The sequence below is a fragment of the Yaniella sp. genome (genome assembly GCF_030453185.1).
Taxonomy (GTDB): Bacteria; Actinomycetota; Actinomycetes; order Actinomycetales; family Micrococcaceae; genus Yaniella.
In genome coordinates, this window is the sequence record NZ_JAKDKW010000003.1 from 1 (window position 1) to 56,991 (window position 56,991).

Here is a 56,991-nt window from a genome sequence, read left to right on the forward strand (position 1 = left end):
CGGACGCCACCCAGAACTCGCCCTAGAACTCACCCGACTTTGAAATAGCCCTGCCGGATTTGTCGAGGCGGCTTGCATTAGCTATGATGAGACTCTGGTGTAAGTCGCACACCAGATTTTTTGTTCGATCAAACCTAAGGGCAGTGGCGCAATTGGTAGCGCAACGGTCTCCAAAACCGTAGGTTGCAGGTTCGAGTCCTGTCTGCCCTGCGCATGAGGTTCGAAAGAATCGAAGAACCTATCAGCAAAACCGTATGTAGCGAGGATCTGTGAGCAATACATCAACATCCCCGGACGCTGAGAAGCGCGGGTTTTTTGCTCGCATCATGATGTTCTTGCGTCAAGTCATCGATGAGATGCGCAAGGTCGTTACCCCGACCCGGCAAGAATTGATTAAAATGACGGGAACCGTCCTGGTCTTCGTGGTCATCATTATTGCGCTGGTGAGCCTGCTCGACTGGCTGTTCGGTATGGGTGCATCCTGGGTGTTCGGTAGTTCTGACGGCCTCTAAAAACTTCACATGCATCGCGGGGGACTTCCCGTTAGTGAAGATGTCAGTAAATACCCGTGATTGACCGTTGAGAAAGCAGGATACCTAGTGTCGGAGAACGAACTCGATCCAAATTTCGAAACCGAGGCTGAAGAAGTAGCCGCTTCGGTTGACGATGCGAACGACGACGTCGCACAGGAGAAGCAAGAACCCGCTGAAGCCGCCGCTGACGTCGAAAATAGCGACGAGCAGGTAGACGACCAAGCTGATTCTGACGCCGACGAGGTAGCAGTTAAAGATCCAGCTGAAGTTGCTGAAGAAGTCGCAGCTGAGCAAGATCTTGATGCCGCGTCCGTAGATACCGAAGTTCCACAGGAACCTGCTGTGAAAGATCCTGAGCAAGTCGCGGACGAACTGCGTGCTCGACTACGCCGCGCTCCAGGCGACTGGTATGTGATTCACACTTACTCTGGCTATGAGCGTCGCGTTAAAGCAAACCTTGAAACACGGAGCCAGACCCTCGAAGTCGAAGATGACATCTATGAAATCGAAGTTCCGATGGAAGAAGTTGTCGAGATCAAAAACACCGTACGCAAGGTGATTAGCCGCGTACGTGTGCCAGGCTACGTACTGGTCCGCATGGATATGACCGAAGATGCCTGGGCTGCGGTCCGTCACACGCCGGGTGTTACCGGCTTTGTTGGCAACGCATATGACCCAGTGCCACTGACGCAGCAGGAAGTCTTCGACATGCTGGCACCGTCCCTGATCCAAGAGGCAGCGAAAGAAGCCGAGAAGGCGGGCGCGCCACTCAAAGGTGAGGCCGCCCAAGAAGCTTCACCAGAGGTATCCGTGGACTACCAGGTTGGCGACTCCGTCACAGTCAAGGAAGGTCCATTCGAATCCTTGCCTGCTACGATTTCCGAAGTCAAAGTTGAATCTCGTCAGCTCGTAGTTCTTGTGACCATTTTCGAACGCGAAACCCCTGTGACCCTTGGCTTCCACGAAGTGTCCAAGGGAGAATAACCGCATAAAGACTTCATTACAGGCCCGAAGGCTTTGTTTGGGCCCGTAATGTTCAGATCACCGCGCCACGGTGATCGCCCCGTCACCCACGCTCCTGTGGTTGGCGTTATCCAAAGAAGAAAAGGACCCCAAAATGGCCCCAAAGAAAAAGGTCTCCGGTCTGATTAAACTCCAGATCGAAGCGGGTGCAGCGTCACCTGCTCCACCAGTTGGCCCAGCACTTGGTCAGCACGGTGTCAACATGATGGAGTTCGTCAAGGCCTACAACGCCGAAACCGAATCCATGCGCGGAAACATCGTTCCGGTAGAAATTACCGTTTACGAAGACCGCTCATTCACCTTCATCACCAAAACCCCACCTGCATCACAGCTGATCAAAAAAGCAGCTGGCATTGCAAAGGGTTCTGGCACCCCACACACCGTCAAAGTTGGCTCGATCACCACGGCTCAGGCAGCAGAAATTGCCGAAACTAAAATGCGTGACCTCAACGCCAACGACATCGACGCCGCAACCAAGATCGTTGCCGGCACTGCCCGTTCCATGGGCATCACGGTCGAAGACTAACTCACAACTTCTCAAATCCCCGTGGTAGGGCCGAGCGCGGTCCGACGACACCACAACTGCATAAGGAGAACAAGCAGATGGCAAAGCGCAGCAAAGCATATAAGGCAGCCGCGGCAAAGGTCGAAGACCGCCCGTACGCACCAGCCGAAGCAATTGCTCTAGCCCAAGAGGTCAACCCGTCCTCCAAGGACACCACCGTAGAAGTCGCAATGCGCCTCTCGGTTGACCCACGTAAAGCAGACCAGATGGTTCGCGGAACCGCGATCCTGCCACACGGTACCGGTAAAACCGCCCGCGTGGTCGTATTCGCAACTGGCGCCAACGCAGAAGCAGCAGTAGAAGCTGGCGCAGACTTCGTTGGTTCCGATGACCTGGTAGAACGCATCCAGGGTGGCTGGACTGACTTCGACGCCGCCGTTGCATCACCGGACATGATGGGCCAGGTTGGTCGCCTTGGTAAAATCCTCGGCCCGCGTAACCTGATGCCGAACCCACGTACCGGCACCGTCACACCAAACGTTGCACAGGCAGTCCAGGACATCAAAGGCGGTAAAATCGACTTCCGCGTCGACCGTCACGCGAACCTGCACTTCATTATCGGGAACACCAGCTTCACCGCTGAACAGCTCACCGAGAACTACGCAACAGCACTTGACGAAGTCCTTCGTCTGAAACCATCCGCAGCCAAAGGTCGTTACATCACCAAAGCAACTGTAACCACCACATTCGGCCCCGGCGTTCAGATCGATCCAAACGTCACTCGCGTACTCCCAGAAGACGACGAGTAAATTAGCGCCCACATACCGTGGGCACTAAATGATTGAAACGGGCCAGGAAGAGTAATTCTTCCTGGCCCGTTTTTCTATGCCTGTTGGCTGCTGTTAGACAAGCCTCTAGCGGGGACTATTGAACTTCGAAGAAGACCCCGTCACCAAACATGCTTGGTGACAGCAGAATGTTGCCATTTTCAACATCATCCAGCGGCACCTCAACTGCAAAGTTGCCCGTGGTCGATGCTCCCTCGTAGAGCGTCTCAGACCGGTTGAAGTAGTCCGGCGCAATCACCATATTCGCGGTGCTGTCAAAAGAGTTGCCTTCAGATGTCACAAACTCCACGCGGATACCGCCAAGGGAGTCACCGGCTGCTTCGTTACCGATGTAGGTTGCAGTGACGTTTGCCAGAACGTAACCGTGCCCCTCCGCCGGGGCGTCATTGAGTGGGTTCTCCGCCAAGACTGCATCGGTGGCGTTCAAATCCACACTATTGACCGTGACTTCCCAGTCAGACTCGCTGATAGGCGTTCCTAAGGCCAGCGGATTCTCTCGGGAGCCCTCTTTTGCTCCTTCCTCGGCTGCAGCTTCGTCACCGACTATGCTCTCTTCGACTTCACCACCGTCAACTGGAGACTGGATTTCTACATTCTCGTTGAAGGCTTCGTCCACAGCGGTGGTGACGACCGCGAAGAACACGATGACGCCGATGACCGTACCGAGAACAGAGATTATTAATGCCGCAATGCCCTGACCGCGCTTCTGGTTTTTTAAGAAGAGCGAAACGATAGAGAGGATAAAAGCGATCGGCAGCAGGATCCAGCCGATAATCAATGCTCCCGGGATCACCGCAAAGACCGCACCAACAATGGCCGTGATCAGCGCGATCAAGCCCACTGTGTTTCGCGTTTTCTTGGCTGGGGGAGGGGTCTGAGCCTGTTGGGATGGTGGATAAATGTCGGAACCGGTAGTCATATCGACCTTTCTTGCGGGTGTGAGTTCAAAACCTTTGACGCTTCCCACGTTATGAATAATGCGCCGGCAGCTGCAGGACGATTCGGGTAGAACTTGATACCCGATCGGGTATGCACGTTGCCCCAAAAGTGTGATCGCAGAAACCCGGTGGGCTGGATAGACTGAACAATCATGACGAGGACGATAAAACACCGTATTTGGTCTGTGCTGCAACAGACACTGACCATAGCCCTGATGATGTTTTCGGGCCTTATCGTCGCCGTTCTAGCGAGCATGAGCGCACCAGAAAACTACACCGATCCCACGATGCAAGAGGTCAGCGATCTCGGCGCTATGCGCGCAGCCCTGGCCTTACTGTTGCTATTATTCATCCCGTGGTATCGGAAAATACCGCTGGTGCTGATCATCATCGGTGGTTTCTATGCCGTTATTGTCCAAGGCGACCCGTTCGTCCTGGCTATCGGCTTGACGGTCTGGATCGTCCGTGCCCAACAGCGGTGGCAATGGATCATCGCTTTCGGTGGTTTAGCGGCCATACTGCTCAACATGGGCTGGCATATCTTTGGGGTCCTGAGACAAGGAGATCATGTACCGACAGCCGAAGGTATTCTCATTATTCTCATCCTGGGGTTCGCAGCTATCGGTCTGGTGTTGTCTATATCGTTGATGACTCGTCAGCGTCGCAAGATTGATCAGGCCCACGCAGAAGTAGAAGCCGTGGAACATGACCGCGATGTGATCTCTTCGGAAATGACCCGCCAAACAGAACGAGAGTACCTGGCACGCGAGGTGCACGACACTCTGGCCCAGCGATTGACCGCCTTGTCATTACAAACCGGACAAATGCAAAAGTCGCTGACGGTCACTGATCAAGGTGAACTCGCCGCCGCCCTGCAAGAAACCAAGCACTATTCGGACCAAGCGCTCCGGGACCTTCGGACTCTGGTCTCATCGCTGCGCGATCAAGGGGAGCAAGAGCCCCTCGTACCATCAGTTGCACCTGCTGGTTTCCAAGACCTCCGAACACTCCTGGACGACGCCGCACAACAAGGGCTCACGATCCACCCGCAGGTACTCTTGGACAGCTACGATTCGGCACCCGACGAACTGCAGCGCGCGGTCTTACGCATCAGCCAAGAAGCGCTGACCAACGTGATGCGTCATAGCGCAGACAAAACGGTGCATGTTCGCATCGACGGACAACCAGGCCACGGCGTCTCTTTAGAATTTACAAACCGCACTAACTCCACCCAGCACTTCGATCGCGGAACCGGGACGGGACTGCTGGGTATCACCGAGCGTGCCCAACTCCTGGGAGGAACAGCGCAAGAAGCGTTGCTGGAAGAACACTTCCGACTGACCGTTAAACTCCCATGGACTGTGGAATAACCAACCCGGTCTTAAACGTGTCCCACCCTCGGTGCTAGGCTTTGCATGTGCTTACGAGGGTATTGATAGTAGACGACGAGACGATGACGCTGCGCAATCTCGTGGCAATCGTTGAAGATGAGGCATCGTTGGAAGTCGTTGCAACCGCCCAAAACGGTGTGGATGCTCTCCAACAGACCCGTGACACTCGACCCGACGTCGTTGTGATGGATTTATATCTGCCCGGTGAGTTTGACGGGGTTGAGGCCATCCGGCGCATTCACACCCTATTGAACCCTCCCAGGGTTATTGCTACAACGAGCTTTGACCTGGAATCCTATACGCGCGGGGCTCTTGAAGCTGGTGCCGTGGGATTCATTTTGAAAAATGATGCCGAGACCTATCTGACCCGCGCAATCCAAGCCGCTGCGGAGGGGGACCCGATAGTCTCTCCACAGACGACCAGCCGTCTGATAAAAAGCTTCCTGAAACCGACAACTGCACCTGAGATTGCTCAAGCACGTGAACGGATCGGCAGCTTGACTCCGCGAGAACTGCAGGTGGCCCATATGATCGGGCATGGAAAATCGTATAAGCAGATTGCAACTGAACTCCATATTGCAGCCGATACGGTTAAATCGACAGTGACTCGAGCGTTGCAGAAATCCGGTGCTGACAACGGCGCTCAATTAGCATTCTTTGTGGGGCAAGCGCGATTGGATATCGAAGGCGCTGTGTAGATCCGCTTGGTCATATCTGTCGCACACTGTCGATTTGCAATTCAGTGTTTGTGCTCTGTAAAGTAAAGCCTACCGAAGACCGCCGGTTGTATTCATCTGTGCAAAATGGATGAAACTGTAAAAGCTCATCATATGAGCGGCCCGCGCAGGTGAACATGAGAGCATAGACCAATTGCGTTTTCTACGCAGTCAAGAATCTTTGCGCCCTGTGCACCTGCACGGGGCGTTTTTGTGTTTGAGCGGCCGGCATATCCACGAAGGAAGGAGTGCCATGGCGAATGCTGAAAAAACTGCAGCCGTGGAAGAGCTGACGGAACTGTTCCGCAACTCATCCTCAGCTGTAGTCACAGAATACCGTGGTCTCACCGTAGATGAGATCACGACCTTGCGTCGCGATCTGGGTGAGAACGCTACTTACGCCGTGGCGAAGAACACGCTGACTGCCATTGCGGCAGAAAAGGCCGGAGTTACTGCTCTCGAGGGCAAGCTCACTGGTCCTACCGCAATCGCTTTCGTCTCGGGTGAAACCGTTGACGTCGCAAAGGTAGTGCGTGATTTCGCCAAAGGCCACGACAAGTTGGTCATCAAGGGCGGCTACATGGATGGCCAGCCACTTGAAGAAGCTGACGTTATTCAGCTGGCTGACCTCGAGTCACGTGAGGTCCTGCTATCTAAGATGGCTGGTGCAATGAAGGGCTCCCTGTCCAAGGCTGCCGCTACGTTCCAGGCCCCACTCGAAAAGGCTGTTCGTCTCGCAGAAGCGCTGCGCGAGAAGCAAGACGAAGCTGCCTAATTCATGGCACCACGCGTGCCGCCTCAACTCAACACACGACTTTTAAGGAGCCAATACCATGGCAAAAATGTCAACTGAAGAACTGTTGGATCAGTTCAAGGAACTGTCCCTGCTCGAACTGTCCGAATTCATCAAGGCTTTCGAAGAAGAATTCGACGTAACCGCTGCAGCTCCAGTTGCAGTTGCTGCAGGCGCCCCAGCCGGTGGCGACGACGCAGCTGCTGAAGAAGAGCAGACCGAATTTGACGTTGTCCTCGAATCCCCTGGCGATGCCAAGATCGGTGTCATCAAGGAAGTACGCGCTCTGACCTCCCTGGGTCTGAAAGACGCAAAAGACCTGGTTGACGCTGCACCAAAGGCTGTTCTGGAAGGCGTTGACAAGGCTGCCGCAGACGCTGCCAAGGAAACTCTGGAAGGCGCAGGCGCTACCGTAACCCTGAAGTAAACTTCAGACCGCTACGGTCAGCATCAGCTCTGATCTGATTTCAACTTCACCCTCGCTGTGTACATGCAGCGGGGGTGAAGTGTTTTAACACCGAAACATCTTGCTTGTCACCTATTAGTCGCCGATTATTCACCTGTAGAGAGTCCGCACCTTGAGCGCAGGTAACATCAGCGGCGTACAAACACAGATAGCAGCTGACTTCTAGGCGAGGAACGGTTATGAAATGGGCCTTTGTCCGTCACGGACGCACCGAGTGGAACAAGAAGCGACTCCTTCAAGGTCGTACGGATAACCCGCTGAGTGCCGAAGGCTATTTCGAATCCACCAAAGCCGCACAAACTCTGCAACGGATGGGACACTGGCATGCAATTTACTCCTCACCACTCACGCGCTCTGTTCAGACAGTTCAACGCGCTGCAGAAATCCTGGGCATCGCCCGTGTGCACGTCGTCGATAATCTGATAGAACGTGATTTCGGGCCAGCCGAGGGCGTCCATCTTGGTGATTTCGACGAAGAAACACTCACCGAACTTATGTGTGCCGAGGAATCTGACGAAGAAGTCCAACACCGCGCACTCCATGCCTTTCGACACATTGCCGAACGGCACCGCAGCCGTAACGTGATCCTTGTTGGCCACGGGGCGCTGTTCCGACTCGGACTCTCAGCAGCCCTGGGGTACGACCATCCACAAATTCTCAATGGCGACATCTGTGAGTTTCCGGCTGAACTCTTCCAGGACCTTTAACCTACGATGACACACATGTCCCATCAGGTCACTCCGAAAACTCGCCGGTCATTCATCGGACATCTCCGAGCTGCCATTGCACGATTATCTCCAACGGAACAACGCGTGGTCGAAGTGCTCTTGGCCGATACGAACCACATTGCCCAATCCAGTGCTATGGCGATCGCTCAAGCAGCCAATACATCCTCTGCGACTGTCGTGCGGACGACCCAAAAACTTGGTTACCCCGGTTATAACGCCCTGCGCAACGACGTCATCCGGTTCAGCATGCAAGAACCGCTGAGCGCCACGGACACCGGTGGCGCGCCGGTTGATGCCGCTCCGGATGTGATGGACCACGTGTTCTTGACGGCAGTTGAAGAGCTGCAGACCGCCTCGGATACATTGGACAGACAACAATTTGCTGATGCCGTAGAGGTCCTCGACGCTGCGCAGAAAATCGTATTTATTGGTTCGGGCGAATCTTCCATGCCGGCACAGGAAGCTGCGCTGCGCTTCATGATGTATGGCAGAGACGCGGTTGCGCCAACCGATGTGCTCCAACAACAGTTCGGCGCCCGATTGCTGACATCTCATGATGCGCTCGTCGCGGTGAGTTATAGCGGTGCCAATAAGCACACCCTCGAGGCGGTAGAGACGGCACGGATTTCACGGGTCCCAGTCATCGGTATTACCAGCACTGCGCGGTCTCCGCTGGCCGAACTGACAGATATGTTGTTGGTCATGGCATCACCAACGCCTGTTTCAGAGCCGCTCATCGGGCGTATCGCTCATTCACTTGTACTCAATGGTCTCAACCAGGCCGTCTTACGAAATCAGCAGCCGCAAGCTTTCGGGCCCTCGGACGCTTTAGCCGATGTCTTTGCCCGGACACTCACGGAACAGCAGGACAAGTAGCAAGGATCACACTGTTCTGCACATAGTTATTTGAGACTTTACTCAAGATAGCTTCAGGTGACACATCGCGTTCACCTTGGTTCGTTGCAATAAGGACTGTAAGCAAATTACGGAACTTTAGAAATCTTGTAACGAGGTGAGGTTTTGGCGTCACAGCCAATCGCACAGTTGGTTCAGTTGCCGAATTTTCGAGCGCTGCCGAACCAGCGGGCGCCCCAACTATTCCGCTCCGGTGCGCTCTCTGAGCTGACACCGGCGGGACAGCAAGAACTGCAGCAACACGACATTGCCTGTGTCATCGATCTGCGAGAACCATATGAGATCGCCGAGGCATCAGATTTCATCGACCAGTACACGTACGTCAACGTACCGCTGTATCGAGGCCAAGTGCCGCTAGCCGCTGCGATCGATGACGTATATCGGCTGCTGCTGATGGAACGCGGAAATCGAATAGCTGCCGCTGTGCAAGCCATTATCCAGTATATGGACCGCCGGGTCGTTGTGCATTGCAAGGCTGGAAAGGATCGAACCGGGCTCGTCGTTGCGTTGATGATGGCAGCCGCCGGCGTACCCACCGAAGTGCTCGTGGCCGATTACACGCAATCGGCCGACAACCTTTCGCCTGCGTATCGCCGACAGGTGACCCACCAACTCGAGACAGAACTCGCGGATAACCCGGAGGGTTTCAAAACCGCTATGCAGTTGCATATGGCTTCTCCGGGCGCAGCGCTACAACGGGCACTGGAACTCGTTGGCACCAAGTTCGGCTCGGCCAAGCAATATCTCGCAGTACACGGTGTCTCGGCTGAACAACTGGCGCTGCTCGAAACCCATTTTGCTGTGGGGAGCAACGCTTAATGGCCGCCGCTGACGCTCGATTCATTCACATTACTGATCTGCATCTGACCAGTAACGACCAACTCCTCTACGACCGCATTGATACGTGGCAGCGCCTATGTACCGCGTTGTCAGCAGCCGGCCACTTCACCCCAGACGCCGTACTGGTCACGGGCGATCTCTACAACAGCGAGAGTCTTGCCACGTCAGATCTCACCGCCCTGATCGACAAAGCCAGCCAAGAGTTGGATTGCCCCGTACTAGTTCTACCGGGCAATCATGACAACCCGAACGCAGATATTTATGGAACAGACCAGGCCGTGGCTATCGGACCGGAACCCGGCGACCATGTGTACCGCATTGGCGATATGCGGGTGATGACGCTCAACACCCACGGCCAGGGCGCTCTGCAGGGGCATCTGACTGATACACAACTGGACTGGCTTGGCTCTGAACTGCAAACCGTAGCCCCGTCGGGCACTGTGTTGGCGATGCATCACCCACCGACACCGACAGCCCATGACTTCCTCTCCACGGTGGGTCTTGCTGATCCGCGTCGTTTGGCAGCGGTCCTGACAGCGACAGATGTTCGGCTGATTGTCAGCGGGCATCTGCATTTCCCCACCGCATCAATGCTCGGAGCGATTCCGGTCTGGAGCGGACCGGCGCTGGCGTACCAGCAAAACGCCTACGCACCACGAGGCACGTTGCAGGGCATCGACGCGCCCGGCATCAGCGTGATCGACTTCTTTGCTGATACGCACGCCATCGTTCCGGTACCACTCGACATTCCAACCGCACTGTTTAGTCGTCCACTACCCAACTAACCCGATCTCACACCACACAGTTATCAGGAGAACACGATGAAACGTTTCACCAAAGCAGCACTGCCATTTGCACTCGTGGCCGCACTGGCGCTAGCCGGTTGCTCGACCGACACTTCCGACACAGCCAAGGCCGAAGGTTCATCAGATGAACTGTCCGGCACGATCACGTTATACACATCCGAACCGCAAGAAAAAATCGACGAAATTATCGCAGACTTCACCAGCGAACATCCTGAGGTCACCGTTGAAACCTTCCGCGCTGGCACCGGTGAACTCACCGCCAGAATAGCCACAGAACAAGAAACCGGCGAACTTCAGGCAGATGTGCTGCTGGCCGCGGATGTTCCAACGTTTGAAGCATATGTTGAAGACGACGTGCTGGCCCCACTTGAAGTCGACAACGCAGCAGAGCTCGAGGACACCTACGTCGATCCGGAAGGCTACTGGGTTGGAACACGTGTCATCCCAACCGTATTGGCCTACAACACCAACATCATGGACACGCCTCCTGAGTCCTGGCAGGAGATGACCGATGAGGAATACGAGGGCCAAATCTCTATGCCAAACCCAGACGTATCTGGTGCGGCAGCATTCAACGCAGCCGTCTGGCTCGACGACGAGAAGCTGGGGGAGCCATGGCTTGAAGATCTCTTGGCCAATAACCCAACCATTCTGGAATCGAACGGTCCCGTAGGCCAAGCCGTTGCTGATGGCACCACTGGCGTTGGCGTCGTCGTGGATTACCTAGCCCGGGAACTGAACGAACAGGGATCACCAATCGATCTCGTCTATCCATCCGATGGCGCACCATACGTCTCGCAGCCGGCCGGCATTTTCTCCGATGCCGAAAACCCTGAAGTAGCCAACGCCTTCATCGATTACCTCATCTCAGAGGAAGGCCAAACGACTGCGGTCGAACAGTCCTACTTGCCCGTGCGATCTGACGTTGGCGTACCAGAAGGTGCCCCATCCATGGACGAACTAGAACTCCTTGACCCAGACCTGGACCACATTGCTGACATCCAGTCCGAATCAGTTGATCACTTCAACTCACTCTTGGACTAAATTCCTATGATTGACACCAAACCCACACCCGGTGAGGTTGCCTCCGAGACCTCGAACCCGGTGATCCCTGCCTCGGTAAGTCCCACCCCTACGCCACGCTGGCACCAGCGGATCAACGGTACAGATGGTCTCCGGCTCCTACGAGTTGCAGTGTTGTTGGGACTCGCCGGCGTCGTTGTTGTTCCAATTGTGGCGACCATAGTGATGGGGTCTCGAGCTGATTTCGCAGTACTGCTGACGGACCCTGCCGTCTATGATGCGACGCGCAACTCGCTGGTCTCTTCGGCGGTGTCGGCGCTCGCGGCCACCGCACTGGGTGTTGGGTTCGCGGTCGTGTTTGAACGCTTCCGTTTTTCGGGGCAGAACCTCCTGCGCTGGTTTCTCCTCATCCCATTCCTCATCCCACCGTTCATTGGGGCCATGTCCTGGATGGCCCTGCTGGGAGTCAACGGGCCAGCCAATCAGTTGCTCTCCCAGTTGGGCATAGACCACACGTTTTCGATTTTCGGCGGCACTGGCGTCATCTTCCTGTTGACCATCCACTCCTATCCGATTGCCTACCTGGTGATTTCCGCAGCCATTCGCCAGGTGCCCGGCAACTTAGAAGAAGCCGCTCGAATGTCGGGTGCGAGCAACTGGACCGTCTTGCGGACGGTCACCCTGCCACTCATTCGTCCGGGTATGACGGCGGCGTTCATGCTGACCTTCGTCTCGAGTCTTTCGGATTTTGGGATACCAGCGCTGATCGGATTGCCCGAGCGCTATACAACGTTGACGACGCTCGTGTACCGGCAATTATCCTCACCATCGTCGTCCAATCCACTGCCAGAAGTTTCGGCCATCTCCATGGTGTTGATGGCAGTAGCTTTGGTGGCCCTGTTGGCACAGCGCGGCCGCGCCCAATCAACCCAAATCATAGCTTCAGCATCGACCAGACACTATCAAACCGGTGTGCTTGGTTTCGTTGCCATGGTCTTGACCTGGCTGTGGGTGATTGTGGTGTCCATCTTGCCGCTGCTTGCCCTGGCGAGTCAGGCCCTGTTGCCAGCACCCGGTGTTCCCTTGACCTTGGAGAACATTACCCTGGACAACATCATCACGGCGGTGACATCACCAACCGCGGTGACTGGTATACAGAATTCTGTCATGCTGGCAGCGGGCGCCGCTGTGATCACCGCGATACTCGGCCTGGGAGTGGCACTGTTGTTGGCTCGTTCCAACCATCCGGTCAATCCCAGTATCGATGTCGTCGCCAACCTGCCTCAAGCGCTCCCCGGCCTGGTGATAGCCGTCGGGTGGCTACTCGTTGCCCCGGCACTAGGAATTTTCAACACGCCGGTGGTCATTCTAGTGGCCTACGTGATGGCGTTCCTCGCATTGGTGGTGCAGCAACTCCGCGGTCCCTTGGCCAGCGTTTCAGCCACGCTCGAGGAAGCTGCGACCATTTCTGGTGCCTCACGTCTGCGGGCCATCATCGGGGTGACCGGCAGGATTGTCGCACCGGTAGTTGTCACCGGCGCTGTGATGGTCTTTTTGACTGCTGTGCGAGAACTGACGATCTCAATTTTGCTTGTGGCACCTGGCTCGCAAACCCTCGGGGTAGCGATCTTCAACTTACAACAGGCCGGGAACTACAACGCGGCGTCAGCATTGGCCCTGATTGTTGCCATCGTGGGGATAGCTGGATTGAGCATCACGGCCGCTGTGACTTCGAAACGACAAGGAAAGTAATATGGCTAAGCTCCAACTGACCGACGTCCAGCATGTGTACCCCAACGGTCATCGGGGACTGCGGGACATCAACTTGAGTATTGAACCGGGGGAGTTCATCACGCTGGTCGGGCCCTCAGGGTCGGGGAAAACGACGCTGTTGCGTACCATCGCCGGATTCCTCCAGCCCAGCAACGGCATGGTGGATATCGGTGGTACCCGGGTGGCCGATGACAAGTCCTGGGTTGGCCCCGAACGACGCGACCTTGGCATGGTGTTCCAAGAACATGCGGTGTGGCCACACCTCACAGTGTTCCAAAACGTGGCTTATCCGTTGCAACGCAAACGCGTAGCAAAAACAGCAATTACCCGGCAAGTTGCTGATGTCCTGGAAGAAGTCGGGTTGTCAGAGCATGCTCAGCAGAAACCCGCCGCACTGTCTGGCGGTCAGCGGCAACGTGTCGCACTGGCACGAGCAATCGTCTCGAAACCACAGGCACTACTCTTAGATGAGGCCCTGTCAGCGCTTGATGAACCGTTGCGTGCACGGCTGCGCCAACAACTGCGCCGTCTCACCCAGGATGAAGGCCTCACCACCGTTCATGTGACACACGATCGTACCGAGGCACTGGCGCTGGCAGACCGTGTGGTTGTGCTCAATGGCGGACGTATTGTCCAAGATGCACCGCCCGCCGAGATTCTTGCTAACCCGGCGAATTCTTTTGTGGCCGCGTTCATGTCGGACGCGGCGGTGCTGCAGGGCTCCTGGGCAGCCGGGCGGTTCTATCCCGACAACAGAAACCTCCATATCGCTGACGATGCTGTTGTGTCACATCCCGAGGAACAGACCTCAGCCGTCCGCTGCAGAACTACCGTAGCTCCGGAGGATATCCGGTTGGAAACGTTCCGTGGCAATGGACCGGCCGATAGGACCGTCGGGACGGTGACGTCTGTGCTCGCTGGTAGATTTGGTACCGAAATCTCCGTCGACTGGGACGGCGGCACATTCGACGTCTACGCGCCGGTCGGAGCACTGGTGCCCAAGACCTCAGATCGCGTGGTCATCCACATCGATCGGATGCATGTGTTTGAGGATTCTGCACTGACCGCCCATGGAGCATACGCCTAGAACGTGATGCCGGCGTCGATCGCAGCTTGATAGGTATCCAGATCGGCCACCGCGGCGTCGGGCACATCAAGGACCCGATGCTCACAGGTTCGCAGCGTTTTCATGAGCCCCGCATTGATTACGGGTTTGGCAAATACTTGTTCAGCCAGCGGTCGGGGCACATACGATAATAACGGTTGGAGGCGTCCGGCCGCCTGGGTTATCGCCACACCCGCATGTGTTGCAGCATCGTGGTGGTCGAAAAGTTGTGTGAGCCCGTGGGCAATACGAGGCATATCGGCACCGAGCAGCAGCACCCCCTCCGCTACTGTTGCAGGTCCAAACTGTTGGGCAAAGTATTGCAGTCCCGTATATACACCCATATAGGGGCCTGATCGTGGCGGTTCCTCATAGACCGTGGCAATATTGCCGGTCGGCAACGACTGGGGGCCGACTACGACGATGCGCTCGGGTACGACGCGAGCAGCTGCCGCTTCGATCACATGGGTGAGCACGGGCTTGCCCTGAAACCTCAGGAGGGGTTTATCGACCGTGGGCAGGGGACTGGTTGCATGGAGTCGCGAGGATGCGCCACCGGCCAAAATAATGGCGAAAAGGTTTGAATCTTCGGTGGCGACCACGAGCTAACCGCCGATGGCACTCATGCTGCGCTCTGGTTGTACAAAACCGGGCATGCCCAGCCCCGTCTTGGTTTGCCCGTGGGCTTTTGGTTTATGCCACATAGCCTGGCGCCAGGCATCAGCGATTGCTTGGTCCGACGAGCCATCACGCAATAAGTCCATCAGGTCGGTCTCGGTGTGGGAGAACAAACACGACCTGATCTTGGCGTCTGCGGTGATTCGGGTGCGCGTGCAATCAGCACAGAAGGGTTCCGTGACCGAAGCAATGATGCCCACGGTACCGAGCACCTCGTTGGTGGTTGGGTCGATGACATTGAACCGTTCGGCCGGTGCAGAACCGCGGTCGTCTTCATGCGGACTCAACGTATAGGTTTGCGATATTTGATCGCGGATTTCAGCGGCCGTCACCATATTTGCTCGCTTCCAAGCGTGGTCAGCGTCCAACGGCATCTGTTCGATAAAGCGAAGTTTATAACCGTGCTCCAACGTCCAAGTCAGCAGCTCGGTAGCTTCATGATCATTAATGCCCCGGAGCAGTACCGCGTTGATTTTGATGGGGTCTAGGCCGGCCGCTTTCGCAGCATGCAGACCGGAGAGCACCTTGGTGAGTCGATCACGGCGCGTGATTTTGGCAAAGGTTTCGGGACACACGGTATCCAGCGACACGTTAATTCGCGATAACCCTGCAGCGACGAGCGCATCGATTTTGCGCTCGAGGTTGATGCCGTTGGTGGTCAGGGATAAGTCTACTTCCGGGTGGAGATCATGGACGCCCTCGATAATATCGACGAGATCAGCACGGACAAGGGGTTCCCCGCCTGTGAAACGAATTTCTTCAACGCCCAGATGCCGGACGGCGATATCCGCGAGACGAATCGCCTCGTGTGCGGCAATCATGTCGTCTTTTTTCATCCAGTCCAGACCTTCGGCTGGCATACAGTATTGGCAACGCAGATTGCATTTGTCGATTAAGGACATGCGAAGATCTGTGGCGGTGCGGCCAAATTGATCGATCAAGCCTGACAATGAGTGCTCCTTGCCATCGCGACGAATGTAGCGATTGCGTGGAATGTTGGGACGAGTACGCTGTGTTTCGAATTATAGTTAGTCTAGACCCTCTGATATGTGGATGAAAGGGACCGATGGAGCAGCAACTCAGCCACGTCCGCGCCGATGGCTCGGCGCATATGGTGGATGTGACGACAAAAGGTACAACCTCAAGAACCTCTCGAGCCCAAGCTATTGTCCATACTCGCGGTGACGTGGTGGAAATGATCATGGATGCTGATCTCCCGAAGGGTGATGCTTTGCCGGTAGCTCGGGTTGCCGGAATCATGGCCGCTAAGAAAACCTGGGAAACCATCCCGCTGTGTCACCCCATCCCGCTAGGCAAGATCACTGTGGACTTTGAATCCGACGTTGCCAAGGGCACGCTTCGGGTGACCACGCTGGTCAAAACAGTGGGTGTCACCGGCGTGGAAATGGAAGCCCTGTCAGCGGCATCGACCGCGGCTTTGACCGTCTACGACATGATCAAGGCCGTTGATGCTCAAGCGGTGATCTCAGATATAAGGGTCCTGGAAAAAACCGGCGGGAAATCCGGTGACTGGACTGTCGAAAGCACTGGGGACTCTGCATGACCATGTCCTCGGAAAGTTATGCAGCCAGCCTCGCTCAGCTTTTGACCGATACAGTCGGTCAACTCCCGGTCACCACGGTGCCCCTTACCCGCGCTGTCGGGCGACAGCTGGCAGCAGATCTGGTCACGCAGCATCCATCACCACGGTTCGACAATTCCCAAATGGACGGTTACGGAATAGGTTATGCCAACCTGGCTGGCGGTCGCTTCCGTGTCGGTCCCGATGTACCAGCCGGCACTGATCCAGCTGAGATCTACCACTACGGTGTTAACGGCTATGGCCATGACACAGCGGTCCCAATTATGACCGGGGCAAAAATTCCCGACGACGTCGTGGCGATCATCCCGGTAGAACAGGCTGAACCTGCCGCCTTCGTTGACGTTGGCGACTACGTATACCTACCGTCCGTGGACGTCGGACGTTTCATCCGCAAAACGGGCAGTGACATGCAGGCCGGCACGCTGCTGGCTAGCGAAGGCGCCGTCATCGACGCCGCGTTGGTCGCAACGGCCGCGTCCCAAGGAATAGCCGAACTTCCCGTGCGAGCGCGCCCACGCATCGGTGTCATCGCCGGTGGTGACGAAGTGGTCAGCAGCAACACACCAGCGGCAGCAAAAATTTTTGACGCCAACACCCCGTTGGTCCGTAGCCTGGCGCAAACCCACGGCCTAGACATCGTGGCAACCGGCGCCACTACTGACGACCTGCGCGATTTCCGCAGCGTCTTGGACGGCATCATCCGGGACCACAACCCGGATCTCATTCTGACCTCCGGTGGCATTTCGGAGGGCAAATACGAGGTGGTACGACAACTCTTAGAACGTCTCGATACCTCCTGGGTTGGTAAAATACATCAGCAACCCGGTGGGCCGCAGGGTTACGGAGTATATGGCTCTACCCCGATCATTGCGGTTCCCGGTAATCCCGTTTCGACGCTGGTGTCGATGCGCATCTTGGTGCTGCCCGCTATTTGGCAAGCCTTTGAGGTAGGCACCCGACCGGTCAAGATTCAAGCTCGGATCAATAGTTCGGTCACCGGTATCCAGGGCAAAACGCAGTACCGGCGGGCCGTAGTTGGCTTGCATGGTACAGAGGTTATTGCCCAACTCCAGGGCGCTGCAGGATCGCATCTTTTGGCTCAAGCCGTTGGGGCCAACGCGCTACTAGAAATCCCGCCGATGGCACGGATACAGCCGGGCCAGCCGGTGACGGCGCATCTTTTCGCTGATACGAATTGGGATGCCCGAATTGACCCGGTCCCTGCCGTCACTTCAGCGCAGCTAGAGACGCACGTACCTGATAGTCATCCAGGCGAACATCGTCGAGCATTGGTAATTGTTGCTTCGACTCGTGCCGCCGCCGGAGTCTATGAGGACGACGCTGGGCCACAACTGGTCGAATGGTTAGAGTCCAAGGGCTATGACACGCAGCAGGCGCTCGTGGTGGCGGATCATGAATTGGCGACAACCATGGAAAAAGTCGTCGCGGGTGACTACGGTCCGCTCCCAGACGTCTTGATCACTAGCGGCGGAACTGGAGTTTCCCCTACCGATCAAACGGTGGAGGTCATCAGCGAGTATATTGATCAGCCGATGCCCAATGTGATGACATCGGTGCTTCTGGAAGGACTGAAATCCACGCCCAGCGCGGCACTTTCACGTGGTATTGCAGGGCTGATCGGCACCACGTTTGTGGTGACGCTGCCCGGATCTCTTGGGGGAGTGGCCGATGGCATCAGTGTCCTCGACGAACTCATTGATCACATTGTGGAGCAAGTTCGTGGGAAAGATCACAGCCGCTAAGCGATATTTGTCATAGGCGTCTGAAAGTACTGGACAAACAGGCTCACGTCAAGCTAAACTGATTCTTTGCGTATCCCTGTCTCCAGGTCGTTTTGGTGTCGTTCGCTTCGTATGTTGTCGAATGACTCCATCTCCACAGGATCATACACAAGGCCGGTCGACCTTCATATAGCGGTGGGTCCCGTGTCTTAGGAAATGTGGCTACTTGAGAGAACGTACAGGCACTGCGTGCAGATAAATCTTGGAAGGTCTGTGAAAGGATCGCTGTTGGTCGCTTCTAGCACCTCTGACAACACAACCGCTACAAACTATCGACATGGCTCTTCGTCCGGTCGTATTTCTTTTGCAAAGATTAGTGAGCCACTGGAAATCCCTAATCTACTTGCTCTGCAGACGGAGTCATTTGACCGTCTGGTAGGCAACGAGCGTTGGGCCGCACAGGTCGCACACGCAAAAGAAATCGGCGACGATTCGGTCGTCACCACGTCGGGTCTGGGTGAGATTTTTGAAGAAATCTCGCCGATCGAGGACTACCAGGGCACCATGGCCCTCTCGTTTACTGACCCGGAATTCTCAGACCCCAAGATGGGTGCTGAGGAAGCAAAAGAGCGTGACGCGTCTTATGCTGCACCGCTGTATGTTAAAGCCGAGTTCATGAACTACAACACCGGCGAAATTAAACAGCAGACCGTCTTCATGGGTGACTTCCCGCTGATGACTGACGAAGGAACCTTCGTCATCAACGGTACTGAACGTGTCGTCGTATCGCAGTTGGTCCGTTCCCCGGGCGCCTACTTTGAGCGCACCCCGGATAAGACTACTGATAAAGACATTTACACCGCGCGCATCATCCCATCACGTGGTGCCTGGTTCGAGCTGGAAATTGACCGCCGTGACCAGGTGTCAGTACGCCTGGACCGTCGTCGTAAACAACCAGTTACCGTGCTGTTGAAGGCGCTGGGCTGGACCGAAGCTCGCATTCGCGAAGAATTCGGCAACTATGACTCCATGATGCTCACCCTGGAAAAAGATGGCATTACCGACCAGGCGGAAGCACTCAAGGACATCTACCGCAAGCTTCGCCCGGGTGAACCAGTTTCGGTTGACGCCGCGCAAAACCTGCTCGCTAACCTCTACTTCACCGAGCGCCGTTACGACCTGGCTAAAGTCGGCCGGTACAAGCTCAATCGCAAACTCGGTGTTAATGCGCCACTGTCGGATCCATCGTCGATGGTACTCACCGAAGAGGACGTCACCCAGATGGTGCACTTCATTGCTGCACTGCACAACGGTGGCTCCAGCATCAAGGGTGACCGCAAGGGCGAAATTGTTGATATTCCAGTGGAAGTCGATGACATCGACCACTTCGGTAACCGTCGTATCCGTGCAGTCGGTGAACTGATTGAAAACCAGATTCGCACCGGTCTATCTCGTATGGAGCGCGTGGTCCGCGAACGCATGACCACTCAGGATGTCGAAGCCATCACCCCGCAGACGCTGATTAACATCCGTCCGGTGGTAGCCGCGATCCGCGAGTTCTTCGGAACTTCGCAGCTGTCACAGTTCATGGACCAGGGCAACCCGCTAGCCGGCCTGACCCACAAGCGCCGTCTCTCGGCTCTTGGACCAGGTGGTCTGTCTCGTGACCGCGCAGGTATGGAAGTCCGCGACGTTCACCCATCGCACTATGGACGTATGTGTCCAATTGAAACACCGGAAGGCCCAAACATTGGCTTGATCGGTTCAATGGCTACTTACGGCCGCATCAACGAGTTCGGTTTTATTGAAACTCCGTACCGCAAAGTCATTGACAATAAAGTCAGCGACGTCGTTGAATACCTCACCGCTGATGACGAGCTGCATGTGCAGATCGCTCAGGCCAATGCGGTACTGAACGAAGACGGCTCCTTCGCTGAAGAACTCGTCATGTCTCGTCAGCGCGGCGGTGACGGTGAGCCTATCCTCGCCGAACCGACCGACGTTGACTATATGGACGTTTCGCCACGCCAGATGGTTTCCGCTGCAACTGCGCTGATTCCATTCCTGGAACATGACGATGCCAACCGTGCGCTCATGGGCGCCAATATGCAGCGTCAGGCTGTCCCGCTCGTGGAAGCCGAGGCGCCACTGGTTGGTACCGGGATGGAAAAACCAATCGCCATTGACGCCGGAGATTCGACCATTGCGCTGAAACCAGGTGTAGTAACCGAGGTTGCTGCAGACTTGGTAACCGTCATGGAAGACGAGGGCACCACCCGCCACTATCCGCTCTACAAATTCCAGCGTTCCAACCAGGGCAACGCGTACAACCAGGTTGTTCGTGTTTCCGAAGGTGAGCGTGTCGAATACGGTGCGGTACTGGCTGACGGTCCATCCACTGACAACGGTGAATTGGCTCTTGGCAAGAACATTCTCGTGGCCTTCATGCCGTGGGAAGGTCTGAACTTCGAAGACGCTATCATCGTTTCCCAGCGGATGGTCTCCGACGACGTCCTGACTTCAATTCATATTGAAGAGTACGAAGTCGATGCACGTGACACCAAATTGGGTGCCGAAGAAGTCACTCGTGACATTCCAAACGTCTCTGATGAAGTACTGTCTCAGCTCGATGAACGAGGCATCATCCACATTGGTGCCGAAGTTGAAGCCGGGGACATCCTGGTCGGCCGTGTCACCCCGAAGGGTGAGACGGAACTGACACCGGAAGAGCGCCTGTTGCGCGCCATCTTCGGTGAAAAGTCCAAGGAAGTCCGTGACACCTCGCTGAAGGTGCCACACGGTGAATCCGGAACCGTTATCGGTGTACGTATCTTTGACCGCGACGAAGACGACGATCTACCAGCAGGCGTAAACCAGTTGGTCCGTGTCTACGTTGCACAGAAACGTAAGATTACCGACGGTGACAAGATGGCCGGTCGTCACGGTAACAAGGGTGTTATCGCCAAGATTCTCCCTGTTGAAGACATGCCATTCATGGAAGACGGTACTCCTGTCGACATGATCCTGAACCCACTGGGTGTACCAGGACGTATGAACCTGGGCCAGGTTATGGAACTGCACCTCGGCTGGGCCGCCGCCAACGGCTGGAAGATCGAAGGCGAACCAGACTTCCTCAAGAAGCTGCCGAACCTGCCACGCGAAACCGGACCGGTCAATGTGGCCACCCCGGTCTTCGACGGTGCAGAAGCTGAAGAAGTCACCGGTCTACTCGACCACGTCCACCCAACACGCGATGGTGTTCGTCTGGTTGGAAGCAATGGTAAGGCACGACTGCACGACGGTCGCTCTGGCGAACCATTCCCAGAAGAGATCTCCATCGGCTACATGTACATGCTGAAACTGCACCACTTGGTCGACGATAAGATTCACGCACGTTCGACCGGACCGTACTCGATGATTACCCAGCAGCCGCTGGGTGGTAAAGCACAGTTCGGTGGTCAGCGCTTTGGTGAAATGGAAGTTTGGGCACTGGAAGCATATGGTGCCGCATACACCCTGCAGGAACTGCTCACACACAAATCTGACGACGTTCACGGCCGCGTAAAGGTCTATGAAGCGATCGTCAAGGGCGAGAATGTTCCGGAGCCAGGTGTTCCAGAATCATTCAAGGTATTGATCAAAGAAATGCAGTCGCTCTGCCTGAACGTGGAAGTCCTTTCCGCCGACGGCCGCAACATAGAAATGCGTGACTCGGATGAAGATTCATTCCGTGCTGCTGAAGAACTAGGCATCGATCTCTCCCGCGCTGAACCCAGCTCGGTAGAAGAAGTCTAAGTTCACAACACCAAATAGTCTTTATCCACTTAAGAACCAGGAGTTCATCGGACTATGTCCACAGAAAACTCATTCGGCCTCATGCGCATCGGCCTGGCCACCGCCGACCAAATCCGCGAGTGGTCCTACGGTGAGGTCAAAAAACCTGAAACCATTAACTACCGAACACTGAAGCCAGAAAAAGACGGCCTCTTTTGTGAACGCATCTTCGGTCCAACCCGTGACTGGGAATGCTACTGCGGTAAGTACAAACGTGTCCGTTACAAGGGCATCATTTGTGAACGCTGTGGTGTAGAAGTTACCCGTTCCAAAGTACGTCGTGACCGCATGGGCCACGTCGAACTCGCAGCGCCAGTAACTCACATCTGGTACTTCAAGGGTGTCCCGTCACGTCTGGGCTACCTGCTGGACTTGGCACCGAAAGATCTCGAAAAGATCATCTACTTCGCTGCCTACATGATCACCAGTGTTGACGAAGAAGCTCGTCACACCGATCTGCCAAACCTGCAGGCCGAACACGACCAGGAAATTAGCTTCCTCAAGAAGCAGCTCGACTCCGATATCGCAGCGATCTCGCGTGAACTCGAGGAAGAACTCGCCGAACTCGAAAAATCGGGTGCGAAAGCTGCAGAGCGTGAAAAAGCCAAATCCCTGGCCGAAAAGACCATGGGGCAGGTTCGCAAACGCTCCGAGGCAGAAATCGACCAGATGGAAGAAGTCTGGGAGCGTTTCAAGAACCTCAAAGTTGGCGACCTCGAAGGCGAAGAGCACATTTTCCGCGCCATGCGTGACAAGTACAGCGAGTACTTCGAAGGCTCCATGGGTGCCGAATCGATTCAGCGCCGTCTGCAAACCTTTGATCTGCATGGTGAAGCAGAAAAACTGCACGAAATCATCCAGACCGGAAAAGGCCAGCGCAAGACCCGTGCTCTGAAGCGTTTGAAAGTGGTCAATGCATTCTTGACCACCGACAACTCGCCAGAAGGCATGGTCCTGGACGCTGTCCCGATCATTCCACCAGAGCTGCGACCAATGGTTCAGCTGGACGGCGGACGCTTTGCGACCTCAGATCTCAACGATCTTTACCGTCGTGTGATCAACCGGAACTCGCGTCTGAAGCGCCTGCTTGAACTCGGTGCTCCCGAGATCATCGTGAACAACGAAAAGCGCATGCTGCAGGAATCTGTCGACTCCCTCTTTGATAACGGCCGTCGCGGCCGTGCAGTGACCGGGCCGGGTAACCGTCCACTGAAGTCACTGTCCGACATGCTCAAGGGTAAACAGGGTCGTTTCCGTCAGAACTTGCTCGGCAAACGTGTCGACTACTCCGGTCGTTCAGTTATCGTGGTTGGTCCACAGCTGGAGCTGCACCAGACCGGTCTGCCAAAACAGATGGCACTGGAACTGTTCAAACCATTCGTGATGAAGCGCCTGGTTGATCTCAACCATGCACAGAACATCAAGTCTGCAAAGCGCATGGTAGAACGTACCCGTCCACAGGTTTGGGACGTGCTCGAAGAAGTCATTACCGAACACCCGGTACTGCTCAACCGTGCACCCACCCTGCACCGCCTTGGTATCCAAGCATTCGAACCGCAACTGGTGGAAGGTAAAGCTATCCAGCTGCACCCACTGGTTTGTGCTGCATTCAACGCTGACTTCGACGGTGACCAGATGGCAGTCCACCTGCCACTGAGCCCAGAAGCTCAAGCAGAAGCACGTGTGCTGATGTTGTCCTCGAACAACATTCTGAAACCATCCGATGGTAAGGCCGTTGCCGTACCGTCACAGGATATGGTTATCGGGCTCAACCACCTGACCGATGTGCGCGACGATGTCGTGGGTGTGGGCAACGCCTACTCCTCACTCGGTGAGGCCATTATGGCCATGGATGCCGGCAAGGTACACCTGAATGCGACCATCACCATTGGTGTAGACGGCTTCGTCCCATCGGATGCACAAGCAGCACCGGAAGGTTGGGAAGCCGGACAGCGCACAAACCTTGAAACAACTCTTGGCCGCGTCCTGTTCAACCAGCTGCTCCCAGCCGACTACCCATGGGTAGAAATGGTAGCTACCAAGGGCACCCTCGGAGAGTTGGTCAACGACCTCGCCGAACGTTACCCACTGGCGGAAACCGCGGGCGCTTTGGATAATCTCAAAGACGCCGGTTTCTACTGGGGCACCCGTTCCGGTGTAACCGTTGCGATCTCCGATATCACGTCCAACTTCGATAAAGCCTCGATCATGGAATCCTACGAGGACCAAGCCGCCAAGGTGCAGGTCCAGTACGAAACCGGTCTCATCGCAGACGAAGAACGTCGTGCCGAGCTGATTGACATTTGGAACAACGCCACCGACGAAGTTGCACAAGCAATGCAGGACGGCATGGGCAAACAGAACGCCATTAACCGTATGGTCACCTCCGGTGCCCGCGGTAACTGGCTGCAGGTTCGCCAGATTGCCGGTATCCGTGGTCTGGTTGCGAACCCGAAGGGTGAGATTATCCCTCGTCCGATCAAGTCCTCCTACCGTGAGGGCCTGTCGGTTCTGGAATACTTCTCCGCTACCCACGGTGCTCGTAAGGGTCTTGCCGATACCGCGCTGAAAACCGCGAACTCCGGTTACCTGACACGTCGTCTCGTCGACGTCTCCCAGGATGTCATCGTGCGTGAGGAAAGCTGTGGCACTCGCCGCGGTCTCAACGTCACCATCGCTGAACCAAACGCCGACGGCGAATTGGTACTGGTCGATGATGTCGAGACCTCCTCGTACTCCCGTGTGTTGGCCACCGATGTCAAAGATGCAGACGGAACTGTTGTCGCACAGGCCGGAGAGGATGTCGGCAGCACCAAGCTCGACGAGCTGCTGGCAGCTGGCATCACCGAAATCCGTGTGCGCTCGGTCCTGACCTGTGAATCAAGTGTCGGAACCTGTGCCAACTGTTACGGTCGCTCGATGGCTACCGGCAAGGTAGTAGACATCGGCGAAGCCGTTGGTATTATCGCCGCGCAGTCCATTGGTGAACCAGGTACACAGCTCACTATGCGTACCTTCCACACCGGTGGTGTTGCATCGGCTGACGATATTACCCAGGGTCTGCCACGTATTCAGGAACTCTTCGAAGCTCGTACACCAAAGGGTGTCGCGCCAATCTCAGAGGTCGCCGGTCGTGTGAACATCGAAGAAGACGACAAACAGGTTCGTCTGGTGCTCACGCCGGATGACGGTTCTGAAGAAATGGCCTATCCGGTCCTGCGTCGCTCCCGTCTACTCGTAGAAGACGGTCAGCACGTAGAGGTCGGTACCCAGCTTGTTGCAGGTGCTATCGATCCGAAACAGGTACTCCGTGTTCTTGGTCCACGCGCTGCCCAGAAATTCTTGGTCGACGAGGTCCAAGAGGTTTACCAGTCACAGGGTGTTGGCATTCACGATAAGCACGTGGAAGTCATCGTCCGTCAGATGCTGCGTCGAATCACCATTATCGATTCCGGTGAAACCGACCTGCTGCCTGGTGAATTAGCTGACCGTGCTCGGTTCGTCGCTTCCAACCGTGCGGCGGTTGCAGAAGGCAAACGCCCAGCAAGCGGTCGTGACGAGCTCATGGGTATTACCAAGGCCTCGTTGGCTACGGACTCCTGGCTCTCTGCCGCATCCTTCCAGGAAACCACTCGCGTCCTCACGCAGGCCGCAATGGAAGGCAGAGCTGACCCACTGCTTGGTCTCAAGGAAAACGTCATCATCGGTAAGCTCATTCCAGCCGGTACCGGCCTGGACCGCTATACCAATGTTGCCGTGGAACCAACCGACGACGCCAAGGCGAACATGTTCACCGGCGCTGCTGCATTCCCGGACTTCGATTACCCGGGAATGGATACCGAAATCGGTGGAGACTTCCATGCGATTCCGCTGGAAGACTACGGCATGGGTGGAGAATTCCGCTAAGCCCGTAGGCCCGTCGAATCGGTCCTAAGATACAAAAGAACCAGTGCGAATCATCGCACTGGTTCTTTTGTCTTAAGTAACTGCTAGCTGAAGTTAACCACGGGTGACAGGGCGGCGCTTCACCATCTGCGCCATCACCAGACTGTAGACGCCGGCAAACCAAGTGATGCCCACGCCGAGCCAATGCGGCGGGTTCATGGCAACGACTGCGATCAGCCCGATGATCAACAATAGGAAGCCCAACACATTGAGCATGATGAATAGTGCCGTCGAAGGCGACGTCGTCGGTTTCGTGTCGTGTTGTGCCATCGGCCTTATACCTTCTTGTGTAGCTATAACAAAGTGCGTTCAGTACCACAGTAGTCTGCTTGGCAGGCCGCGACGAACGCGATCGCTGTCCAAGAAGCACAAAGGCCACCGAACGAGAAATATCTCAATTCGATGGCCCAATGTGGAAGTGTATTCAGAGACCGGTTTAGCCTCGACGTTCCAAATACATGGTGAATGCCCGAGCAAGCACCTTGTTGATCGGCAAATCCCACTCACCCATGGTTTGCACAACGTCCGCACCCATGGTGGTTTTAAACCGGGTTAGCCCCGCAAGCTCGTGTTCCTTGTTCAGTGTGGCTGATACACCGCCGAGGTCATACCACGCCGCACCGGCTTCAAGACTGAGCTTAATTTGTTCTAGCTGGAGGGCCCGTGGTGCGTAGCGTTTTGACTCAGCGCGGGTGGAAGCACCGTACACGTACCACCCAGTATCTTGTTGCTGTACGTAGATGGCTGAAGCTAAGAGCTGGTCTTCGTAATGTGCGAATAACACCTTGCACTGGGATGTCTCTGATTCATTGAGCGCGTGCATCATAGACTCAAAGTAACTTTGGGGACGACCGGTGAAGTTATCGCGTTCCGCAGTTTCTTCATACAGCGTTTGCCAGGCAGCGACATCGTCGAGTCCGCCCGAAGTGATAGAGAGCTCGGAGCGAGTGGATTTTCGTGTTTGACGACGAGACGTGCTGTCCATTCGCATCAAGACTTCTTCCACGGCCTGTTCAAATTCAGGCGATTCGCGGTCAGCACGCTGCTCAGGGGTTAGCTGGGGGAGCGGAATGCGGGCCTGAAACTGGGCTTGGCCTGCAACAAAATCTTCAGAGAGTTCGGGTTTCTGCCAGCCCTTGCGGACCAGAGTGTTTTCCATCTTCCAGGCAGTCGTATTGGACTCAACCGGCTGCAGTTCGGGGATCATACCGTGCTCTCCACCGGATAACGCCTTGCGAACATCGTCGGCGTCCCACCGGCGCAGATCCAAGGGAAGACCCATACGAATCATAAAGGCCCCTTGACTGCGTGCATGCGGGACTAGCGGTTCAAGCACTGCGTCGAGCTCAACGAGGTCCGGATCGAACAGGGGGCCATCGGCAATATATGCTAATGAGCGTCCGCGTAACCCCGGTACTGGGATTGGACGATATAGCACTAACGAAGCAGCAACGAGTTCGTCATTGTCGAACCAGCCAAGTGATTGGCTTCGCCAAGCCGGTTTTGTTCTCGGCCAGATGGGGTTCTGCAAAAACGACGCTCTTGCTTGTTCGGCAATGAATTCGTGATGCTGTTCAGTTGAAATCTCTTGGATGCGCAGAGTCTTATGATGTGTCACCCTTCCAGCGTACCCCAGTGAGCCAGGGGTCGAGGGGTCGCAGCGGACGGTGCGCCGATTGCTAGTTGCTACACTCGACGATTATGAGCAACCAGATTCCAGCCTCGCAACCGTTCGTTCCTGTGATTACCGGGGGAGACCTAGGAGCGTATAGTCTTGCGCGTGAATTTCATGAAGCGTTCGGCGTGAAGTCAGCCGTTGTTCCGACTGCCGAAAATCTCGTTGTTGGCGGAAGCAAGATCACTCAGCTTTTCCCGGCAGGTCCTATGTTTGACTCTGCCCGTGTAGTCCGGCATTTGGGCGATGTAGCAAATATGCTGCAACAAGAAGGCCCGCGACCGCTCATCCTGTCTGCCGGATATGACCATCTCGTACGAATTATGATTGAACACGACGCCGAGCTGAGAGAGATGGGATATGTCTTTCCGAACCTGACCGTTGAACAACTGGATCAGGCTTCTCTTAAAGAGAACTTCTATGCCTTGTGTGAAAAGCACGGGATTCATTATCCACGCACAGCCATCTATGAATGTGCACAGGGTGAAAAACCAGTTGCTGAATTCGTCACTGAACTTGCTGCACCCGACTGGCAGTATCCATTGATACTCAAAGCCGGTGATGGCGGTGAATGGGCAAATACGCGATTCGACGGTCGCCGGAAAGTCCACTATTTGGAAACACCCGATGAGCTAGCAGACATCCTATACAAAGCGAACGACGCCGGTTATCAAGGGACCCTGATCATCCAGCAATTCATCCCTGGCCCGGATTCGAATCTGCGGATCCTCACCCACTTCCGCGACCGTCACGGCAATAATGCCCTGTCCGGCCTCGCCGAGGTCATCGTAGAAGATCATGCGTCGGGGCTGGAGGGAAACTCCCGGGCTCTTCTCGCAGCAACTGATCCAACACTTGAAGCCCAGGGTGCTGAGCTCATGGAGGCACTGGACTGGCACGGCTTCGGCATGTTCGACGTTAAAATCCATCAGCATACGGGCGAGCCATATTTTCTCGAGATGAACCCGCGTTTGGGTCGACATCACTACTATTTGACTATTGCCGGTACTAACCCTGCGCCATACCTGGTCCGAGAATTCGTTGAAGCAGCAGAGCACCCAGCTGCCACTACCACTGCCGGCCCTGCAGCATCCATGACGATCCCGATGAAATTGGCTTATCAGTATGCTTCCGACGAGCAGGCAGCGCAACTTGATGCGGCGAAAGATGCCAAACTCATTGGTTGGCCGCTGCGTTACGCTAAGGATCGCAATATCAAACGCGACCTATATCAGCGCCTCCGTCTCACCAAGGCTGCACGTGAAATCGACCATGTGCCAGGTACAATGAATTCCTAGTTGTGATCACCATCGCAAGCAACACTTAAATTTTCCCCTCGTGCTTGAACCTGCTACACTGAGAACGATTGTTTCAAAGTGGCAGTAGGACTCTGTCCGGGTTGCGGGGATCTTGCGCAACAAATGCCACCTTTTTGCACGTCCAAAGGCAAAGCCTTTTAGACGTCGAAAAAAGACCAAGCTTTCTTTCGAATCGTCGCGGCATTGCGCCGCCTCGATCCGTTCGAATGAAGATGAGAATATACGGAGATTATTTTGCCAACAATTCAGCAGTTGGTCCGGAAGGGCCGCACACCAAAGGCAAAGCGTGTTGGTGCGCCAGCGCTTAATTCGCGCCCAATGCGCCGTGGTGTGTGCACTCGCGTGTACACCACGACCCCAAAGAAACCGAACTCCGCGCTGCGTAAAGTCGCACGTGTCCGCCTGGCCGGTGGTATCGAAGTTACCGCCTACATCCCAGGTGAGGGTCACAACCTCCAGGAGCACTCCATTGTGCTCGTACGCGGCGGTGGCGTGAAAGACCTTCCAGGTGTCCGCTACAAGATTGTTCGCGGTGCTCTGGATACCCAGGGTGTTAAAGACCGTCGTCAAGCTCGTAGCCGTTATGGTGCCAAGAAGGAGAAGAAGTAACCCATGCCACGTAAAGGACCTGCGCCCAAGCGCCCACTGGTAGTTGACCCGGTTTATGGTTCATCCCTGGTCACCCAGCTGATTAATAAAGTTTTAGTCGATGGTAAGAAATCGACTGCCGAACGTATCGTCTACGGTGCCTTGAACGGTACTCGTGACAAAGGCGGCGACGATCCAGTAGCAACCCTGAAGAAGGCCCTGGATAACGTGCGCCCTGCCCTCGAAGTCCGCTCACGTCGTGTTGGTGGCGCCACCTACCAGGTACCTGTTGAGGTAAAGCCTGGCCGTGCCACCGCGTTGGCACTGCGTTGGTTGGTTACCTTCTCGAATGCACGCCGCGAAAAGTCGATGACTGAGCGACTGACTAATGAAATTCTGGATGCTTCCAACGGACTGGGTGCAGCTGTAAAACGTCGCGAAGACGTGCACAAGATGGCTGAAGCTAACAAGGCGTTTGCCCACTACCGCTGGTAAATCAAACCCAACTCAGTACTCATTCCGAGCCGTTGCCTCATCCAGGAGTCTGTGGCTCTAGGAAATTAGGCAACAACAAAGGGAGACCCTGTGGCACAACAAGAAGTGCTTACCGACCTCAATAAAGTTCGTAATATCGGCATCATGGCTCACATTGACGCCGGTAAAACTACTACAACCGAGCGGATCCTGTTCTACACCGGTGTGAACCACAAACTGGGTGAAACCCACGATGGTGCGTCTACAACCGACTGGATGGCACAGGAAAAAGAGCGCGGTATCACCATTACCTCAGCAGCTGTTACTAGCTTCTGGGAAGGTAACCAGATTAACGTCATCGACACTCCTGGTCACGTTGACTTCACTGTTGAAGTTGAGCGTTCCTTGCGTGTTCTCGACGGTGCAGTCGCTGTATTTGATGCCAAAGAAGGCGTAGAACCACAGTCTGAAACCGTATGGCGTCAAGCAGACAAATACGGTGTACCTCGTATCTGCTTCATCAACAAGATGGACAAGCTCGGTGCTGATTTCTACCACACCGTAGAAACCATCAAGTCCCGTCTGGGTGCCAAGCCACTGGTCATGCAGCTGCCAATCGGCGCAGAGAACGACTTCATTGGTGTAGTCGACTTGCTCACCATGAAAGCGTTCGTCTGGCCAGCAGATGCCAAGGGTGACACCAAGCTCGGTGCAACCTATGAGATCGAAGAAATTCCGGCTGACCTTCAGGAACGTGCTGAACAGTACCGTAACGAACTCATCGAATCCGCTGCTGAATCGTCAGAAGAACTGATGATGAAATACCTCGATGAAGGCGACCTCACCAACGACGAGATTAAAGCCGGTATCCGTGCTTTGACCGTCGCTGACGAAGCCTACCCAGTATTCTGTGGTTCCGCTTTCAAAAACCGTGGTGTACAGCCGATCATTGATGCTGTTGTTGACTACCTGCCATCCCCGCTGGACGTTGAGTCCGTCAAGGGTCTTGCAGTCAACGACCCAGAGCAGGAATTGACTCGTAAGCCACGCCTTGATGAGCCATTCTCCGCACTGGCTTTCAAGATTGCGGCTCACCCGTTCTTCGGTACGCTCACTTACATTCGTGTGTACTCCGGAAAGATCAAGGCCGGCGACCAGATTCTGAACGCAACCAAGCAGAAGCAAGAACGCGTTTCGAAGCTGTTCCAGATGCACGCCAACAAGGAAAACCCTGTTGACGAAGCACAGGCAGGCCATATCTACGCTGTAGTTGGTCTCAAGGACAGCACCACCGGTGACAGCCTCTCAGCGAAAGATGCTCCGATCATCTTGGAATCCATGGAATTCCCAGAACCAGTGATCTCGGTGGCCATTGAGCCGAACTCGAAGGGTGACCAGGAAAAACTCTCGACCGCTATCCAGCGTCTGTCGGCAGAGGACCCAACCTTCACGGTCAACCAGAACGAAGAAACTGGCCAGACTGAAATCGGCGGCATGGGCGAACTACACCTCGATGTGTTGGTAGACCGCATGAAGCGTGAATTCAAGGTTGAAGCAACCGTTGGTAACCCACAGGTCTCCTACCGTGAAACGATTCGACGCAAGGTTGAATCCGTTGACTACACCCACAAGAAGCAGACCGGTGGCTCCGGGCAGTTCGCGAAGGTTGTCGTAACCTTCGAACCACTGGAGACCGAAGACGGCGAAATTTACGAGTTCAAGAACTCCGTGACCGGTGGACGTATTCCACGCGAATACATCCCATCGGTAGACCAGGGTATCCAAGAAGCCATGCAGTTCGGTGTCCTTGCTGGCTACCCCATGGTTGGCGTCAAGGCAACACTGCTCGATGGTGCTTACCACGATGTTGACTCGTCTGAGATGGCGTTCAAACTCGCAGGTTCACAGGTCTTCAAGGAAGGTATCAAGCGTGCGAAGCCGGTTCTTCTCGAACCAGTTATGTCCGTAGAAGTACGCACCCCTGAAGAATACATGGGTGACGTCATTGGAGACCTCAACTCCCGTCGCGGTACCATCGAATCGATGGAAGACGCTGCTGGTGTGAAAGTCATCAAATCCAAGGTTCCGCTGTCCGAAATGTTCGGTTACATTGGTGACCTGCGCTCCCGTACCCAGGGTCGCGCGGTCTACACCATGACCTTCGATTCATACGGCGAAGTTCCTGGATCGGTCTCTGAAGAAATTATTCAGAAACACACTGGCGCATAACTTAGAATAGTTAGCCGGCTAGATTTAGGGTGGTGGGTCTGCAAAGACCCACTATCTACCAAACAGCATGTATCCCCGAACATGAGGTTTGGTCTAGGACAAGGGTCCGGTCCGCACCTGCGGCCAAGGTTGTTTAGCAATCTACGGACCGGTCCTACCCACCGGGGAAATTCAGTAAACACAACATCTGACGTAGACTGGACCAAAGTCAGACCGCCACAAGCGGCTGCATGTCCTTCTCCAGTCGAACAGTTCTAGGAGGAATCTGTGTCGAAGGCAAAGTTCGAGCGGACAAAGCCGCACATTAACATCGGTACCATCGGTCACGTTGACCACGGTAAAACCACCCTGACCGCTGCGATCTCCAAGGTACTTGCCGATAAGTACCCAGAGTTCAACGAACAGCGCGACTACTCCGATATCGACGGTGCGCCAGAAGAGCGCCAGCGCGGTATTACTATTAACGTCTCCCACGTTGAGTACGAAACCGAAAAGCGTCACTACGCACACGTAGACGCCCCAGGTCACGCTGACTACATCAAGAACATGATCACCGGTGCTGCCCAGATGGACGGCGCAATTCTTGTTGTTGCTGCCACTGACGGCCCAATGGCTCAGACACGTGAACACGTACTGCTTGCCAAGCAGGTTGGCGTACCAGCACTGTTGGTCGCACTGAACAAGTCCGACATGGTCGACGACGAAGACCTGCTGGAACTGGTCGAAATGGAAGTACGCGAACTGCTGTCTTCCCAGGAATTCGACGGTGACGACGCTCCAGTCGTTCGTGTTTCCGCCCTGAAGGCCATCGAAGGTGACGAAAAATGGGTAAAATCCGTTGAAGAGCTCATGGAAGCTGTCGACGAGTTCATCCCAGAACCAGTTCGTGACCGCGATAAGCCATTCCTGATGCCGATCGAAGACGTCTTCACCATTACCGGTCGCGGTACTGTTGTGACCGGTCGTGCAGAACGCGGTACTCTCGCAATCAACTCCGAAGTTGAAATCGTTGGTATCAAGGATTCGCAGAAGACTACCGTCACCGGTATCGAGATGTTCCACAAACAGCTCGACGAAGCCTGGGCAGGCGAAAACTGTGGTCTGCTGCTGCGCGGTCTGCGTCGTGAAGATGTTGAACGTGGCCAGGTTGTTGTCAAACCAGGTTCGATCACACCACACACCTCCTTCGAGGCGAACGTCTACATCTTGTCGAAAGACGAGGGTGGCCGTCACAACCCGTTCTACTCGAACTACCGTCCACAGTTCTACTTCCGTACCACTGACGTAACCGGTGTTATCACCCTGCCAGAAGGTACCGAAATGGTCATGCCAGGTGACACCACCGAAATGACTGTTGAACTGATCCAGCCGATCGCTATGGAAGATGGCCTCGGCTTCGCAGTTCGTGAAGGTGGACGTACCGTTGGTTCAGGTCGTGTAACCAAGGTCATCAAATAAGTTTGATGCACCGCTGATGTACTAGCTTTTAGCTAGACTCGAATGAAACCCCCGCCACGTGCGGGGGTTTTATTTTGTTCAAAAACATTTGATCCCTACATCTGAAGCATGCGCTCGTCAACCGCGGGGGAGCGGACCGCCAGGATGCGAAAGTTAAGGCGTATTGCTAAGGTAAGGGCGCGGCCGAAACCGAGATTGTGTGTTCTACGACATCGGTCCGCACGATTCGCAATATGCGCAAATTTCTGTCATAATGGACAGGTTGCTCAAAACAGCTGTGCCTGGAATGCCAACAATGTTGGGCTTCAGGACCTTACCAATTGAGCGGACGTCAACTTTCCCCAGACGTAGCTTCACGCGTGGTCTGGAGAGCAAAAACTTGATGGTCTCACATGGCCGAGGAACCCGTCACACGGATTCGACCATATGAGCGAAAACAAAACATGCAGCAGCATTTGCTGTGAACATGTACACAGGGACAGGTACTCAACTAGTACGGAAATGAGGCAGACGCCATGGCGGGACAAAAAATCCGCATCCGGCTGAAGTCATACGATCACGAAGTGATCGACACTTCAGCGCGGAAGATCGTTGATACGGTCACACGCGCAGGCGCACAGGTAGTAGGCCCGGTTCCACTACCTACTGAGAAGAACGTGTTCGCCGTGATCCGTTCTCCGCACAAATACAAAGATAGCCGTGAGCACTTTGAAATGCGTACTCACAAGCGTCTTATCGACATCGTAGACCCGACTCCAAAGGCTGTTGACTCGCTTATGCGCCTCGACCTGCCAGCGGACGTCAACATTGAAATCAAACTCTAAAACTAGGGAGGTGCTGAGAAAACTATGACCATATCCCCAAAAATCAAGGGACTCATGGGCACGAAGCTCGGCATGACCCAGGTATGGGACGAGAACAACAACCTCATTCCCGTGACTGTGGTTCAGGCTGAGCCTAACGTAGTGACCCAGCTTCGTAACGATGAAGCAGATGGCTACTCTGCCATCCAAATTGCATACGGTGCAATTGACCCCCGCAAGGTCTCCAAACCATTGGTCGGACACTTCGACAAAGCCGGTGTTACACCGCGTCGTCACGTCGTCGAGATCCGTACCTCCGACGTAGTCGACTACACCCTCGGCCAGGACCTGACCGTTGAACAGTTCGAGGCAGGACAACTTATTGATGTCACCGCGAACTCCAAGGGTAAGGGCTTCGCAGGTGCCATGAAGCGTCACAACTTCGGCGGCGCAGGCGCATCCCACGGTCAGAAGAAGAACCACCGTAAACCGGGTTCTGTTGGTGGCGCTGCCACTCCAGGCCGTGTTTTCAAGGGCAAAAAGCTTCCCGGCCGTATGGGCAACGTCAAAACAACCACCCAGAACCTTACTCTGCACGGCATCGATGTAGAGAACAACTTGCTGCTCGTTAAAGGCGCAGTACCTGGCCCTCGCGGTCGTGTTGTATTGGTTCGCGATGCAGTGAAGGGAGCCTAACACCATGGCTGTCAAGAAAGTATCGGTGGATCTACCAGCTGAACTGTTTGATGTCGAATCAAACGTCGCTTTGATGCACCAGGTTGTCAATGCACAGCTTGCCGCTGCACGCCAAGGCACTCACTCGACGAAAACTCGTGCTGAGGTTTCTGGTGGTGGACGTAAACCGTTTCGTCAAAAAGGTACCGGTCGCGCTCGTCAGGGTTCCATTCGTGAACCACAGATGACCGGCGGCGGTATTGCACACGGTCCACAACCGCGCGATTACTCGCAGCGTACACCCAAGAAAATGAAGTCCGCAGCACTGCGTGGTGCACTGTCTGACCGTGCCCGCAACGGCCGTATCCATGTCATCGAGTCACTTGTGGCACAGGAAACTCCGTCGACCAAAGCTGCAAAGACTGCACTGGCTGAAGTCCAAAACGAACGTCGCAACTTCCTAGTTGTTATCGAGCGTTCCGACGATGTCGCTGCGCTGTCAACTCGTAACCTGCAGCATGTTCACACCCTGTATGCTGATCAGCTCAACACCTATGACGTGTTGAAAGCTGATGACGTGGTCTTTACCAAGCCTGCATACGACGCCTTCGTGGCCGCTGCAAGCGCGAAGTAGAAGGAGACCACATGAGCACCAACATTGATAAGAATCCGCGCGACGTGATCATTGCTCCCGTCGTGAGCGAAAAGAGCTACTCGGATATGGACGAAGGACGTTATACGTTCGTCGTTGATCCGCGTTCAAACAAGTCTGAAATCAAGCTGGCTATCGAAAAGATTTTCGACGTCAAAGTGGCTTCAGTCAACACCATGAACCGTGAGGGTAAGCGTCAGCGTACCCGTTTCGGATACGGCCAGCGTAATGCTACTAAGCGTGCTGTCGTCACTCTGAAGGAAGGTTCCATCGACATCTTCGGAGGTCCGGTTCTGTAAGGAACCGGAGACCACTTAATCGAGGAATATAACTATGGCAATTCGTAAACATAAGCCGGTTACCCCGGGCCAGCGTGGCTCGTCGGTTTCCGACTTTCAACAAGTAACTCGAAATGCGCCGGAAAAGTCGTTGCTGCGCCCACTCTCTAAGAGCGGCGGTCGCAACAACCTCGGACGCATCACATCACGTCACCGTGGTGGCGGACACAAACGTCAATACCGTTTGGTCGATTTCCGTCGTCACGATAAAGATGGCATCCAGGCCAAGGTCGCAGAAATTGAATATGACCCGAACCGTACTGCCAACATTGCACTGTTGCACTATGTCGATGGAGCCAAGCGCTACATCCTGGCACCTGCTCGTCTGAAGCAAGGTGACATGGTGGAGTCTGGCCCAAACGCCGACATCAAACCGGGCAACAACCTGCCACTTCGCAACATGCCATTGGGTACTGTGATCCACGCTGTGGAACTCCGTCCAGGTGGCGGCGCGAAAATGGCACGTTCAGCTGGAGCTTCAATCCAGCTCGTTGCCCGTGAAGGTAAGTACGCACAGCTTCGTCTCCCATCCGGCGAAATCCGCAACGTTGATATCCGTTGCCGCGCCACCGTTGGTGAAGTCGGCAACGCCGAACAAATCAACATTTCCTGGGGTAAAGCTGGACGTATGCGCTGGAAAGGCGTTCGTCCGCAGACCCGCGGTGCCGCCATGAACCCTGTGGATCACCCACACGGTGGTGGTGAAGGTCGTACATCCGGTGGACGTCACCCGTCCAACCCGAACGGCAAGAAGGAAGGCCGCACACGCCGTCCTAAAAAGGCCAGCGACCAGTACATCGTGCGTCGTCGTCCGAAAAGCAAGAAGAATCGATAGGAGCTGATCTCAGATGCCACGCAGCCTGAAGAAGGGCCCCTACGTAGATCAGCACTTGTACCTGAAGGTTCTTGCTGAGAACGAAAAGGGCTCCAAAAACGTTATCCGCACTTGGTCTCGTCGCTCGATGATCATCCCGGACATGCTTGGTCACACCATTGCTGTCCATGATGGTCGCAAGCACGTGCCGGTATTCATCACTGAATCCATGGTCGGACATAAACTGGGAGAATTCGCGCAAACGCGTACCTTCCGCGGCCACTCCAAGGACGACCAGAGAGGCCGCCGCTAGTAGCGGCTGGCTGATCGTAAGAGAGGATTAAGCAATGGAAGCCAAGGCAATTGCACGCTATTTGCGTGTTACGCCAATGAAGGCCCGGCGCGTCGTCGACCTTGTTCGTGGTAAGCAAGCGAATGAAGCCCTGGCCATCTTGAAGTTTGCCCAGCAGGGCGCTTCAGACCCCGTCTACAAGGTACTCGCATCCGCGGTATCCAATGCACGGGACAAAGCCGATCGTGAAGGACTGGCCTTCAACGAGGAAGAACTGTTCGTCAGTGAAGCCTTCGTTGATGAAGGACCAACCATGAAGCGCTTTCAACCACGCGCTCAAGGACGTGCCTTCCAAATCAACAAACGCACCAGCCACGTCACCGTGGTCGTTGCAATCGATGAAGATCAGAAAGGTGGGACCAACTAAATGGGTCAGAAGATTCACCCACACGGATTCCGCCTCGGCATTACCAAAGATCACGTTTCCCGTTGGTTCGCTGATTCCAGCGTTGCTGGCCAGCGTTACAAGGACTTCGTCAAAGAAGACGTGCATATCCGCAGCCTGCTGCAGGACGGCATGGAACGTGCTGGTATTTCCAAAGTTGAGATCGAACGAACCCGAGATCGTGTCCGCGTAGACGTACACACAGCTCGCCCTGGTATCGTCATCGGTCGCCGTGGTGCGGAAGCTGATCGCATTCGCCGTGAACTTGAAAAGCTCACAGCAAAGCAGATCCAGCTCAACATCCTAGAAGTTAAGAAACCAGAACTCGATGCACAGCTGGTAGCACAAGGTGTTGCCGAACAGCTCACCGCACGTGTGGCATTCCGCCGTGCAATGCGTCGTTCCATCCAGTCAGCCATGCGCGGTGGCGCAGAGGGTATCCGTATTCAGGTATCCGGTCGACTGGGCGGTGCCGACATGGGCCGTACCGAGTTCTACCGTGAAGGTCGTGTACCGCTGCACACCTTGCGCGCCAACATCGACTTCGGTCGCTTCGAAGCGAAAACCACATTCGGACGCATCGGCGTCAAAGTGTGGGTTTATAAGGGCGACCTGACCGATAAAGAACTGGCAGCTCAAGAAGCAGCTCAGCCATCCGGTCGTGGTGGCCGCGGTGGCCGTGGTGGTCCACGCCGTCGTCGCGGTGGCGCCCAGCAGGGTGCACGCTCAGGCGCTCAAGGAGGCAACGCCTAATGCTTATCCCACGTCGCGTAAAATACCGTAAGCAGCACCGTCCAGGTCGTAAAGGTATGGCCAAAGGCGGCACCGAAGTAGCCTTCGGTGAATGGGGACTGCAGGCAACCGGCCGCGCATATGTCACGAACCGTCAGATCGAGGCAGCTCGTATCGCGATGACTCGTTACATCAAACGTGGCGGCCACGTCTGGATCAACATTTTCCCAGATCGTCCATTGACAAAGAAACCAGCCGAAGTTCGTATGGGTTCGGGTAAAGGCTCCCCAGAGTTCTGGGTTGCCAACATCAAACCCGGGCGTGTTATGTTCGAACTTTCCGGCGTTACTGAAGAAGTTGCACGCGAAGCCCTTCGCCTGGCCGCACACAAGCTGCCACTCAAGGCTCGCATTGTACGCCGAGAGGGTGGTGAATAAACATGGCACTGGGTACACCTGAACTATCCACAGATGCTTTGGACGGTTTCGATAACGCACGTCTGCGCGAAGAACTCGACAAAGCTAAAGCCGAGTTATTCAACCTGCGCTTCCAAGCGGCAACCGGTCAGATTGAAAATACCGGTCGCATCAAAGTCGTCAAACGCGACATTGCACGTGTAATGACTGTGCTGCGCGAACGCGAACTTGGTATCCGCGAAGAGATCGAAGCCAGCGAAGAAGACATCAAAGACAAAAAGAAAAGCCGCAAGTAGGCTGAGGAGGAAACACAGTGACTGAGTCTGTTGACACCGCAGCCGCACCAGATCGTAACTATCGCAAAACTTTGCGAGGGGTAGTCGTTTCCGACAAGATGGAAAAAACCATCGTCGTCGAAATCGAATACTTCAAACAGCACGCTCTGTACGGCAAAATCATGCGTCGGACCAAACGAGTTAAAGCACACGACGAAGAAAACACCGCCGGTATCGGCGATAGTGTTCGTCTTGCTGAGACCCGTCCGCTGTCGAAATCGAAAAATTGGCGTCTGACGGAAATCGTCGAACGCGCCAAGTAAGCGATACGCTCACGTAAAATACGTATAATTCATCCGTACCAGCTAGCTGGTACGGATGAATTGTTTAACAAGACATTGTAGAACTTGCCCACGGCTGCAAGGTCGTCTCGGAACGATTTTTCAAAACTGTGAGCATTAGGGTAAGCTGTTGTAGCTGTGCCCTTTTCATAGCTCGGCCATCCACCGGGCATCTGACGAAAAGTAAGCGCAACATCTTGCACAAACGTGCCTCGGCCCCGGCTCAAAAGCACTGTGTGACGACCTACCTCTGTGCGTAAGTCGGCCACATACGTCTCACCTAGTCGGGGGTAAGCACAGCAAGACTATTTCCATGACCGTTCCGCAAGGCTCGGCCCAACCGAGGGACGAGAACCAGCGAGACAAGCAGGAGTAAGCAAGTGATTCAACAAGAATCGCGGCTCAAGGTTGCCGACAACACCGGTGCGAAGGAAATTCTCACCATCCGTGTCCTCGGTGGCTCTGGACGCCGCTATGCATCAATCGGCGACGTTATTGTCGCTACCGTAAAAGACGCCATTCCAGGCGGTGCCGTCAAAAAGGGCGACGTCGTCAAGGCAGTTGTCGTGCGTGCTAAGAAATCAGTGCGCCGTCCAGATGGCTCCTACATCAAATTCGACGAAAACGCAGCCGTCATCCTTCGTCAGGATAACGAACCGCGCGGAACTCGTATCTTCGGCCCTGTGGCCCGTGAGCTACGTGACAAGCAGTTCATGCGTATCGTTTCGCTGGCACCGGAGGTGATTTAACCCATGGCTAAGATCAAAAAAGATGATCTCGTACAGGTTATTTCAGGTAAAGATCGCGGCAAACAGGGCAAAGTCCTGCGCGTACTTCCTAAAGAAGAACGTGTACTGGTAGAAGGCGTCAACCGTGTTACCAAACACGTACGCGCTGGTCAGGGCCCCGATGGCTCAACTGAAGGTGGGCTCGTAGTTCAAGAAGCTACCATGCACATCTCCAACGTTGCTGTCGTTGACCCTGAAACCGAAAAACCTACTCGCGTTGGTTACCGTTTTGAAGAAGTCGAAGAAGATGGCGAAACCAAGACCGTAAAGGTCCGTTTTGCCAAGGCCTCTGGAAAGGAGCTGTAATGACCCAGGTATCTGAAAACGCAGCCCCGAAAGTCACGCCTCGTCTGAAGACCAAGTACCGGGACGAAATTAAGCCCGCACTGCAAAATGAGTTTGAATACTCGAACGTAATGCAGATCCCAGGTCTGGTAAAGATCGTGGTCAATATGGGTGTCGGTGAAGCCGCACGTGACTCTAAAGTCATCAACGGTGCGATCGCAGACCTGACACAGATCTCCGGTCAGAAACCGCAGGTAACCCGCGCCAAGAAGTCCATTGCACAGTTCAAACTGCGCGAAGGAATGCCAATTGGCACGCACGTCACCTTGCGTGGCGACCGTATGTGGGAGTTCCTGGACCGTCTGGTTACCTTCGCATTGCCACGTATTCGTGACTTCCGAGGCCTGAGCCCACGCCAGTTCGATGGCAACGGCAACTACACCTTCGGTCTGTCCGAACAGTCCGTGTTCCACGAAATCGATCAAGACAAAATCGATCGCGTGCGCGGTATGGATATCACCGTCGTGACGTCCGCAAAAAACGACGAAGAAGGCCGCGCGCTGCTGCGTGCTCTGGGCTTCCCGTTCAAGGCAGACCAGTAATCCAACTACGTTATAGGTCCTGTTTCGGTGTACCGACTCAGGAAACCACAACGAGAAAAGGCTAAAGCCACATATGAGTATGACCGACCCCGTCGCAGACATGTTAACTCGTCTGCGCAACGCCAACTCGGCGCATCACGATGTCGTGACCATGCCGTCTTCAAAACTGAAGACCGGTGTTGCCGAGATCTTGAAAAACGAAGGCTACATCACCAGCTGGAAAGAAGAAGACGCACGCGTAGGTAAAAACCTCGTCATGGACCTGAAATTCGGTCCACAGCGTCAGCGTTCCATTGCTGGTCTACGCCGCATCTCTAAACCAGGCTTGCGCGTTTACGCCAAATCCAACAACCTGCCACACGTGCTGGGCGGATTGGGCATCGCCATCCTGTCGACCTCGTCAGGCCTGCTGACCGACCGTCAAGCAGCTTCCAAAGGTGTAGGTGGGGAAGTCCTCGCCTACGTCTGGTAACGGAAAGGAAGGAAAACAATGTCACGTATTGGAAAGCTTCCGATCACCGTACCTTCCGGCGTTGAAGTTGCAATCAACGGCTCCGATGTGTCTGTAAAAGGACCCAAAGGTGAGCTGGGAATGTCTATAGACGGCCCGATTGAAGCCAAGCTTGAAGAAAATATCATCACAGTCATGCGCCCAGATGAGGAACGCGAATCTCGCTCACTCCACGGCCTGACTCGCACCCTGATCAGCAACATGATCGTCGGTGTCACCGATGGCTACTCCAAGAAATTGGAATTGCACGGTACCGGTTACCGCGTAGTAGCCAAGGGCAACGACCTCGAAATGCAGCTGGGCTTCTCGCACAGCATCGACGTCGCGGCCCCAGAAGGCATCACATTTGCCATTGAGGGCAACACAGTGACTGTCTCAGGCATCGATAAACAACTGGTCGGCGAAACAGCCGCCAACATCCGTAAATTGCGTATTACCGAACCTTATAAGGCCAAGGGTATTCGCTACGAGGGTGAGACCATCCGCCGCAAGGCCGGAAAGGCAGGTAAGTAATGTCAACTGTCAGTATCAAAGGCAAAGGCAAAAGCGCTGCCCGCCGTCGCCGTCACTCTCGTGTTCGCAAACGGATCCACGGCACCGCGGTACGCCCGCGTCTGGTAGTAAACCGTTCGGCCCGTCACATCTTTGCTCAAGTCATCGACGACGAAGCCGGTGTCACCCTGGTTTCAGCCTCCACTATGGAAGCTGACCTGCGTGCACAGGATGCCGAGAAAACGGAAAAAGCCCGCAAAGTAGGCGAAATCATCGCTCAGCGTGCTGACGACGCTGGCGTGACTCAGGTGGTCTTTGACCGCGCAGGTCACAAATACCACGGTCGTATAGCCGCTGTTGCTGACGGCGCACGGGAAGGTGGACTGCAGCTGTGACCGAAGCAAATAACGAAAAGGACACTAAGGTGACCGAAACAACTCAAGAGTCTGTATCGGAAACCTCATCAGGCTCTGAAAGCCAGAGCGTCGAGCGCCAAGAGCGCGGTGGCCGTTCAGGCCGGGGCCAACGCTCCGACCGCGGCGACCGTGGATCACGTAAAGGTGGTCGCGATGACAACCGCGACCAGTTCCTCGAACGTGTTGTACAGATCAACCGTGTTGCCAAAGTGGTCAAGGGCGGACGTCGTTTCGCGTTTACCGCACTCGTCGTTGTAGGCGATGGCGATGGCATGGTTGGCGTTGGCTACGGTAAAGCAAAAGAAGTACCAGCAGCCATTGCTAAGGGTGTAGAAGAAGCGAAGAAGAACTTCTTCCGCGTCCCCATGGTTGGCACCACCATCCCTCACCTGTCACAGGGCGAGGATGCCGCCGGTGTTGTACTCTTGCGTCCAGCCTCACCAGGTACCGGTGTTATCGCCGGTGGTCCAGTGCGTGCTGTGCTTGAAGCAGCCGGCATCAACGATGTCCTGTCCAAATCCATGGGCTCGGCAAACGCCATCAACATTGTGCGTGCAACTGTCGAAGCCCTGCGTCAGCTTGAAGGCCCAGAAGAGGTCGCAGCTCGTCGCGGACTGCCAGTTGATGAAGTTGCGCCAGCGTTCATGCTGCGGACCATCGCTGAAGATCGCGCAAAGCGTGCCGAGCAGAAGGCAGGTGCATAGGAATATGTCTAACTTCGATTCGACACCGAAAAACATTTCGCCATCCGCAGCGAGCCTGACCATCACTCAGGTGCGCTCGGCAATTGGTCGTAAACCACAGCATCGTGAAACCCTACGGTCACTCGGTCTCAAAGGTATCGGTAATTCCGTTACCCGCTCGGCCGACGCCGTCACCGTGGGCATGGTCAACGCCGTGTCCCACCTGGTAAAGGTCGAGGAGGTCTAGTAATGGCTGAAGAACAACAAGACGCCATCAAACTTCACGACCTACGCCCAGCAAAAGGCTCTAACAAGTCCAAGCTGCGCTATGGTCGTGGTGAATCGGGTAAGGGCGGCAAGACCGCGACCCGCGGTACCAAAGGTACGCGTGCTCGTAACACCGTGCCAGCAGGCTTCGAAGGTGGACAGCTACCGCTGCACATGCGCCTTCCGAAACTGCGTGGCTTCCGTAACCCAGCGAAGGTCACCTTCCAGGTTGTAAACCTGGCGAAGCTGACCGAAGCCTTCCCAGAAGGCGGCGACGTTACCGTTGACGCTCTCGTGGAAAAAGGCTTGGTTCGCAAGAACCAGCCCGTCAAGGTGTTGGGCACGGGCGACATCTCGGTAGCCGTCAATGTTACCGCTGATGCGTTCTCCAAGTCAGCAGTCGATAAAATCGCTGCTGCCGGAGGCACAACAACCACTGCATAACACTGTCCAGTAAGATGGCAGTGCTATCACTCCGCGGCCCTCGATCTCTGACGAGTCTCGTCATAGGTCGAGGGCCGTAGGTTTTAACGTTAGAATTCTACTCGTGCTTAGAATAGGCACGAGTGTGTACGGACGATCTGGTGATGACCGGATCCATCAAAGTGCGCTCAGCACTACTTTCAGGAGGACACTTGTTCAGCGCGATAGCCAGGGTTTTAAAGACCCCAGATCTGCGGACCAAGATCCTGTTTACACTTGGTATTATCACCATCTACCGCATTGGTGTATTCATTCCAGCGCCCAGTGTCGACTACGGTAACGTCCAGATGTGTCTGGCCCAGGGGGATACCTCCGGGGGCCTGTACTCGTTTGTGAACATGTTCTCAGGTGGTGCTCTACTCCAAGTCTCCATCTTCGCGCTCGGTATCATGCCGTACATCACCGCAGCCATCATCACGCAGCTGTTGCGCGTGGTCATTCCAGCCTTTGAGCGTCTTCAAAAAGAAGGCCCAGAGGGTCAAGCTCGTCTTACCCAGTACACGCGGTACCTGACGGTTGGGCTAGCTCTGCTCAACGCAACCACTATCGCCACCTTGGCTCGTTCCGGTGCACTGTTGAACTGTAACCAGTCCTTGCTGAACAGCGATGGCATCTGGGCCACCCTGCTGCTTGTGATGACGCTGGCTATGGGCGCCATAGTCATTATGTGGATGGGTGAACAGATCACCGAGCGCGGTGTTGGTAACGGTATGTCATTGATGATCTTCGTATCCATCGCAGCTGGTTTCCCTGCCGGCCTCGGCGCTATCTGGCAGACTCAGGGCTGGCGCACGTTCGCACTGGTCATGGTTATTGGTATTGCGGTAATGATGCTGATCGTCTTCGTGGAAGATTCACAGCGTCGCGTCCCCGTACAATATGCGCGCCGACAGATTGGGCGACGAACCGTAGGCTCAACGACTACCTACATCCCAATCAAGGTCAACATGGCCGGGGTCATCCCGGTGATCTTCGCGTCCTCGATTTTGATGCTGCCGCAGATTCTGATCCAGTTCAATATGCCAACTGATGGTTCGGAGCCAGCCGGATGGGTTGTCTTCATGCAGCAGTACTTCGGTAGTGGATCACATCCGGTCTATATGGCCACGTTCTTCTTGATGACCATTTGCTTCACGTACTTCTACGTGACGATTACCTTCAACCCGCAGGACGTGTCTGACAATATGAAACGCCAGGGCGGGTTCATTCCAGGCGTGCGTGCGGGTCGCCCAACCGTGCAGTATCTCGAATACGTGATCTCACGGGTGACTTTCGTCGGTGCCCTGTACCTGGGCATGATCGCTATGCTCCCGCTGATCGCGTTCGTACTGATCGGTGCCGATGAGAACTTCCCGTTCGGCGGTACATCTATTCTCATTATGGTTGGTGTCGCATTGAACACCATCAAGCAGATCGACGCACAGATGGAACAGCGCCATTACGAAGGTTTGCTCCGGTAAGCTGTTTCCAGAACCACACGTTTCCCTAGCAAGGACAGGACAAAATATGACTCGTTTGCTCATCATGGGCCCTCCGGGGTCGGGTAAGGGCACCCAGGCAGTGCGTATTGCCGACAAGATGGCCATCCCGGCTATCTCCACCGGAGACATTTTCCGTTATAACGTCAAAGAGCTCACTGAGCTCGGCAGAGAAGCTAAGTCCTACATCGATTCCGGAAACTTCGTACCGGACGATGTGACCAACCGTATGGTTGCAGACCGGCTCAACCAGAGCGACGTCGCCCACGGGTTTCTCCTGGACGGTTACCCACGCACATCGGGCCAGGTGGAAGCACTGTCCGAAATGCTGCAAAATCAAGGTGAAATCCTCACCGCCGTGCTCGTGCTTGAAGTTCCGGATGAGGAAATCGTCGAACGACTCTTGGCGCGCGCTGAAACCGAAGGACGCTCGGATGATACCGAAGAAGTCATCAAACGTCGTCTTGAGCTCTACCATCAAGAGACCTCGGATCTTATTGAGGCCTACCTTGAACTGGGCATTGTAGGACGCGTTGACGGAACCGGTGCGATCGACGACATCACCGAACGTCTACTGCAGACCATCTACAATATTCGCGCACGCACCGGCACACTGCCAGCCGTCAAGCCGCGCAACGAAAAATAGATAACTAGAGCGTTTGAAAAACCGATCCACGAAAAGTGGGTCGGTTTTTCGTTGGCCGAAGGAAGAACACTTTCTAGAAACTGGTCCTAGAGCCCGCCGACACGCTACGCTGGAAAACTGTTCAATATCGCTGGTCGCAGCCCACCTCAGAGTCGGCGTGACCTACGGGTTGCAAGGGGTATCACCACATATGTCACGTCAGATCGAACTCAAAACCAACGCCCAAATGGCTAAGATGCATGAGGCTGGCCTCATCTTGCACCAGGGTCTAGACGCCGTCGTAGCTGCTGCCAAACCAGGCGCAACCACTAACGACCTCGACCAGGTTTTTCGCAAAGTATTGGCTGATAATGGCGCCACATCGAACTTTTTAGGCTACTACGGTTTTCCCGCGACCATTTGTGCATCGGTCAACGACGAAGTGGTCCATGGCATTCCAGGGGATAGTGTCCTGCAGGATGGCGACATCATCTCCGTGGATGCTGGGGCCATCATTGATGGCTGGCACTCGGATTCAGCGCGCACGGTTTTTGTGGGCGATGTGACACCAGAGGATCAACGGTTATCTGCGATTACCGAGGATGCTATGTGGGCCGGTATCGCGGCCTATGCCACAGCAAAACACGTGGGTGAAATTGGTAATGCGATCGAAGACTACGTTCGTGGTCAAGACGGTGACCACCTCGGGATCCTCGAAGATTACGTTGGACACGGTATCGGGTCAGCTATGCATCAGGCACCCGATGTTTTCAACTACCGGTCAGGCATGCGAGGACCAAGGATTAAAGCAGGCATGGTATTAGCCATTGAACCAATGCTGGTTCGCGGCGATATCGCTACCAAGACTCTGAGTGACGACTGGACCGTTGTGACCGTTGACGGTGCTAATGCATCACAATGGGAGCACTCGGTCGCTCGCCATAAAGAGGGCATTTGGGTTATCACTTCACCTGATGGGGGAGCAGCCCAGCTCGAACGTTTCGGTGTCGTGCCGGTCCCAATCCCACAAAAATAAGTCACTGTCAACACTATTTGGCTTTGTTTGCAAAGATGCGCTAACATAGTATCTTGGCTGTTTCTGCCTTTAAGATTGTTGGTGCGCCCGATAATCTCCGGTCGAGGCCGAAGTCAGCGCATACACTCATGCTTTTGCTTTCGACTCTATCGCCGTGCGATCTAGTTGGATAGCCGAAGACAACAGATTGTGGAGGACATGGCTAAAAAAGAAGGCGTCATTGAAGTTGAAGGAACCGTTTCTGAGGCATTGCCGAACGCAATGTTCCGGGTTCGGTTAGATAACGACCACGTCGTACTTGCCACCATATCGGGCAAAATGCGTCAGCACTATATTCGCATTCTGCCTGAAGACCGTGTGGTGGTTGAACTTAGCCCATACGACCTTGAACGAGGCCGTATTGTCTACCGCTATAAATAAATAACTATCCACCTCTGGAACGCTCAAGGAGGAACCCTGTGAAGGTTCAGCCAAGCGTGAAGCGGATCTGCGAAGCCTGCAAGGTCATTCGCCGCCATGGCCACGTCATGGTGATCTGCTCTAACCCACGCCACAAACAGCGTCAGGGCTAAGCCCTAACGCGTAAGACATTGGCCCAGTACCGGGCCGCAGCAACACAGAGTGCAAAACTCAACCTTCGGACAAGACAAAGGCCGAAGACTTACCCGCTGATGGGAACTGTGTATGGATGTGTCGAGTTCTTCATATCCACCACAGTTCTTCGCAGCACGTTGAATTTCCGGGTAAGGACGTGTTGGTGAAGACCTTTGTCATAAAGAACAGGAGAACGGCCATATGGCACGTCTAGCAGGCGTTGATATTCCACGTGAAAAGCGTGTCGTCATCGCTCTCACCTACATTTACGGTGTTGGCAACAGCCGCGCAGTCCAGGTTTTGGACGAGACCGGCATTGACGCAAATACCCGCGTCAAAGATCTTTCGGATGACGAAATGGTGAAGCTGCGCGACTACATTGAGGGCAACCTTCAGGTCGAAGGCGATCTTCGCCGTGAAGTTGCAGCAGACATTCGTCGCAAAGTTGAAATTGGTTCCTACCAGGGCCTGCGCCACCGTCGTGGTTTGCCAGTCCGCGGACAGCGCACCAAAAATAACGCACGTACCCGTAAGGGCCCGAAGAAGACTGTTGCTGGACGCAAGAAGTAACGACTTCCCGTCCCACTCAGTATTTGATAAACCAAGCTTTTTGTAGGAGAGCATTCTATGGCAAAGGCACGCGGTGCGGCCCCTCGTAAGGGACGTCGCTCCAAGAAGAACATAAGTCAGGGCGAAGCCCACATTAAATCAACCTTCAACAACACCATCGTTTCCATCACCGATACCACCGGTGCTGTGATCTCCTGGGCATCAGCCGGAGAGATGGGGTTCAAAGGTTCCCGTAAATCTACCCCGTTTGCTGCTCAAACCGCGGCTGAACATGCTGCTAAGCGCGCCCAAGAACACGGCATGCGCAAAGTAGACGTCTTCGTCAAAGGGCCAGGTTCTGGACGCGAAACCGCGATCCGTTCATTGCAGGCTGCCGGCCTGGAAGTTGGCTCCATTCAAGACGTCACCCCGGTTGCACACAACGGTGCACGCCCGGCCAAGCGTCGTCGCGTCTAAGGCTTTTTGAGCACCCCACAACCGTTGTGGGACAGCCATGTTCTACAACGGTTGTGGAAAACCCTAAGAAACTAATTTCCATCGTTTCCCCCAACTGCGCGCATCAAATGGCGGATAGCGTGCCGAAAGGAAATGTCAGTGCTCATTGCACAGCGCCCCACGTTGACTGAAGAACCCGTTTCGGAAACCCGTTCCCGGTTCGTCATCGAACCACTGGAGCCGGGCTTCGGCTACACCCTTGGTAACTCACTGCGTCGTACACTGTTGTCATCGATCCCAGGTGCTTCTGTCACCTCGGTACGTATTGACCAGGTACTGCACGAGTTCACCACCATTCAGGGTGTAAAAGAAGACGTCACCGAAGTCATCTTGAACGTCAAGCAAATCTCTGTGTCATCCCACCACGACGAACCAGTAGTTGCTTACCTGCGCAAGCAGGGTCCAGGTGTTGTCACTGCAGCCGATATCACCCCACCGGCAGGTGTAGAGGTCCACAACCCGGACCAGCACATCGCCACCCTCAACGAAAAAGGTAAGTTCGATATGGAACTCACCATCGAGCGAGGCCGTGGGTATGTCACCGCTGCACAGAACAAATCACCAGACGCCGAGATCGGCCGCATCCCGGTTGACTCGATCTACTCACCAGTCATGGTTGTCACCTTCAAAGTCGATGCCACCCGTGTGGAGCAGCGCACCGACTTCGACAAGCTGACCATCGACGTTGAAACCAAACCTTCCATGGCACCACGCGATGCCCTGGCTTCGGCTGGTTCAACACTGGTGGAGCTCTTCGGGCTCGCCCGCGAACTCAACGTCGAAGCCGAAGGCATCGAGGTTGGCCCATCGCCGGTCGACACAACCGTTGCAGCAGACCTTGCACTACCTGTAGAAGACCTAGAACTCACAGTACGGTCTTATAACTGCCTCAAACGTGAAGGCATTAACACCGTGGGCGAACTCGTCGCGCGTTCCGAAACAGACCTCATGGATATCCGAAACTTCGGAGCTAAATCCATTGATGAAGTCAAGGAAAAGCTCGTAGGTCTGGGCCTGTCCCTCAAAGACGGCGGCCCTGGCAGCTTCGACTCGCCTTTTGACTCCCAGGAGTCGGACGAGTACGGACTGTAAGTCAATTTGAACCACTGATACTTCGGCTGTAGCAGCCGAAGATCATACAAGGAGTATTCATGCCAACCCCAACAAAAGGACCGCGCCTGGGTGGCGGACCGTCACACCAGCGTCACATGCTGGCTAACCTGTCGGTGAGCCTCTTCGAGCACAAGTCCATTAAGACCACGCTAACCAAGGCCAAGCGCCTCCAGCCACACGCTGAGCGTCTCGTCAACTTTGCAAAACAGGGTGACCTGACCGCTCGTCGTAAAGTGCAGGGCCTCATCGCCGGGAACTCGCGCACCAACAAATCTGTGGTGCACGAACTGTTCACCGTCATTGGCCCAGCCATGACAAACCGTGAAGGCGGCTACACCCGCATCACCAAGATCGGCAACCGCGCCGGTGACAACGCCCCTATGGCAGTCATCGAATTGGTCATGGAGCCCGTCTCACCAAAGCAGGCCGTCGTCAGCGAAGCTGAAGGCGTAGCCGGACATGCTGCAGACGAAGCACCAGCCGAAACAGCTGAAGAAACCGTAGAGACTCAAGAAGTCACCGAATCAGCCGAAAAGGCCGAAGAGGACGACAAATAAGTCGTAGCTACGCGTAGCATTCCGGCCCTGCACCACACGGTGTGGGGCCGGAATCATTTAACCCGACTACCATGAAAACTATGCACGACAACACCACCCACCGCATTCGGATAGACCTGGCCTACGACGGCACCCCGTACCACGGGTGGGCAACTCAACCGGGCCTGCCCACCGTCCAAGAAGCTGTCGAGACCGGCCTATCCACCATCTTCCGGCAACCGATCTCAGTCACCGTGGCAGGACGCACCGACGCGGGCGTCCACGCAGCCAATCAAGTCATACACTGTGAGGTAGATCAGCGGCGGTGGCAGAAACTTTCGGGCAACCGCGCATCGCGCTTGCCCCAAGAAGCCCTGGTTTCAAAACTCAACGGAGTCCTGGCCCGTGAGGCGGGTGCAATCCGCGTCCTGAAAGCCCAAATAGCACCCAGCGGTTTCGACGCAAGATTTTCGCCGCTGTCCAGGCAATATACGTATCGCATCAGCAATGGCGCACCGAACCCCTTGACCAGGCACTTCACATATCAGCACCGTAGACGACTGGATGTTGATGCGATGGCCGCTGAGATTGAACACGTCAGCGGGTTGTACGATTTTGGGTCCTTCTGCAAGCCACGCCCCGGTGCGACAACGGTCCGAACCCTCCACAGATTCGATCTGGAAATCACAGACGAGGTCATTGCGGTGTGGTTAGCGGCTGACGCATTTTGCCACCACATGGTCCGGGCGCTGGTTGGAGCGCTTCTGCAGGTGGGGGATGGGACACGACCACCTGGTTGGCTACGGGATCGCCTTACAAGCCCGGTGCGGGACTCGCATATGATGATCGCGCCGGCACACGGATTGATCCTGGACGAAGTCTTTTACCCCAGGGATGACCAGGTGGGGGACCGGGCTCAACAGACCCGGGCCCGGCGTGATCCTACGTGTGTGTCTTGCGACTGATCCGCTGAGCGGCATCGGTGATCACCGAAACTACCGCAGCGGTATTGGCGGTGTCTTGTTGCTGATCGGTCACCAGCTCCAAGCGGGAGGTCGGATGCGTTGAAATTGGCTTCGTCACCACACCGGGGATCGAAAAAGACGAGAAAGAAGCCGGCAGGATAGATGCGCCAACACCCGCGGCTACCAAACCCATCACATTCTCTTGATTGATTGCCCGCTGTACGATGCGCGGTGAATGCCCCAGCGGGTGGAAGATCTCCATAATGTTGGTGACGTAGCCCGGCATGGACTGGTATGGGAACAAAACCAGCGGCATCTCTATGAGATCCTCTGGGGCGATTTCTGGCCGAGTCGCGAGTGCATCGCTAGCAGGCAGGACTGCAACCATCTGCTCGGTTAGTAGGGTGGTGAACTTCAGGCCGGCTTGAAGCGGGGCGTCCCGCATGATGCCGATGTCTAACCGATTTTCTAAGAGTGCTTCAACCTGTTCACCGGTGGCCATGGGATGGAGGTCCAGTTGGATGCCTGGATGTTGAAGCCGAACATCGCGCACACCTGCCGGAACAAGTTCATAGCTAGCAGACGAAACGAAGCCAACGCGTACTCGACCACGTCGGCCAGCTTTGATTTCGCGGATATCCTCAACGGCCTCGTCGAGGTCCTGCAATATCGGACGAATGAGATCGCGGAAACGGCCGCCTTCAGAAGTGAGTGACACACGCCGTGAGGTGCGATGAAATAGTGAGACGCCCAGTTCCTCTTCGAGCCGTTTAATGTGTACGGTCAGTGGGGGCTGGGAAATATGGAGGCGAGCTGCTGCTCGGCCGAAATGCAGTTCTTCTGCAACGGCCATGAAGTATTCCAGTTGGCGTAATTCCACGATGTATCCTTCTGGTCGGTACCACGAGGAGCGACCAAAAATAACTCTAGCCCAGAAAAGTATGAACCGGTGGGTGGCAAAATCCATGACTTACCGTAATCGTTTTGCGATGCTAGGCGTTCCGTAGTATTATGGGTAGCTGTTGTGCGTGTCCTCCCGGAACGCAAGCGCAGCAGGACCCGACACAGTTGCATTGTCGAAGGGTCGTTGCAGCACCGGGAAGATCGGACCCGGCATCACGCCAGCCCTCACCTGGTGTACCGGAGATGCACCGTCAACTTAACAGCGATACCGCGTCGTTGCTTCTCACGACCACGCGACCCTTCGCTGACCGAACACCGACACACGAAGGCTAATACATAGTGCGTACGTTTACACCAACGCCAGACGACGTTGATCGTCAATGGCACGTCATTGACGCCACCGATGTGGTGCTTGGACGTCTTGCCAGCCAGGTGGCAACGCTGCTGCGCGGCAAACACAAGCCCACTTTTGCACCTCACATGGACATGGGCGATTTCGTCATCATTGTCAATGCTGAAAAAGTTGCTTTGACTGGCGCCAAGCTCGAAAAGAAGCAGGCTTACCGTCACTCCGGTTACCCGGGTGGCCTCACCTCAACCTCGTATGTTGAACTGCTGGAGAAAAACCCAGTTCACGCTGTTGAGAAGGCAATCAAAGGTATGCTGCCATCTAACCGCCTTGCTGACCAAATCTTTAAGAAACTGAAGGTCTATGAAGGCACAGAACACCCACATGCTGCACAGCAGCCCAAAGAATTCGTTATCGATCAGGTTGCCCAGTAGGGTCGCACTCTAAGTTCAAGGAGAACCCATGACTGAAAACGTCAATGAGATCACTGAGGACCAGGAGCTGACCAGCTACACCTCGGAATCTGCCAATACCCCCGTCACCGAAGAAGTGACCGAACGACCACCACTGACCCAGTCGGGTCAGGCTGTTGGTCGTCGCAAGCGCGCCATCGCCCGTGTCCGCCTGATCCCAGGTACCGGTTCATGGAAAATCAATGGTCGCGACCTCGACACTTACTTCCCGAACAAACTGCACCAGCAGGAAGTCAACGACCCATTCCGTGTTCTTGAGCTGACCGGCGCATACGACGTCGTCGCTCTCGTGCACGGTGGCGGACCATCCGGCCAAGCCGGTGCCGTACGCCTCGGCGTTGCACGTGCGCTCAACGAGATTGATCGCGAAAATAACCGTGGACCGCTGAAAAAAGCAGGCTTCCTCACTCGCGATGCTCGCGCGGTAGAGCGGAAGAAAGCCGGCCTCAAGAAGGCCCGTAAGGCTCCGCAATACTCGAAGCGTTAATTCGCCAACAGTTCTCAAAACATCCGCCAGCGTTATGTTGGCGGATGTTTTGTTTAACACAGCGGCCGCATGGGCGTTCCGGTCGTCCTTAGCGAGAACAGGCCATGTCACCCAGACGCCCGTCACGATACCATCGGAAGAACAGCAGAACAGAACTGTATCCGGCTAAGGGGCGTGACGCGAAGATGATGAGCCAAACCGATGGCCAACTCCACATGGCAGTCGATACCGGTGGGACATTCACCGATGTGGCCGTGCGAGGTGAAGACGGCCAGATGTCCGTGTGGAAACTCCCCTCAACACCGACCGCCCCGGATGACGCGGTGATCGCAGGAGTCGAGGGCGCCCTGGAACGTGTCGGTCGCTCACCGGGAGAACTCACTCGCTTCGTCCACGGCAGCACGGTGGCTACTAACACCGTGATCACTCGGGACGGTGCCCGCGTCGGTATGGTCACCACCCGGGGTTTTCGAGACGTGCTCGCCATCGCCCATCAGTCCCGGCCCGCAATCTATGACCAGCACAAGCGTAGGCCTGAACCGCTGATTCCCAAAGAGGCCATCGTTGAGGCATCACAGCGCATGGACGCCGATGGTGCAGTATTGGTTGATCTCGACGAAGTCTCCCTAGCCGAAACAGTTAAACCGTTAGCCACACTCGAACTCGACGTCATCGTGGTTTCCTTCCTCAACGCCTATGTGAATCCAGAACACGAACAACGGGCCGTAGCCGTCGTCCAAGATGCCGGGGTTGCCTCACAGGTCGTGGCGGCCACCAGTATCTCCGCTGAAATGCGCGAATACGAGCGCAGCTCAACAGCAGCGATCAACGCGTATGTCTCACCCAAAATTACCGGGTATATCCAACGGCTCGAACAAGGTCTCACCGCGGCGGGCATGAAGACCAGCTGGCGGATGATGCAATCCTCTGGTGGTCTACTAAGTCCCAGCGACGCGGCGGACCACCCTGCACGGACGGTACTGTCTGGACTCGCCGGGGGAGTGGTAGGTGCCGCGAATTGGTCCCAACACTTGGGTCTGCAGCGCACCGTGTCCTTCGATATTGGCGGCACCTCCACCGACATCGCCTTGATCCGAGATGGCGTACCCGATGAAACCCTGGCTTCCGAGATTGCCGGACTACCGCTGAAACTCCCGGCCGTAGATGTTCATACGATTGGTGCGGGTGGCGGATCTATTGCATGGCTGGATCCCGGCGGAGGCCTGCGAGTTGGACCCCACTCGGCTGGCGCTGAACCGGGCCCCATTAGTTACCAACGCGGTGGCAAAGCACCAACGGTCACTGATGCGCACGTGGTGCTCGGACGGCTCGGGCATGAACTCCTAGGTGGAGAATTTCAACTCGACGCCGCTGCGGCACGAAATGCGATGGTCGCATGGGGAGAAACCATCGGGCTCTCCGCCGAAGATACGGCCGAAGGCATCTTGCGAGTGATTACCGCAACGATGTCGCGCGGTATCCGCAAGGTATCGGTCGAACGTGGCATTGACCTGCGAACCTGTGACCTGATGGCTTTCGGTGGTGCTGGGCCCCTTCATGCTGCCGATTTAGCACAGGAACTGGGCATGCAATCGGCGGTGATCCCACCGCGACCAGGTATCGCTTCGGCGGTCGGTATGCTGGACGCTCCTATCCGCCACGATTACGCCACCAGTGTCGAGGCGAAGACGGGTGCGGCCTTGGAAAAATTGCAGCAGATATTTGAGACGATGCGCGCTCGTGCGGCCGAGCAGTTAGATGATCCGCAGGCTGAAACCAACTATGACTTGCTGGTGGATGCCCGATACATTGGCCAGTCCTATGAACTCACCGTTGAATTTGATGCTGATTGGGAACGACAGCGGGCAATCTTTGAAGACATGCATGAACAGAACTATGGCTTCGCTGATCCCGATGCACTGATGGAAATTGTGGTGGCCCGACTCGTGGTCACCCAACAGCTTGAACACGGCGCCCTGGAATCGGTGGCATCGATCACTGCTGATGTCACCCCCAGCAGCCACCGGGACGTTTACATCGACGGTGCGTGGCGGGATGTGCCCATATACGATCGCGCCACGTTCGGGGCCAAGACCGTGATCGCCGGCCCAGCGGTCATCGAACAGTTCGACTCAACCATCTATCTGCGTCCGGACCAGATGGCCGAGAACGACACCTACGACTTCCTGCACATACGCCAGGCAACGGAACAGGAGTGATTATGCGTGACGCAACACTGAACCCGGTCGAACTGGAAATCGCGCGAAACCGTCTGGAATCAATCTCTGAGGAAGTCGGCACCGCACTCATTCAAACCAGCTACTCACCAAATATTAAAGACCGACGTGACTGTTCGGCGGGCATCTATGGTCCAGACGGTATGCTCATCTCACAGGCAGAACACATCCCACTGCACTTGGGACTCATGCCCACACTGATTAAAAATGCGCTGGCCTCCTATGGCACAGAACATTTAGTGGACGGTGATGTCCTGCTGACCAATAATCCTTACCTGGGCGGATCACACCTGCCCGATATGTGCGTCATTACCCCGGTCTTCTGGCAGGAGACGCTAGTAGCGGTCGTGGCCAATATGGCCCACCATGTTGACGTCGGGGGCATTACACCCGGATCCATGGCTACCCACGCCACCGAAATTTTTCAAGAAGGCCTCCGCATTCCTCCGGTGAAGCTCTTTGCTGCGGGTGAGCTTCGCGATGAGCTCTTAGCCGTCGTCTTGACGAATATTCGTACCCAGGACAAAACCCGCGGTGACATCATGGCACAGGTCGCGGCCAACCGGTTAGGGGAACGTCGTCTTCACGAACTGCTCGAAGAATGGGGGAGCCAGCGTTTTGACGTCTCAGCTACAGCATTGGTGGAGTACGCGGCCCGTCGTACCCGCTCAGCTATTGAGCAACTGCCCGATGGGACCGGAACATTCACGGATTATCTGGAACATGACGGCAATCAGGAGAACCCACTGGCCATTACGGCCACGGTAGAAGTTGCCGGGGACCGCCTGACCGTGGACTTTTCTGAGACTACCGACCAGGTCGCCGGAGCCGTGAACTGTTCGTGGGCGGTCACCGAAGGATGCGTCGCCTAC

At 55.3% G+C, this 56,991-nt stretch carries 64 protein-coding genes and 1 tRNA gene (1 of these 65 only partly in view); 59 read left to right on the forward strand and 6 right to left on the reverse strand.

All coding sequences use genetic code 11. From position 1 onward, the window contains the following. Positions 1 to 137 precede the first annotated feature (137 nt). The 5 genes from L0H14_RS00905 to rplA all read left to right on the forward strand — a co-directional run bounded on the left by L0H14_RS00905 (position 138) and on the right by rplA (position 2,870). Positions 138 to 210: transfer RNA gene (locus L0H14_RS00905), tRNA-Trp, on the forward strand. 116 nt (positions 211 to 326) lie between these two features. Continuing rightward, a complete protein-coding gene (gene secE / locus L0H14_RS00910) occupies positions 327 to 512 on the forward strand; it encodes a preprotein translocase subunit SecE (RefSeq protein WP_301416333.1) in 186 nt (61 codons plus the stop codon). 87 nt (positions 513 to 599) lie between these two features. Continuing rightward, positions 600 to 1,517, forward strand: coding sequence for a transcription termination/antitermination protein NusG (gene nusG, locus L0H14_RS00915; RefSeq protein ID WP_301416324.1), 918 nt, complete (start codon positions 600 to 602; stop codon positions 1,515 to 1,517). A gap of 133 nt (positions 1,518 to 1,650) precedes the next feature. Then, a complete protein-coding gene (gene rplK, locus L0H14_RS00920) occupies positions 1,651 to 2,082 on the forward strand; it encodes a 50S ribosomal protein L11 (protein WP_301416322.1) in 432 nt (143 codons plus the stop codon). A gap of 77 nt (positions 2,083 to 2,159) precedes the next feature. Beyond that, a complete protein-coding gene (rplA, locus tag L0H14_RS00925) occupies positions 2,160 to 2,870 on the forward strand; it encodes a 50S ribosomal protein L1 (RefSeq protein WP_301416320.1) in 711 nt (236 codons plus the stop codon). Positions 2,871 to 2,985: 115 nt separating this feature from the next. Here rplA and L0H14_RS00930 read toward each other — a convergent pair whose 3' ends face one another. Then, positions 2,986 to 3,828 (reverse strand): DUF308 domain-containing protein, encoded by an 843-nt coding sequence (locus tag L0H14_RS00930; RefSeq protein WP_301416318.1) that lies wholly within the window; start codon positions 3,826 to 3,828, stop codon positions 2,986 to 2,988. A gap of 171 nt (positions 3,829 to 3,999) precedes the next feature. On the opposite strand from L0H14_RS00930, the gene L0H14_RS00935 reads away from it, so the two are divergent. From L0H14_RS00935 to L0H14_RS00985, 11 genes are all read left to right on the forward strand, one after another. Further along, positions 4,000 to 5,217 carry a sensor histidine kinase gene (locus L0H14_RS00935; protein WP_301421318.1) on the forward strand — a complete coding sequence of 406 codons (1,218 nt, stop codon included), beginning with the start codon at positions 4,000 to 4,002 and terminating at the stop codon, positions 5,215 to 5,217. Positions 5,218 to 5,264: 47 nt separating this feature from the next. Beyond that, a complete protein-coding gene (locus L0H14_RS00940; protein ID WP_301421319.1) occupies positions 5,265 to 5,936 on the forward strand; it encodes a response regulator transcription factor in 672 nt (223 codons plus the stop codon). Positions 5,937 to 6,207: 271 nt separating this feature from the next. Then, positions 6,208 to 6,729 carry a 50S ribosomal protein L10 gene (gene rplJ / locus L0H14_RS00945; RefSeq protein ID WP_301416312.1) on the forward strand — a complete coding sequence of 174 codons (522 nt, stop codon included), beginning with the start codon at positions 6,208 to 6,210 and terminating at the stop codon, positions 6,727 to 6,729. Between the two features lie 58 nt (positions 6,730 to 6,787). Continuing rightward, positions 6,788 to 7,174 (forward strand): 50S ribosomal protein L7/L12, encoded by a 387-nt coding sequence (rplL, locus tag L0H14_RS00950; RefSeq protein WP_301416310.1) that lies wholly within the window; start codon positions 6,788 to 6,790, stop codon positions 7,172 to 7,174. A 218-nt stretch (positions 7,175 to 7,392) separates the two neighbouring features. Next, positions 7,393 to 7,920 (forward strand): histidine phosphatase family protein, encoded by a 528-nt coding sequence (locus tag L0H14_RS00955; RefSeq protein ID WP_301416308.1) that lies wholly within the window; start codon positions 7,393 to 7,395, stop codon positions 7,918 to 7,920. Between the two features lie 6 nt (positions 7,921 to 7,926). Then, the gene (locus L0H14_RS00960) at positions 7,927 to 8,817 is read left to right on the forward strand and encodes a MurR/RpiR family transcriptional regulator (RefSeq protein ID WP_301421320.1); all 891 of its coding nucleotides are present in this window, start codon (positions 7,927 to 7,929) and stop codon (positions 8,815 to 8,817) included. Between the two features lie 144 nt (positions 8,818 to 8,961). Beyond that, on the forward strand, positions 8,962 to 9,675 hold the full coding sequence (locus L0H14_RS00965) for a tyrosine-protein phosphatase (protein WP_301416305.1): 714 nt from the start codon (positions 8,962 to 8,964) through the stop codon (positions 9,673 to 9,675). Continuing rightward, positions 9,675 to 10,481 (forward strand): metallophosphoesterase, encoded by an 807-nt coding sequence (locus L0H14_RS00970; protein ID WP_301416303.1) that lies wholly within the window; start codon positions 9,675 to 9,677, stop codon positions 10,479 to 10,481. Before L0H14_RS00965 ends, L0H14_RS00970 begins: the two co-directional genes overlap by 1 nt. Before the next feature lie 36 nt (positions 10,482 to 10,517). Next, positions 10,518 to 11,546 carry an ABC transporter substrate-binding protein gene (locus tag L0H14_RS00975; RefSeq protein ID WP_301416301.1) on the forward strand — a complete coding sequence of 343 codons (1,029 nt, stop codon included), beginning with the start codon at positions 10,518 to 10,520 and terminating at the stop codon, positions 11,544 to 11,546. A 6-nt stretch (positions 11,547 to 11,552) separates the two neighbouring features. Further along, positions 11,553 to 13,277, forward strand: coding sequence for an iron ABC transporter permease (locus tag L0H14_RS00980; protein ID WP_301416299.1), 1,725 nt, complete (start codon positions 11,553 to 11,555; stop codon positions 13,275 to 13,277). Position 13,278: 1 nt separating this feature from the next. After that, on the forward strand, positions 13,279 to 14,385 hold the full coding sequence (locus tag L0H14_RS00985; protein ID WP_301416297.1) for an ABC transporter ATP-binding protein: 1,107 nt from the start codon (positions 13,279 to 13,281) through the stop codon (positions 14,383 to 14,385). Here the strand turns inward: L0H14_RS00985 and L0H14_RS00990 are convergent. Further along, positions 14,382 to 15,005: a molybdenum cofactor guanylyltransferase gene (locus tag L0H14_RS00990; RefSeq protein ID WP_301416295.1), complete on the reverse strand. Its 624-nt coding sequence runs from the start codon at positions 15,003 to 15,005 to the stop codon at positions 14,382 to 14,384. The genes L0H14_RS00985 and L0H14_RS00990 overlap by 4 nt on opposite strands. A gap of 3 nt (positions 15,006 to 15,008) precedes the next feature. Beyond that, positions 15,009 to 16,031: a GTP 3',8-cyclase MoaA gene (gene moaA / locus L0H14_RS00995; RefSeq protein ID WP_336621681.1), complete on the reverse strand. Its 1,023-nt coding sequence runs from the start codon at positions 16,029 to 16,031 to the stop codon at positions 15,009 to 15,011. Between the two features lie 116 nt (positions 16,032 to 16,147). On the opposite strand from moaA, the gene moaC reads away from it, so the two are divergent. The 4 genes from moaC to L0H14_RS01015 all read left to right on the forward strand — a co-directional run bounded on the left by moaC (position 16,148) and on the right by L0H14_RS01015 (position 26,166). After that, positions 16,148 to 16,645 carry a cyclic pyranopterin monophosphate synthase MoaC gene (gene moaC, locus L0H14_RS01000; protein ID WP_301416293.1) on the forward strand — a complete coding sequence of 166 codons (498 nt, stop codon included), beginning with the start codon at positions 16,148 to 16,150 and terminating at the stop codon, positions 16,643 to 16,645. Then, a complete protein-coding gene (locus L0H14_RS01005; protein WP_301416291.1) occupies positions 16,642 to 18,447 on the forward strand; it encodes a molybdopterin-binding protein in 1,806 nt (601 codons plus the stop codon). Before moaC ends, L0H14_RS01005 begins: the two co-directional genes overlap by 4 nt. Before the next feature lie 267 nt (positions 18,448 to 18,714). Beyond that, positions 18,715 to 22,221 carry a DNA-directed RNA polymerase subunit beta gene (locus tag L0H14_RS01010; protein WP_301416289.1) on the forward strand — a complete coding sequence of 1,169 codons (3,507 nt, stop codon included), beginning with the start codon at positions 18,715 to 18,717 and terminating at the stop codon, positions 22,219 to 22,221. A 54-nt stretch (positions 22,222 to 22,275) separates the two neighbouring features. Continuing rightward, complete coding sequence (locus L0H14_RS01015; protein ID WP_301416287.1) at positions 22,276 to 26,166, forward strand: DNA-directed RNA polymerase subunit beta'; 3,891 nt, start codon at positions 22,276 to 22,278, stop codon at positions 26,164 to 26,166. Positions 26,167 to 26,259: 93 nt separating this feature from the next. On the opposite strand, the gene L0H14_RS01020 is transcribed toward L0H14_RS01015, so the two are convergent. Beyond that, positions 26,260 to 26,475: a hypothetical protein gene (locus tag L0H14_RS01020; protein ID WP_301416285.1), complete on the reverse strand. Its 216-nt coding sequence runs from the start codon at positions 26,473 to 26,475 to the stop codon at positions 26,260 to 26,262. Positions 26,476 to 26,641: 166 nt separating this feature from the next. Continuing rightward, positions 26,642 to 27,823, reverse strand: a complete 1,182-nt coding sequence (locus tag L0H14_RS01025; protein ID WP_301416283.1) for a peptidoglycan bridge formation glycyltransferase FemA/FemB family protein — start codon at positions 27,821 to 27,823, stop codon at positions 26,642 to 26,644. Between the two features lie 83 nt (positions 27,824 to 27,906). Here L0H14_RS01025 and L0H14_RS01030 point away from each other — a divergent pair, with 83 nt between their 5' ends. The 35 genes from L0H14_RS01030 to truA all read left to right on the forward strand — a co-directional run bounded on the left by L0H14_RS01030 (position 27,907) and on the right by truA (position 51,670). Then, positions 27,907 to 29,178, forward strand: coding sequence for a hypothetical protein (locus L0H14_RS01030; RefSeq protein WP_301416281.1), 1,272 nt, complete (start codon positions 27,907 to 27,909; stop codon positions 29,176 to 29,178). A gap of 255 nt (positions 29,179 to 29,433) precedes the next feature. After that, positions 29,434 to 29,808: a 30S ribosomal protein S12 gene (gene rpsL / locus L0H14_RS01035; RefSeq protein ID WP_301416279.1), complete on the forward strand. Its 375-nt coding sequence runs from the start codon at positions 29,434 to 29,436 to the stop codon at positions 29,806 to 29,808. Positions 29,809 to 29,811: 3 nt separating this feature from the next. Next, positions 29,812 to 30,282 (forward strand): 30S ribosomal protein S7, encoded by a 471-nt coding sequence (rpsG, locus tag L0H14_RS01040; protein ID WP_301416277.1) that lies wholly within the window; start codon positions 29,812 to 29,814, stop codon positions 30,280 to 30,282. Between the two features lie 90 nt (positions 30,283 to 30,372). Then, complete coding sequence (gene fusA / locus L0H14_RS01045; RefSeq protein ID WP_301416275.1) at positions 30,373 to 32,490, forward strand: elongation factor G; 2,118 nt, start codon at positions 30,373 to 30,375, stop codon at positions 32,488 to 32,490. Positions 32,491 to 32,757: 267 nt separating this feature from the next. Further along, complete coding sequence (gene tuf / locus L0H14_RS01050; protein ID WP_301416273.1) at positions 32,758 to 33,948, forward strand: elongation factor Tu; 1,191 nt, start codon at positions 32,758 to 32,760, stop codon at positions 33,946 to 33,948. A gap of 515 nt (positions 33,949 to 34,463) precedes the next feature. Next, positions 34,464 to 34,772, forward strand: coding sequence for a 30S ribosomal protein S10 (gene rpsJ, locus L0H14_RS01055; RefSeq protein WP_022871386.1), 309 nt, complete (start codon positions 34,464 to 34,466; stop codon positions 34,770 to 34,772). Between the two features lie 24 nt (positions 34,773 to 34,796). Next, entirely contained in the window at positions 34,797 to 35,447 is a 651-nt protein-coding gene (gene rplC, locus L0H14_RS01060) for a 50S ribosomal protein L3 (protein ID WP_301416272.1), read from the forward strand. 4 nt (positions 35,448 to 35,451) lie between these two features. Further along, entirely contained in the window at positions 35,452 to 36,060 is a 609-nt protein-coding gene (gene rplD / locus L0H14_RS01065) for a 50S ribosomal protein L4 (RefSeq protein ID WP_301416270.1), read from the forward strand. A gap of 11 nt (positions 36,061 to 36,071) precedes the next feature. Then, a complete protein-coding gene (rplW, locus tag L0H14_RS01070) occupies positions 36,072 to 36,377 on the forward strand; it encodes a 50S ribosomal protein L23 (RefSeq protein WP_301416269.1) in 306 nt (101 codons plus the stop codon). 34 nt (positions 36,378 to 36,411) lie between these two features. Beyond that, entirely contained in the window at positions 36,412 to 37,251 is an 840-nt protein-coding gene (gene rplB, locus L0H14_RS01075; protein WP_301416267.1) for a 50S ribosomal protein L2, read from the forward strand. Between the two features lie 13 nt (positions 37,252 to 37,264). Further along, positions 37,265 to 37,543, forward strand: coding sequence for a 30S ribosomal protein S19 (gene rpsS, locus L0H14_RS01080; protein ID WP_022871381.1), 279 nt, complete (start codon positions 37,265 to 37,267; stop codon positions 37,541 to 37,543). Positions 37,544 to 37,577: 34 nt separating this feature from the next. Next, positions 37,578 to 37,949 (forward strand): 50S ribosomal protein L22, encoded by a 372-nt coding sequence (rplV, locus tag L0H14_RS01085; RefSeq protein WP_301416265.1) that lies wholly within the window; start codon positions 37,578 to 37,580, stop codon positions 37,947 to 37,949. Further along, on the forward strand, positions 37,950 to 38,720 hold the full coding sequence (gene rpsC, locus L0H14_RS01090) for a 30S ribosomal protein S3 (protein WP_301416263.1): 771 nt from the start codon (positions 37,950 to 37,952) through the stop codon (positions 38,718 to 38,720). Further along, positions 38,720 to 39,136 carry a 50S ribosomal protein L16 gene (gene rplP, locus L0H14_RS01095; protein ID WP_301416261.1) on the forward strand — a complete coding sequence of 139 codons (417 nt, stop codon included), beginning with the start codon at positions 38,720 to 38,722 and terminating at the stop codon, positions 39,134 to 39,136. Before rpsC ends, rplP begins: the two co-directional genes overlap by 1 nt. A gap of 2 nt (positions 39,137 to 39,138) precedes the next feature. Further along, entirely contained in the window at positions 39,139 to 39,411 is a 273-nt protein-coding gene (gene rpmC, locus L0H14_RS01100) for a 50S ribosomal protein L29 (protein ID WP_301416259.1), read from the forward strand. A gap of 17 nt (positions 39,412 to 39,428) precedes the next feature. Continuing rightward, entirely contained in the window at positions 39,429 to 39,713 is a 285-nt protein-coding gene (gene rpsQ, locus L0H14_RS01105; RefSeq protein ID WP_301416257.1) for a 30S ribosomal protein S17, read from the forward strand. Between the two features lie 398 nt (positions 39,714 to 40,111). Further along, entirely contained in the window at positions 40,112 to 40,480 is a 369-nt protein-coding gene (gene rplN / locus L0H14_RS01110; protein ID WP_022871376.1) for a 50S ribosomal protein L14, read from the forward strand. 3 nt (positions 40,481 to 40,483) lie between these two features. Next, the gene (gene rplX / locus L0H14_RS01115) at positions 40,484 to 40,825 is read left to right on the forward strand and encodes a 50S ribosomal protein L24 (protein ID WP_301416253.1); all 342 of its coding nucleotides are present in this window, start codon (positions 40,484 to 40,486) and stop codon (positions 40,823 to 40,825) included. Continuing rightward, positions 40,825 to 41,406: a 50S ribosomal protein L5 gene (gene rplE / locus L0H14_RS01120; protein WP_301416251.1), complete on the forward strand. Its 582-nt coding sequence runs from the start codon at positions 40,825 to 40,827 to the stop codon at positions 41,404 to 41,406. Before rplX ends, rplE begins: the two co-directional genes overlap by 1 nt. Positions 41,407 to 41,479: 73 nt before the next feature. Further along, entirely contained in the window at positions 41,480 to 41,878 is a 399-nt protein-coding gene (gene rpsH, locus L0H14_RS01125; protein ID WP_301416249.1) for a 30S ribosomal protein S8, read from the forward strand. 18 nt (positions 41,879 to 41,896) lie between these two features. Further along, positions 41,897 to 42,430: a 50S ribosomal protein L6 gene (gene rplF / locus L0H14_RS01130; protein ID WP_301416247.1), complete on the forward strand. Its 534-nt coding sequence runs from the start codon at positions 41,897 to 41,899 to the stop codon at positions 42,428 to 42,430. Next, positions 42,430 to 42,804 carry a 50S ribosomal protein L18 gene (gene rplR / locus L0H14_RS01135; RefSeq protein ID WP_301416245.1) on the forward strand — a complete coding sequence of 125 codons (375 nt, stop codon included), beginning with the start codon at positions 42,430 to 42,432 and terminating at the stop codon, positions 42,802 to 42,804. The genes rplF and rplR overlap by 1 nt, the downstream gene beginning before the upstream one ends. Further along, on the forward strand, positions 42,801 to 43,529 hold the full coding sequence (rpsE, locus tag L0H14_RS01140; protein ID WP_301416243.1) for a 30S ribosomal protein S5: 729 nt from the start codon (positions 42,801 to 42,803) through the stop codon (positions 43,527 to 43,529). The genes rplR and rpsE overlap by 4 nt, the downstream gene beginning before the upstream one ends. Before the next feature lie 4 nt (positions 43,530 to 43,533). Further along, positions 43,534 to 43,755, forward strand: a complete 222-nt coding sequence (gene rpmD, locus L0H14_RS01145; protein WP_301416241.1) for a 50S ribosomal protein L30 — start codon at positions 43,534 to 43,536, stop codon at positions 43,753 to 43,755. 2 nt (positions 43,756 to 43,757) lie between these two features. Next, complete coding sequence (gene rplO, locus L0H14_RS01150) at positions 43,758 to 44,219, forward strand: 50S ribosomal protein L15 (RefSeq protein WP_301416239.1); 462 nt, start codon at positions 43,758 to 43,760, stop codon at positions 44,217 to 44,219. A gap of 191 nt (positions 44,220 to 44,410) precedes the next feature. Beyond that, on the forward strand, positions 44,411 to 45,718 hold the full coding sequence (secY, locus tag L0H14_RS01155; RefSeq protein WP_301416329.1) for a preprotein translocase subunit SecY: 1,308 nt from the start codon (positions 44,411 to 44,413) through the stop codon (positions 45,716 to 45,718). Between the two features lie 46 nt (positions 45,719 to 45,764). Beyond that, positions 45,765 to 46,382, forward strand: a complete 618-nt coding sequence (locus tag L0H14_RS01160; protein WP_301416237.1) for an adenylate kinase — start codon at positions 45,765 to 45,767, stop codon at positions 46,380 to 46,382. A 190-nt stretch (positions 46,383 to 46,572) separates the two neighbouring features. Then, positions 46,573 to 47,397: a type I methionyl aminopeptidase gene (map, locus tag L0H14_RS01165; RefSeq protein ID WP_301416234.1), complete on the forward strand. Its 825-nt coding sequence runs from the start codon at positions 46,573 to 46,575 to the stop codon at positions 47,395 to 47,397. 198 nt (positions 47,398 to 47,595) lie between these two features. Then, entirely contained in the window at positions 47,596 to 47,817 is a 222-nt protein-coding gene (infA, locus tag L0H14_RS01170; RefSeq protein WP_029629545.1) for a translation initiation factor IF-1, read from the forward strand. Positions 47,818 to 47,855: 38 nt separating this feature from the next. Then, the gene (gene rpmJ / locus L0H14_RS01175) at positions 47,856 to 47,969 is read left to right on the forward strand and encodes a 50S ribosomal protein L36 (RefSeq protein WP_301416231.1); all 114 of its coding nucleotides are present in this window, start codon (positions 47,856 to 47,858) and stop codon (positions 47,967 to 47,969) included. A 223-nt stretch (positions 47,970 to 48,192) separates the two neighbouring features. After that, entirely contained in the window at positions 48,193 to 48,561 is a 369-nt protein-coding gene (gene rpsM / locus L0H14_RS01180; RefSeq protein WP_301416229.1) for a 30S ribosomal protein S13, read from the forward strand. A 57-nt stretch (positions 48,562 to 48,618) separates the two neighbouring features. Next, positions 48,619 to 49,017 carry a 30S ribosomal protein S11 gene (rpsK, locus tag L0H14_RS01185; RefSeq protein WP_301416227.1) on the forward strand — a complete coding sequence of 133 codons (399 nt, stop codon included), beginning with the start codon at positions 48,619 to 48,621 and terminating at the stop codon, positions 49,015 to 49,017. Between the two features lie 138 nt (positions 49,018 to 49,155). After that, positions 49,156 to 50,148, forward strand: a complete 993-nt coding sequence (locus tag L0H14_RS01190; protein ID WP_301416225.1) for a DNA-directed RNA polymerase subunit alpha — start codon at positions 49,156 to 49,158, stop codon at positions 50,146 to 50,148. A 59-nt stretch (positions 50,149 to 50,207) separates the two neighbouring features. Next, positions 50,208 to 50,726: a 50S ribosomal protein L17 gene (rplQ, locus tag L0H14_RS01195; RefSeq protein ID WP_301416223.1), complete on the forward strand. Its 519-nt coding sequence runs from the start codon at positions 50,208 to 50,210 to the stop codon at positions 50,724 to 50,726. 80 nt (positions 50,727 to 50,806) lie between these two features. Continuing rightward, entirely contained in the window at positions 50,807 to 51,670 is an 864-nt protein-coding gene (gene truA, locus L0H14_RS01200) for a tRNA pseudouridine(38-40) synthase TruA (RefSeq protein ID WP_301416221.1), read from the forward strand. Here truA and L0H14_RS01205 read toward each other — a convergent pair. Next, positions 51,648 to 52,550 carry a LysR substrate-binding domain-containing protein gene (locus tag L0H14_RS01205; RefSeq protein WP_301416219.1) on the reverse strand — a complete coding sequence of 301 codons (903 nt, stop codon included), beginning with the start codon at positions 52,548 to 52,550 and terminating at the stop codon, positions 51,648 to 51,650. The two genes, truA and L0H14_RS01205, sit on opposite strands and share 23 nt — an antisense overlap. 362 nt (positions 52,551 to 52,912) lie before the next feature. On the opposite strand from L0H14_RS01205, the gene rplM reads away from it, so the two are divergent. The 4 genes from rplM to L0H14_RS01225 form a co-directional block, all read left to right on the forward strand. Next, positions 52,913 to 53,356 carry a 50S ribosomal protein L13 gene (gene rplM, locus L0H14_RS01210; protein WP_301416217.1) on the forward strand — a complete coding sequence of 148 codons (444 nt, stop codon included), beginning with the start codon at positions 52,913 to 52,915 and terminating at the stop codon, positions 53,354 to 53,356. Between the two features lie 28 nt (positions 53,357 to 53,384). Beyond that, positions 53,385 to 53,882, forward strand: coding sequence for a 30S ribosomal protein S9 (gene rpsI, locus L0H14_RS01215; protein ID WP_301416215.1), 498 nt, complete (start codon positions 53,385 to 53,387; stop codon positions 53,880 to 53,882). A 104-nt stretch (positions 53,883 to 53,986) separates the two neighbouring features. Continuing rightward, complete coding sequence (locus L0H14_RS01220) at positions 53,987 to 56,101, forward strand: hydantoinase/oxoprolinase family protein (protein WP_301421322.1); 2,115 nt, start codon at positions 53,987 to 53,989, stop codon at positions 56,099 to 56,101. Positions 56,102 to 56,103: 2 nt separating this feature from the next. After that, a protein-coding gene (locus tag L0H14_RS01225) for a hydantoinase B/oxoprolinase family protein (RefSeq protein ID WP_301416212.1) crosses the window boundary here: on the forward strand, positions 56,104 to 56,991 show its 5' portion. 699 nt of this gene lie beyond the right edge of the window; 888 of the gene's 1,587 nt are visible here — the first part of the coding sequence; it begins with the start codon at positions 56,104 to 56,106; the stop codon falls past the right edge of the window.

Bases quoted from the DNA above. Each gene is read 5' to 3' on its own strand.
- rpmC (WP_301416259.1), top strand. From the start codon at position 39,139: ATGGCACTGGGTACACCTGAACTATCCACAGATGCTTTGGACGGTTTC.
- L0H14_RS00930 (WP_301416318.1), bottom strand. From the start codon at position 3,828: ATGACTACCGGTTCCGACATTTATCCACCATCCCAACAGGCTCAGACC.
- rplE (WP_301416251.1), top strand. From the start codon at position 40,825: ATGACCCAGGTATCTGAAAACGCAGCCCCGAAAGTCACGCCTCGTCTG.
- rplA (WP_301416320.1), top strand. From the start codon at position 2,160: ATGGCAAAGCGCAGCAAAGCATATAAGGCAGCCGCGGCAAAGGTCGAA.
- L0H14_RS01220 (WP_301421322.1), top strand. From the start codon at position 53,987: ATGTCACCCAGACGCCCGTCACGATACCATCGGAAGAACAGCAGAACA.
- rplP (WP_301416261.1), top strand. From the start codon at position 38,720: ATGCTTATCCCACGTCGCGTAAAATACCGTAAGCAGCACCGTCCAGGT.
- rpsI (WP_301416215.1), top strand. From the start codon at position 53,385: ATGACTGAAAACGTCAATGAGATCACTGAGGACCAGGAGCTGACCAGC.
- rplF (WP_301416247.1), top strand. From the start codon at position 41,897: ATGTCACGTATTGGAAAGCTTCCGATCACCGTACCTTCCGGCGTTGAA.
- truA (WP_301416221.1), top strand. From the start codon at position 50,807: ATGCACGACAACACCACCCACCGCATTCGGATAGACCTGGCCTACGAC.
- L0H14_RS00970 (WP_301416303.1), top strand. From the start codon at position 9,675: ATGGCCGCCGCTGACGCTCGATTCATTCACATTACTGATCTGCATCTG.
- L0H14_RS00985 (WP_301416297.1), top strand. From the start codon at position 13,279: ATGGCTAAGCTCCAACTGACCGACGTCCAGCATGTGTACCCCAACGGT.
- L0H14_RS00960 (WP_301421320.1), top strand. From the start codon at position 7,927: ATGACACACATGTCCCATCAGGTCACTCCGAAAACTCGCCGGTCATTC.
- L0H14_RS00980 (WP_301416299.1), top strand. From the start codon at position 11,553: ATGATTGACACCAAACCCACACCCGGTGAGGTTGCCTCCGAGACCTCG.
- rplV (WP_301416265.1), top strand. From the start codon at position 37,578: ATGGAAGCCAAGGCAATTGCACGCTATTTGCGTGTTACGCCAATGAAG.
- rplX (WP_301416253.1), top strand. From the start codon at position 40,484: ATGGCTAAGATCAAAAAAGATGATCTCGTACAGGTTATTTCAGGTAAA.
- map (WP_301416234.1), top strand. From the start codon at position 46,573: ATGTCACGTCAGATCGAACTCAAAACCAACGCCCAAATGGCTAAGATG.
- rpsM (WP_301416229.1), top strand. From the start codon at position 48,193: ATGGCACGTCTAGCAGGCGTTGATATTCCACGTGAAAAGCGTGTCGTC.
- L0H14_RS00975 (WP_301416301.1), top strand. From the start codon at position 10,518: ATGAAACGTTTCACCAAAGCAGCACTGCCATTTGCACTCGTGGCCGCA.
- rpsJ (WP_022871386.1), top strand. From the start codon at position 34,464: ATGGCGGGACAAAAAATCCGCATCCGGCTGAAGTCATACGATCACGAA.
- rplD (WP_301416270.1), top strand. From the start codon at position 35,452: ATGGCTGTCAAGAAAGTATCGGTGGATCTACCAGCTGAACTGTTTGAT.
- moaC (WP_301416293.1), top strand. From the start codon at position 16,148: ATGGAGCAGCAACTCAGCCACGTCCGCGCCGATGGCTCGGCGCATATG.
- rplQ (WP_301416223.1), top strand. From the start codon at position 50,208: ATGCCAACCCCAACAAAAGGACCGCGCCTGGGTGGCGGACCGTCACAC.
- rplJ (WP_301416312.1), top strand. From the start codon at position 6,208: ATGGCGAATGCTGAAAAAACTGCAGCCGTGGAAGAGCTGACGGAACTG.
- L0H14_RS01020 (WP_301416285.1), bottom strand. From the start codon at position 26,475: ATGGCACAACACGACACGAAACCGACGACGTCGCCTTCGACGGCACTA.
- rplL (WP_301416310.1), top strand. From the start codon at position 6,788: ATGGCAAAAATGTCAACTGAAGAACTGTTGGATCAGTTCAAGGAACTG.
- infA (WP_029629545.1), top strand. From the start codon at position 47,596: ATGGCTAAAAAAGAAGGCGTCATTGAAGTTGAAGGAACCGTTTCTGAG.
- rpsG (WP_301416277.1), top strand. From the start codon at position 29,812: ATGCCACGTAAAGGACCTGCGCCCAAGCGCCCACTGGTAGTTGACCCG.
- rpsC (WP_301416263.1), top strand. From the start codon at position 37,950: ATGGGTCAGAAGATTCACCCACACGGATTCCGCCTCGGCATTACCAAA.
- secE (WP_301416333.1), top strand. From the start codon at position 327: ATGATGTTCTTGCGTCAAGTCATCGATGAGATGCGCAAGGTCGTTACC.
- rpsH (WP_301416249.1), top strand. From the start codon at position 41,480: ATGAGTATGACCGACCCCGTCGCAGACATGTTAACTCGTCTGCGCAAC.
- rplR (WP_301416245.1), top strand. From the start codon at position 42,430: ATGTCAACTGTCAGTATCAAAGGCAAAGGCAAAAGCGCTGCCCGCCGT.
- rpmD (WP_301416241.1), top strand. From the start codon at position 43,534: ATGTCTAACTTCGATTCGACACCGAAAAACATTTCGCCATCCGCAGCG.
- L0H14_RS00955 (WP_301416308.1), top strand. From the start codon at position 7,393: ATGAAATGGGCCTTTGTCCGTCACGGACGCACCGAGTGGAACAAGAAG.
- rplB (WP_301416267.1), top strand. From the start codon at position 36,412: ATGGCAATTCGTAAACATAAGCCGGTTACCCCGGGCCAGCGTGGCTCG.
- rplW (WP_301416269.1), top strand. From the start codon at position 36,072: ATGAGCACCAACATTGATAAGAATCCGCGCGACGTGATCATTGCTCCC.
- rplC (WP_301416272.1), top strand. From the start codon at position 34,797: ATGACCATATCCCCAAAAATCAAGGGACTCATGGGCACGAAGCTCGGC.
- L0H14_RS01005 (WP_301416291.1), top strand. From the start codon at position 16,642: ATGACCATGTCCTCGGAAAGTTATGCAGCCAGCCTCGCTCAGCTTTTG.
- rplO (WP_301416239.1), top strand. From the start codon at position 43,758: ATGGCTGAAGAACAACAAGACGCCATCAAACTTCACGACCTACGCCCA.
- L0H14_RS01160 (WP_301416237.1), top strand. From the start codon at position 45,765: ATGACTCGTTTGCTCATCATGGGCCCTCCGGGGTCGGGTAAGGGCACC.
- L0H14_RS01030 (WP_301416281.1), top strand. From the start codon at position 27,907: ATGAGCAACCAGATTCCAGCCTCGCAACCGTTCGTTCCTGTGATTACC.
- rplK (WP_301416322.1), top strand. From the start codon at position 1,651: ATGGCCCCAAAGAAAAAGGTCTCCGGTCTGATTAAACTCCAGATCGAA.
- L0H14_RS01015 (WP_301416287.1), top strand. From the start codon at position 22,276: ATGTCCACAGAAAACTCATTCGGCCTCATGCGCATCGGCCTGGCCACC.
- rpsK (WP_301416227.1), top strand. From the start codon at position 48,619: ATGGCAAAGGCACGCGGTGCGGCCCCTCGTAAGGGACGTCGCTCCAAG.
- L0H14_RS00935 (WP_301421318.1), top strand. From the start codon at position 4,000: ATGACGAGGACGATAAAACACCGTATTTGGTCTGTGCTGCAACAGACA.
- rpsS (WP_022871381.1), top strand. From the start codon at position 37,265: ATGCCACGCAGCCTGAAGAAGGGCCCCTACGTAGATCAGCACTTGTAC.